Source organism: Bradyrhizobium niftali, assembly GCF_004571025.1.
In the GTDB taxonomy this organism is placed as follows: Bacteria; Pseudomonadota; Alphaproteobacteria; order Rhizobiales; family Xanthobacteraceae; genus Bradyrhizobium; species Bradyrhizobium niftali.
Window position 1 is genome coordinate 162,501 of record NZ_SPQT01000015.1, and the last position, 55,100, is coordinate 217,600.

Here is a 55,100-nt window from a genome sequence, read left to right on the forward strand (position 1 = left end):
AGATCTACTCCTACGACGTCGATTTCCAGCGCAAGGTGCAGCCGGGCGATTCCTTCGACGTGTTCTATGCCGGCGAAGACGAGGGCGTGACGTCGAGCGAAAAGAACGACGTGCTGTTCGCTTCGCTCACGGTCGGCGGCGAGACCAAGAAATACTACCGCTACCAGAGCCCTGACGACGGCGTGGTCGATTACTACGACGAGAGCGGCAAGAGCGCGAAGAAGTTCCTGGTCAGGAAACCCGTCAACAACGCCATCATGCGCTCCGGCTTCGGCGGCCGCCGCCACCCGATCCTCGGCTACGTGAAGATGCACACCGGCGTCGACTGGGCCACCGCCTACGGCACGCCGATCTTCGCCTCCGGCAACGGCGTGATCGAGAAGGCCGGCCCCGAAGGCGGCTATGGCAAGTATATCCGCATCAAGCACAACAACGGCTACGAGACCGCCTACGGCCACATGTCGGCCTTCGCCAAGGGCATGGAGATCGGCAAGAAGGTGCGGCAGGGCCAGGTGATCGGCTTCGTCGGTTCGACCGGCGCGTCGACCGGACCGCACGTCCATTACGAAATCCTGGTCAACGGCCGCTTCGTCGATCCGCTGCGTGTGAAACTGCCGCGCGGCCGCTCGCTGGAAGGCCCGATGCTGGCCGGCTTCGAGAAGGAGCGCGACCGGCTCGACGGCATGATGAGCGGCCGGGGCGGCGCCATCGCCCGCATCTCGGATGCGACCGGCGGACCGTTGCAGGTCACCAACCGGTAAGCCGGCAACCGGCCGACATCGACCGGACATCTTCATCGACACGGTTGAATGGGACGCTTTCGGAGCGACGCCGCTTTACGACGTCACAACGTCAAGTTTCGTTTGCCAAAGCCGCATGACGGGCGAATACTTTCCAAAAATGGGAGGTCACGCATGAAGAACAGGCTTGCCTGCGCAGCGGTCGTTGCTGCGATCGTCTGCACCACGAGCGCATCGGCCCAGACAGTACCGGCGACTTGGGAGGTCAAGAAACTCGTCCCCGGTTCGGCGTTCCATGGCGTGCATGGGCTCGGGGTCGACAAGGCCGGCCATCTGTTTGCCGGCAGCGTCGCCGGCGCCATGCTCTACGAGGTGGACATCGCCGGCGGTACCGCCAAGGTTGCAATCCCTGCTCCGATCGGGATGGCCGACGACATCGCATTCGCGCCCGACGGCACCATGGCCTGGACCGGCTTCCTGACCGGCGATCTCTATTCGCGCAAGGGCGACGGCCCGATCAAGAAGCTCGCCTCCGGCCTTCCCGGCATCAATTCGCTGGCCTTCCGCAAGGACGGCAGGCTCTACGCCACGACCGTTTTCCTCGGCGACACGCTCTACGAGATCGACGTCGAGGGCGTCAAACCGCCGCGCCAGATCATGGAGAAGATGGGCGGCCTCAACGGCTTCGAGTTCGGCCCCGACGACAAGCTCTACGGTCCGCTGTGGTTCAAGGGACAGGTCGCAAAAGTCGACGTCGACAAGGCCGAGCTGACCGTGGTCGCCGAAGGTTTCAAGATCCCGGCCGCCGTGAACTTCGATTCCAAGGGCCATCTCTGGGTGGTCGACACCGCGCTCGGCCAGCTGGTGCGGGTCGATCCCAAATCCGGCGCCAAGACCGTGGTTGCGCAGCTGAAGACGTCGCTGGACAACCTCGCGATCGACGACAAGGACCGCATCTACGTCTCCAACATGGCCGACAACGGCATTCAGGAGGTCGATCCCGCGACCGGTAAGGCTAAACAGATCATCATGGGCAAGCTGGCGCTGCCCGGCGGCATCGGCGTCACCACCGACAACGGCAAGGACACGCTCCACCTCGCCGACGTGTTCGCCTATCGCACCATCGACGGCGCGACCGGCGAGGTCACCGAGAAGGCACGCATGCACGCCGACGGCGTCACCCTCGAATATCCGATGAGCGCGACGGCAAAGGGCAACGACGTGGTGCTGTCGAGCTGGTTCACCGGCACCGTGCAGGTGATCGACGCCAAGACCGGCGCGACGCGCGACATGCTGCATGGCTTCAAGGCGCCGCATGATGCCATCGTGCTCGAGGACGGCACCATCCTGGTGGCCGAGCTCGGCACCAAGTCGCTGGTCCGCGTCAGCGGCGAACACGGCAAGGATCGCACCACGCTGATCGGCGGCCTCGAGGGACCGGTCGGGCTGGTCGGTGGATCGGCTGGCGAGGTCTATGTCACCGAAGCCTTCGCCGGGCTCGTGTCCCGGGTCGACAAGAACGGCGAAAAGACCGTGATCGCCAAGGATCTGAAAATGCCCGAGGGCATCGCGCGGACGAGCGACGGCAAGCTGGTCGTGGCCGAGGTCGGCGCCCAACGGCTGATCGAGATCGCGCCCGACGGCAAGGTGACCGAGATCGCGGCCAATCTCCCGATCGGCCTGCCAGGCGCGCCTGGCGGCCTGCCGACCAACATTCCGACAGGGGTGGCCATCGGCGGCTCCGGCGTCATCTACTTCACCTCCGACATCGAGAACGCGATCTACAAGGTGGCGAAGAAGTAGCCTCCCACCGAAGCGGCACCCGGTCGATGGAACCGGCACGCGGCTTCCCCGGTTAATGGAGGGGAAGCCGACAGCAGGAGGATCACCCATGAGGCGCCTCTCCCGCGACGACATCGTCAAGACCGTGGATCGGGCCGACGACGTCACGATCGCCCAGATCATCGGAACCGGCGCGACCGTCGACGAACTGGCGGAAGCGCAGGCCTGGCTCGCCAATGACGAGCCGATGATCAACGATCTCCGGCCACTCGCCCACGGCCGCGTCCGCGAACTCGTGGACATCCTCAGCGAGATCGACGAGGACGGCGACGAGGACGGTCCGGCACCTAGCCCTGCGCCGACGGAAAACTAGCTCGCGCGAATCCGCGCGAACAATTCCGACGGCATCATGCCGAACATGTCGCGGAAGGCCGTGCTGAAATGCGCGGAGCTGGAAAAGCCGGCGCCATGCGCCGCCTCGGTCAGCGATTGCCCCTGTGCGACCGCCCGCGCGGCTGCGCCGATCCGGCTCCAGATGCGGTAGCGGCGGAGCGGCACACCCGTGGCTTCCTTGAACAGATGCAAAAAGCGCGAGGACGAAAGCCCGGCCTGGCGGCCGAGTTCGGCAAGCGTGTGCGAACCGCCGGGCTCCTCGCGCATCCGCCTTATGGCATCAGCAATTCTTGCGTCCGGCTGCGCACGTGATCCGATTCCAAGCCTATCGCGGACGGCCTGCCGCGCTTCGTCAGATTCGAGGCGTCGCTCGGCGATGTCGCCGAACAGCGTGACAACCGCTCGCTCGTCGATCATGTCGAACGCGGCCCTCGATCCGACCTCCTTCATGCGTGAACGAAGCGCCTCGATATCGCGTCCGAAGGGATCGACATAGAGGAAGGCCATCCGTCCGGCATCCACGCGCAGATGGTGCAGGCTGTTGGGCATGATCAGCACGCTGCGCGTCATGCGATAGGACGGTGAGCGTGCCCTCGGATGGTCGGCCACGCCGATCGCCCCGTCGAGCGCAACGGCCAGCACGCCGGTGGCATTGCGGTGGGGCGTCAACCCGAAGGCCGGACCGAGATAGAGCACCCGCGCGCCCCAATCGAGCATCCGCGCCTGCATTGGCCCGACCTTGGGCGGCGTGTCGATAGCCAGTTCCTGAAAGCCCGGTGGCGAGGTCATGCCTTACCATAGCGCACCGGCACAACGCTGCCGATGACCCGGGAGATCATGTCGATGGAGAAAGTTCTGGCGGATGACGCCGCACAAACCGCCGCGATCCGCGCCGCCGTCGCGCGCTATGCGGCCGCCTGGCAGGCCGGCGACCGCGCCGCGATCGCCGCCTGCTACCACGACGAATTCACGCTGCATTATGCCGGGCATAACCCGCTCGCCGGCACCCATCGCGGCAAGCCGGCCGCGCTTGCCGCTCTGGCCGAGGTCGCACGCCGCGCCAACCGGAAACTTCTTGGCATCGACGAATTGATGGCCGGGCCGCGGCGCGGCGCCATTCTCGCGCGGGAATCGTTCAGCCGGGACGGTCGCGCGGCCGAACTGGAACGGCTGCTGGTCTATGCCGTGCGCGACGGCCTGCTGAGCGAATGCTGGGTCTACGACCGCGATCAGGCGGCGGTGGACGCGTTCTTCGCGGATTGAAAAACGCCCTCCGCGATTTCAGCGCGGAGGGCGTGTATTTCGTCAGTTCAGCTTCCGCTTCGTCACCGGCGCCTCGAACTGGGCGATCTCCGCGGTCTGCGGTGCCTTGCCGTTGAAGGTCAGCACGTTGCCTTCGGACGAGATCGCGACGTTGTCGCCGTCCCTGACGTCGCCGGCCAGGATCATCTCGGCGAGCGGGTCCTGGAGGTAGCGCTGGATCACCCGCTTCAGCGGCCGTGCGCCATAGGCGGGATCCCAGCCCTTGGCGGCGAGCCAGTCGCGGGCTGCAGCATCGAGCGTCAGCACGATCTTGCGATCGGTCAGGAGCTTCTGGAGCCGCGCGAACTGGATCTCGACGATCCGGCCCATCTCGCTCCTCTGCAAGCGATGGAACAGGATGATCTCGTCGACGCGGTTGAGGAATTCGGGGCGGAAATGTCCCCGCACCATTCCCATCACCTGCTCGCGGACGGCCGAGGTGTCTTCGCCCTCGGGTTGATTCACCAGGAACTCGGAACCGAGATTCGAGGTCATGATGATCAGCGTGTTGCGGAAATCGACGGTACGGCCCTGGCCGTCGGTCAGGCGGCCGTCGTCGAGCACCTGCAACAGGACGTTGAAGACGTCAGGATGCGCCTTCTCGATCTCGTCGAACAGCACGACCTGGTAGGGCCGGCGCCGCACCGCTTCGGTGAGCGCGCCGCCCTCGTCATAGCCGACATAGCCCGGAGGCGCGCCGATCAGCCGCGAGACCGAATGCTTCTCCATGTACTCGGACATGTCGAGGCGGACCATCGCGGTCTCGTCGTTGAACAGGTACTCCGCCAAGGCTTTGGTCAGCTCGGTCTTGCCGACGCCGGTCGGCCCCAGGAACATGAACGAGCCGGTCGGCCGGTTCGGGTCCTGCAAGCCGGCGCGGGAGCGGCGCACGGCGGTTGCGACCGCACGCACGGCCTCGGCCTGGCCGACGACGCGCTTGCCGAGCTGCTCCTCCATCTTCAGGAGCTTTTCCTTCTCGCCTTCCAGCATCTTGTCGACGGGCACGCCGGTCCAGCGCGAGACCACCTGCGCGATGTGATTGGCGGTGACCGCCTCCTCCATCATCTCGCCGGAATTCTGCGTTGTATTGTCCTTGGCCTCGATGTCGGCAAGCCTCTTCTCGAGCTCCGGGATCCGGCCATAGGCCAGCTCGCCGGCCTTCTGGAATTCACCGCGCCGCTGGGCGTTGGCAAGCTCGACGCGCAAGCTGTCGAGCTCGGCCTTCAGCTTCTGGGCATTGGAGAGCTTGTTCTTCTCCGCGCTCCAGCGCGCCGTCAGCGCCGCAGACTTCTCCTCGAGCTCGGCAAGGTCCTTCTCCAGCGTCTGGAGCCGGGTCTTGGAGCCGACGTCGCTTTCCTTCTTCAGCGCCTCCTGCTCGATCTTGAGCCGGATGATCTCGCGGTCGAGCGAATCCAGCTCTTCCGGCTTGGAGTCGACCTGCATCTTCAGCCGCGCCGCGGCCTCGTCCATGAGGTCGATCGCCTTGTCCGGCAGGAAGCGGTCGGTGATGTAGCGGTTGGACAGCGTCGTGGCGGCCACAAGCGCGGAATCGGTGATCCGCACGCCATGGTGCTGCTCGTACTTGTCCTTCAGCCCGCGCAGGATCGAGATGGTGTCCTCGACCGAGGGCTCGCTGACGAAGATCGGCTGGAAGCGCCGCGCCAGCGCTGCGTCCTTCTCGACGTGCTTCTGGTACTCGTCGAGCGTGGTCGCGCCGATGCAGTGCAGTTCGCCGCGCGCGAGCGCCGGCTTCAGCAGGTTCGACGCGTCCATCGCGCCGTCGCCCTTGCCGGCGCCGATCAGCGTGTGCATCTCGTCGATGAACAGGATGAAGGTGCCCTCGCTCCCGGTCACTTCCTGGAGCACGGCCTTCAGCCGCTCCTCGAACTCGCCGCGGTATTTCGCGCCGGCAATCAGCGCACCGAGATCGAGCGAGAGCAGCTTCTTGTCCTTCAGGCTCTCCGGCACGTCGCCATTGACGATGCGCAGCGCAAGGCCTTCGGCGATGGCGGTCTTGCCGACGCCGGGCTCGCCGATCAGGACGGGGTTGTTCTTGGTCCGGCGCGAGAGCACCTGAATCGTACGGCGGATCTCCTCGTCGCGGCCGATGACCGGGTCGAGCTTGCCTTCGCGCGCGGCCTGGGTCAGGTCGCGGGCATATTTCTTCAGCGCGTCATAGGCGTTCTCGGCGGTCGCCGAGTCGGCCGTGCGGCCCTTGCGCAGCGCCTCGATGGCCGCGTTGAGGTTTTGCGGGGTGACGCCGCCCTTGCTGAGGATCGCGCCGGCCTCGCTGGTCTTCTCCAGCGTGAGGCCGAGCAGCAGCCGCTCGACGGTGACAAAACTGTCGCCGGCCTTCTCGCCGGCCTTTTCAGCGGCATCGAAGGTGCGGGCCAGTTCGGGCGCCAGATAGATCTGCCCGCCGCCGCCGGAGACCTTCGGCACCTTGTTCAGGGCGTCTTCGGTCGCCTTCAGAATTGCGCGGGATTTGCCGCCGGCACGGTCGATCAGACCGGCAGCGAGCCCCTCATTGTCGTCCAGGAGGACTTTCAGGACGTGCAGGGTCGAAAACTGCTGGTGCCCCTCGCGCATCGCAAGCGATTGCGCCGACTGGATGAAGCCCCTGGATCGTTCGGTATACTTCTCAATGTTCATCTTTTCTGTCCCTCGGCCTGCCCGTGGAGCCCTCTAAAGGCACTCCACACGGCATCTTCATTGGGTTTCCGATTTCCGCATTGACGTTTCTCAACCGGTAACGGTCGTCATTTACCGACGCTGCCGCCGGCCTGAGGCAAATGTGGGAAGCGGCTTGGGGGAGCGAAAGAGGCGAGTTCACAATTTCGTGCGCTGTTTGGCCGGCTTGGCGCCAGCAGGTCGAATCCCCTAAGTAGCGGCATGACAGCCAGCCAGACCGCCGAAATCACCGATCTCTATCGCTATCCGATCAAGGGCCTGACGCCGGAGCGCCTGCCCCGCGTCGCCTTGCGGCGAGGGGAAACCCTGCCCGCCGACCGCCGCTACGCCATCGAGAACGGCCCCAGCGGGTTCGATCCCGAGGCGCCGGCCTGGAAGCCGAAGATCCAGTTTCTGATGCTGGCGCGCAATGAGCGGCTGGCTTCCCTCGACAGCCGGTTCGAGGACGCGACCAACCGCCTGACCATCCGCAAGGACGGCCAAATCGTCGCCAGCGGCGATCTGGAGACCGCCGCTGGGCGCGCCGCCATCGAGCGCTACTTCAGCGAGAACTTTCAGCCCGAGCTGAAGGGCCCGCCCAAGGTTCTGTCAGGCAGCAACCACAGCTTTTCCGACGTCGCCCGCAAGGTCGTGTCCATCATCAATCTCGACAGCGTCCGCGCGATCGAGGCCATGCTCGGTGGCACCGCCGTCCACCCCCTGCGCTTCCGCGCCAATCTCTACGTCAAGGGCTGGCCGGCCTGGTCCGAGCTCGACCTCGTCGGCCAGACGCTCGCGATCGGCCAGGCTCGGCTGCAGGTGGTAAAGCGCATCGTCCGTTGCCCGGCCACCAATGTCGATCCGGAGACCGCAAAGCGCGACCTCGAAATCCCGCCGACGCTCTCGCGCCATCTCGGCCACATGGATTGCGGCATCTATGCCGAGGTGATCGCCGGCGGCGAGATCGGCGTGGGGGATGCAGTCGCGGTGGAAGAGCCGAAGCTGGTGTGAGCTTCGTAGGGTGGGTCAGCCGAAGGCGCAACCCACCACTTCTGTCACCGCAGAAACCAAAGAGGTGGGTTACGCCCGCGGACCGCGCTTCGCGCGACCGCGAGCTAACGCACCCTACGTCTCACCTCAGTTCGGCATCACATACGCATAGATGCGGCCGCGCGAGACCGGGGCCTCGCGGACGCGATTGCCGTTGTTGCCGGAGATCATGATCGGATTGCCCTGCGCGTCGACGCCGGTGATGATTCCGACGTGGCCGCCCCGGCCGCCGCGCGACATCACCGCGATGGCACCGACCTGCGGGCCGGAGACACGCGTGCCGTAACGCGCGAACGAATTCGCCATGTCCGAGCCGGTGCCGTGGTGACCGGTTTTCTCAAGCACCATGTTCATGAAGCGCGCGCACCACAGGCTGCCGCGCCCGGTCGGGTTGCCGCCGAGATAACGGCGCGCCTCGGACACGAGGCCCGATCCGCCGCCAAAACCGCCGCTCATACCCGCGTTGCCAATGTCGCCAGCGCTGCTCCTGTTGACAGCATGGCTCATGTTGGCAGCGCGGCTCACTTTGCCGGCGCGGCGCATGTTTCCGCCGATGCCCATGTCACCGCTGCCCATGTCACCGCCGCCCGCGTAGCGCATGTCACCCATGCCGCCGCTATTGGCGTTCGGATCGTAGTTGGCCTGCGTGTTCATGAATCCGCCGGCCTGCAGCTGCGCCGCGCTGCGCTCGAAGCGCGAGCCGCGGGCCTGGTGCCGATAGTGATGATGTCTACTGGCGTGGTGCACGTAAGCGTGCCGCTCTGCGCTATGACGATGAGGCCGCGCCGAGGCCGGAGAAACAAACGCGGCGACCGCCGCGAAGAAAAGCGCCAGCGCGACAACACAACGCGACAGGCGAGACGCAAACAACTCGAACATTAATCATCCTTCGTTGACACCCCCACTCCCAGCCGGCCCGTGCGCGGCCGACATCCGCCGGGCCGTAAAGCTTCCGGATGTGGCGAGAACAAGACGCCGCGCATCGGCGCGAATTAACGCTTCGGTGAATTGCTGCGATGATTTTGTGTCGATGCAGGTCTGTTGCCGCCGCATTGCGGACAACAGCATTAACTGCAATTCTCGAAACAACGGCTTGAAGAGAGGGAAACAGTTAATGCCCCACGCCACGACCAGGGACGACGTCCGCATCTATTTCGAAGAGGCGGGCCAGGGATCGCCGATCATTTTTCTGCATGAGTTCGCGGCCGACTACACGAATTGGGAGCCGCAGATGCGCTACTTCTCGCGCGGCCACCGCTGCATCACCTATTCCGCGCGCGGCTACACGCCGTCGGACGTGCCTGAGGGCGAGGTCTACACCTCACGCATTTCTACACCGACGCGCTCGCGGTGCTCGATCATCTCAGAATCGATCGTGCGCATCTCGTCGGGCTCTCGATGGGCGCTTATTCGTCGCTTCAGGTCGGACTGAACGCGCCACAGCGTGCGCTGTCGATGACGCTCGCCGGCGTCGGCTCCGGCTCGGAGATCGAGAATCTCGACGCCTGGCGCAAGCAATGCCGCGCCAATGCCGAGCAGTTCGAGACGCTCGGCTCCACGGAGGTGGCAAAAATCACGCGCGAGGCGCCGAGCCGGATTCCGTTCCTGGTCAAGGACCCGCGCGGCCACGCCGATTTCTACGCCGCGCTGGCGCGGCACGATGCCAGGGGATCGGCGAGCACGATGCGCGGCTTCCAGGGCGGCCGTCCCTCGATCTTTGCGATGACGGACGCGATCAGGGGCGTCGCAACGCCGGCGCTGATCATCTGCGGCGACGAGGACGATCCCTGCGTCGGGCCGAGCCTGTTCTTGAAAAGGCATCTGCCGGCCGCGGGTCTTGCGATGTTTCCGAAGTCGGGGCACGTGCTCAACCTCGAGGAGCCCGCGCTGTTCAACGAGACCGTGGAGCGGTTCGTCACGCTGGTGGAAGCCGGACGATGGCCGGCACGCGATCCGAGGTCGCTGCCGGTGGGTTGACTTGTCATTCCGGGATGCGCCGGCAGGCGCAGGCCCGGAATCCATCGCTCGACAAACGCTGTGGTACGATGGATTCCGGGCTCGCGCTTCGCGCGCCCCGGAATGACTGCGGCTACTACTTCCCCCCGCCGCGCGTCAGCAGAAACACGCCCTGCTCGCCGAACATGTTCCACACCCACCAGGGCAGGTTCAGCGGCACCGGGCGGCCATAGAGATCGAGCGCCACCGAGCGTTCCATCTTGACGTTGATCTCGTCGCAGAGCTCGACGAAATCCTTGATGGTGCAGAAGTGGATGTTGGCGGTATCGTACCAGGTCGCCGGCAGGTTCTCGGTGCGCGGCATGTGGCCGCCGATCAGGAGCTGGAGCCGCATCTTCCAGAAACCGAAGTTCGGGAACGACACGATGGCGCGGCGACCGATGCGCAGGAGATTCTCCAGCACCACACGCGGCTGCCGCGTCGCCTGAAGCGTCTGCGACAGGATCACGTAGTCGAAGGCATCATCGGGATAGTTCACGAGGTCGGTGTCGGCGTCGCCCTGCACCACCGCGAGGCCCTTGGCGACGCAGCGGTTGACGCCCTCGCGCGACAATTCGATGCCGCGGCCATCGATGCCGCGGGTCTCCAGAAGCTGGAGCAGATCGCCGTCGCCGCAGCCGACATCGAGCACCTTCGAGCCCGGCTTGACCATTTCGGCGACGAGCAGATGGTCGGCGCGAAAATGACCTGATCGTTCCGAGTCAAGGCCGCCCAACGGCAGCACTTCCTGCGCTGACATCCTAACTACCCTTGTTAGCTATTCTTGCCGTTGAGTCCGCGCGCCTTGCCTGCCGATTCCAGGAAGGCGCGGGCGATGTCGAAGAATTCGGGCACGTCGAGCAGGAAGGCGTCATGGCCGCGATCGGTCTCGATCTCGGCAAACGACACCCGCGCGCTCGACGCATTCAGCGCATGCACCAGCGCGCGCGATTCCGAGGTCGGGAACAGCCAGTCGCTGGTGAAGGAGACCACGCAGAAGCGTGTCTTGATGCCGGTGAACGCCTTCGCCAGCACGCCGCCATGGTCGCCGGCGATGTCGAAATAGTCCATCGCGCGCGTCAGATAGAGATAGGAGTTGGCATCGAAGCGCTCGACAAAGGACGAGCCCTGGTAGCGCAGATAGGACTCGACCTGGAAGTCGGCGTCGAACGAGAAGGTCGGCAGCTCGCGATCCTGCATGCGCCGGCCGAACTTGCGATGCAGCGCGGCGTCGGAGAGATAGGTGATGTGCGCAGCCATCCGTGCAACCGCAAGGCCACGATGCGGATGGATGCCATGATCGGCATAGCCGCCATTGTGCCAGTCGGGATCGGCCATCACAGCCTGGCGGCCGAGCTCGTGAAAGGCGATGTTCTGCGCCGAGTGCCGCGTCGAGCAGGCAATCGCCAGCGCGGAATAGACGCGCTCGGGATAGGCCGCGGTCCATTGCAGCACTTGCATGCCACCCATCGAGCCGCCGACCACCCCGAACAGCGTGTCGATGCCGAGCCGGTCGATCAGCATCGCCTGCGCGCGAACCATGTCGGGAATGGTGATGACCGGAAAATCCAGGCCCCACACTTTGCCGGTCGCGGGATTGATCGAGGCCGGCCCGGTCGAGCCCATGCAGCCACCAATCACATTGGCGCAGATGATGAAGTATTGGCTCGGATCGAGCGGACGGCCCGCACCAACCAATGTTTCCCACCAACCGGGCTTGCCGGTGACGGGGTGCACATTGGCGACATGCTGGTCGCCGGTCAGCGCATGGCAGATCAGGATCGCGTTGGAGCGGTCCGCGTTGAGCTCGCCATAGGTCTGGTAGGCGATCTGGAACGGCGAAAGATCGACCCCGCAGTCGAGCGGCAACGGCTGATCGGCACCGAAATGCGCGACGAGCGAACTCGGATGATCCACCTCGTGCGACCGTTCATCGGCACTGATCGCGGGACTGGGAATCGACGTGACGCCAACCATCTCTGACCATCGACCTCGTTTGCGATCGGACTTCAGATCGCTACTGACATCAGGCCATAAAAAACCCGGCCTGAACGATAGGTTCGGCCGGGATCGAAAGCGTCCCCGGCCTGTTTAGCGAGTTTTTTAACGTGGCTGCAAGCCGGCCGGCTCAAATGACCACGGAACAGGCAAAACCTAGCGGCTTGGACGGTTTTCGTCAAGATACGGTCCGGATTGACCAAATTCGCCCCCGTCACGTGAGCCGAAAAGGCCCAATTTCCCTTTGCATTTCTCTTTGCTTTCGCCGCTCCGACTGCCTAATCAAGACACCGACCGCAGCGGGTCCGACCTGATGGACCCGCATTGGAACGCCTCTCAACAGCACTTGCCAGATATGTCCCAACGTCCGCCCGCGCCACCATCGTTGCAGGAATTGCGCAAGGAGATCGACGCGATCGACGAGGGCATGCATCGCCTGCTGATGCAGCGCGGCGACATCATCGACCGCCTGATCCAGGTGAAGCAGACCCAGGAGGTCGGCTCGGCGTTCCGGCCGGCGCGCGAGGCCGACATGATGCGGCGGATCGTGGAGCGCCATCGCGGCATCCTGCCGCTCGACACGGTCGAGAGCATCTGGCGCGTCATCATCGCGACGTTCACCTACGTGCAGGCACCGTTCGCAGTGCATGCCGACATCTCGGTGAGCGAGCCCGCGATGCGCGATTCCGTGCGATTCCATTTCGGCTTCACGGTGCCTTACGTCGCGCATTTCAGCGCGCAGGCGGCGGTCGAGGCGGTGGCGAAATCCAAGGGCGACCTGGCGCTGGTCTCGGCGACTTCCAGCCGCACCCCGTGGTGGCTGGAGCTGGAAGCCGAAGGCGCACCGAAGATCATCGCGCGGCTGCCTTTCGTCGAACGCGCCGACCATCCGGCCGCGCTGCCCGTGTTCGCGATCTCGCGCGTCGCCGACAGCGCCCTGGTGACGGAGGTGGAGACCTTCAGCGTGCGCGTCTCTGGTTGGAATGCCGAGATCGCGCGGGCGCTGTCGCCGCTCGCCGACATCGTGGCGGTGCCCGATACCGCCTTCGACGGCGCGGCGCTGCTGGTCTCGGTCACGAGCGCGAGCAGCATCGACAAGATCAAGGCTGCCCTGATCGAGGCGGGGGCCTCGGTGCGCTCCACGGCCCTCGTCGGCAGCCACGCAACGCGCTATACGGTGCCCCCGACCGGGTCGAAATCGTAAATCACGAGCCGCCTGCCATTCCGGAGTTGAAGATGTCCCGCCCCGTGCCGAACCCCGGCATTCTCGATATTGCGCCTTACACGCCCGGCAAGAGCCCGGTGCCGGAGCCGGGCCGCAAGGTGTTCAAGCTCTCGGCCAACGAGACGCCGTTCGGTCCCTCGCCCAAGGCGATCGCGGCCTTCAAGAACGTGGCGGATCATCTGGAAGACTATCCGGAAGGCACCTCGCGGGTGCTGCGCGAAGCCATCGGGCGCAGCTTCGGCCTCGACCCCAACCGCATCATCTGCGGCGCCGGCTCGGACGAGATCCTCAACCTGCTCGCCCACACCTATCTCGGCCAGGGCGACGAGGCGATCTCGACCACGCACGGCTTCCTGGTCTACCCGATCGCGACCATGGCGGTCGGCGCCAGGAACGTCATCGCACAGGAGAAGAACCTCACCTGCGACGTCGACGCCATCCTCAAGGCTGTGACGCCGAAGACGAAGCTGGTGTGGCTCGCCAATCCGAACAACCCGACCGGCACCTATATTCCGTTCGACGAGGTCAAGCGCCTGCGCGCCGGCCTGCCCTCGCACGTGCTGCTGGTGCTGGACGCCGCCTACTGCGACTACGTCTCGCGCAACGATTACGAGATGGGCATCGAGCTGGTCGCCACCACCGAGAACACCGTGGTGACGCACACCTTCTCCAAGATCCACGGCCTCGCCGCGCTGCGCATCGGCTGGATGTTCGGCCCCGAGCACATCATCGACGCCGTCAACCGCATCCGCGGTCCGTTCAACGTGTCGACGCCGGCGATGTATGCCGCGGTCGCCGCGATCGAGGACACCGCGCATCAGACGATGTCGAAGCAGTTCACCGAGACCTGGCGCAACTGGCTCACCGGGGAGATCGGCAAGCTCGGGCTGAAGGTGACGCCGAGCGTCGCCAATTTCGTGCTGATCCACTTTCCGACCGAGAAGGGCAGGACCTCGGACGAGGCCGACGCCTTCCTGACCAAGCGGGGCCTCGTGCTGCGGGCGCTGAAGAACTACGGCCTGCCGCATTCACTGCGCATGACCATCGGCACCGAGGAGGCCAACCGCCTCGTCGTCGACGGTTTGCGCGACTTCATGGCCGGCAAATGAGCGTACAGCCGCACTTCCAGCGCGTCGCCCTGATCGGCTTCGGCCTGATCGGCGGCTCGATCGCGCGCGCCGCGAAGCTCCAGGGCCTGGCCGGCGAGATCGTCACCACCGCGCGCTCGGAGAAGACGCGCGCCCGCGTGCTCGAGCTCGGCATCGTCGACCAGGTCGTGGCGACCAATGCGGAAGCGGTGAAGGATGCCGACCTCGTCATCCTCTGCATTCCCGTCGGCGCCTGCGGACCTGTGGCGCAGGAGATCGCCGCGCATCTGAAACCCGGCGCGATCGTCTCCGACGTCGGCTCGGTCAAGGGCGCGATCGTCAGGGACATGGTGCCGCATCTGCCGAAGACCGTTCATTTCGTGCCGGCGCACCCCGTGGCGGGCACCGAGCACTCGGGCCCCGACTCCGGTTTCGCCGAGCTCTTCATCAACCGCTGGTGCATCCTGACCCCGCCGGAAGGCGTCGACGCGTCGGCTACCGATCGCCTGCGCGCCTTCTGGGCGGCGATGGGTGCCAAGGTCGAGATCATGACGCCGGATCACCATGATCTCGTGCTCGCGATCACCAGCCATCTGCCGCATCTGATCGCCTACACCATCGTCGGCACCGCCGACGAGCTGGCGCAGGTGACGGAGTCAGAGGTCATCAAGTTCTCCGCCGGCGGCTTCCGCGATTTCACCCGCATCGCCGCGTCCGATCCGACGATGTGGCGCGACGTCTTCCTCGCCAACAAGGAAGCCGTGCTGGAGATGCTCGGCACCTTCACCGAGGACCTGGCAAAACTCACCCGCGCGATCCGGCGCGGCGACGGCGAAGCGCTGTTCGACCACTTCACCCGCACCCGCGCCATCCGCCGCGGCATCGTCGAGATCGGCCAGGATTCGGCGGCGCCCGATTTCGGCCGGCCGCATGCGGCGCTGAAGAAGCCGTAGCTGTGCTGCCAATCCTCATCCTGAGGAGCGCGGAACGCGCGTCTCGAAGGATGAAGGCCCGGCTGGTGGCCTCGCCCTTCGAGACGCCGCGCGAAGAGCGCGGCTCCTCAGGGTGAGGGTTAGACATTTTCCCACGCGGCTCCACCAATCGGTTGAGCCGACGCGTCGCCAAATCAATACAGCGGCGGGATCTGGCCGACCTTGACCGGGCCGAGCAGCACGGCGCCGTCCACGAACTTCAGCGGGAAGCTGCGGGCCTTCTTGCCTTCCAGCGTGCTCTCGGTGCCGATCGAATTGATGCCGGCGGCAACGCCGGCATTGGCGTTCTGCTTGATGACCTTGCCGAGGCCGGGGACGGCGCGATCGAGCGCGCCGAACAGATTGTTGAGATCCTGCGACTTCACGCCGGGCGCGACACGGTCGAGGGTTGCCTGCGGCACGCCCTCCTCCAGCATCTTCTCGATGCCGAGCGCCGGGATCACCCGCTCGAGGCCGGTCACCGTCATCTGCAATTCGCCGTCGAGTCGGCCATTGACCGAGAGTCCGAGCGTGCCGGCTGCGACCGCGATCATCTCGCCCTGCTGGATCCGCGACTGCACGATCTCGATATGGCCGCCGGCGGCCTGGATCTCGCGGAAGCGCTGCGGCCATGGCTTTGGCGTGAGGTCGGAGAGGCCGGTGACCTTGGCGCGCGTATCCGCCTCGAACGGCTCGGCGAGCAAGGGATGAACACCCTGGATGCTGCCCTGCGCGACATGGAGCACGGTCTCGATCACGGGATGATCGGACGGCGATCCGTCCGCGAGGCGCCCGTGCAGCTCGACCTGCTTGGCGCGCGCGAGCGGCACCTGCACGCTGCCGTCGAGCCGGTTGATGACGGGATCGTCGAACACGATGGAGGCGCGGTCCGGCACCGCCGGCAGGCCGACCACGCTGCTGCGGCCCTTGCTCCAGTTCACCACGAAGGTGTTTTGCGTAACGCCGTCGGTGAGGGTCGCCGGCGCGGAGAATTCGGCGATGACGCGCTTGGGATCGTAGACCTGGGCGACGACCAGGATGTTGTCGAGCTTGGCCGTGAACGGCGTCTTGCTCGCGTTCTGCGAGACCAGGGCGACGCTGGCGCCGGAGCACTGGACCTCGAAGCGGAACGGGAAGCCCGCGATCGAGCGCTTGGCGCAATCATAGATGCGGCCGGACTTGGCCTCCTGCGCGCGCCAGGCGTCCGCGGCGATCTCGGCCTGCGAAGCGGCATAGAACCAGAAGCAGCTCCACGCGACGGCGAGGATCAGGAGGAGAACGGGTGCGATGAAAAGGCCCCAACGGGGGCGGCGGCCTGCGGCAACGGTCAGATTGGACATGCGGCGACCCTTTGACCCCAGATTTTGTCAAATGTAAGCGAGGTTCGGCTGCGACGAAAGGCGGAGAATTCGCTTCGCTTGGGGGCGCGGTTCTGGTAGCCGTGCCCGCCATGTCGGAAATCACCCTCCCCTCCGTCACGACAGCCAAGGGCGACCTCTGGGTGTTCGGCTATGGCTCGCTGATGTGGCGGCCGGGCTTCGAATTTATGGAGCGCCTCCCGGCGCGGCTGGTCGGCGAGCATCGTGCGCTCTGTGTCTATTCCTTCGTGCATCGCGGCACGCCGGAGAAGCCGGGCCTGGTGCTCGGGCTCGATCGCGGCGGCGCCTGTCGCGGTATCGCCTTCCGTGTCGCCGAAAAGAACCGCGCCGACGTCGTCGCCTATTTGCGCGCGCGCGAGCAGGTGACGTCGGTCTATCGCGAGGTGATGCGTTCGGTGTGGCTGGAGAACGATGCGCGGCAGCGCGTCTCCGCACTCGCTTACGTCGTCGACCGCGGCCATGTGCAATATGCCGGCCGGTTGTCGCTCGCCGATCAACATCGCCACGTGCTCCAGGGGCACGGCCAGTCCGGGGCCAATCGCGACTACGTGACCGCGACGGTGAAGGCGATCGAGGCCGAAGGCTTTCGCGACACGCAGCTGCATCAGCTCGCGACGATGCTGCATGGGGAGGCGCATTCCCTGCACGCGCCGGCTCCGAGCGAAGACCGCGAAAGTCGCTAGCTTTCGGTCGGCGCGTAGCTCGGGGCCGAACCGATCAACTGCTCCTGCTCCTTGCGGCCCGCCTCGACGAGGCGGCCGGTTGCCTCTTCGATGGCCGTTTGCACACGGGAGAGATACTCGTCCTTCGGCAGGCCCGCCGGCAGCGGATCGAGAAACTCCACCACCAGCGTGCCGGGATAGCGCATGAAGGTGCGGCGCGGCCAGAACAGGCCGGAATTGAGCGCGATCGGCAGACACGGCACGCCGCAGGACGAATAGATCTGCGCAAAGCCGGTCTTGTAGTCGGGGGGGGCGCCCGGCGCGCGGCGCGTGCCCTCCGGAAAGATCACGAGCTGGCGGCCGCTGCGCACCGCCACGCGTGCCCGCCGCGTCATGTCCAGCAGCGCCTTCACGCCGGCCTTGCGGTCGATCGCGATCATCCCGGTCTTGACCAGGAACTGACCGAACACCGGAATCTGCATGAGCTGACGCTTGAGGATGAAGATCGGGCGGTGGAAGAACCCCGGCAACACGAAGGTTTCCCAGAACGACTGATGCTTTGCCACGATCACCAGCGGCCCCTGCGGAATCTTCTCCTGCCCGCGGAATTCCACCTTGATGTTGCAGATCACCCGCATCAGGACCAGCGTCGCCTTCGCCCACCATTCCGCGACCGTCAGCATGGCGCGCGGCGGCATCGCAAAGGTCGGCAGCGCCACGATCGCGAGACACACCAGCACGGCATAGAACAGCACGTTGAACAGGAGCGAGCGCAGGAAAATCAAGAACATCGACGATCCGATCAATTGCCGATCAATTGGCCTGTGCAGTGGCGGGCCGCTTCGGCTGCATCCCGGGAGGCTGCTCCGATACTTCGGGCGAAAGGTCAATCCCGAAATCCTCCAGCCGCACCCTGAGTTCGGCCGCGATGTACTTGACATATTCCGACAGCAGCAGCCGCAAGGTGGACGCCGAGGCCCACCACGGCTCCTCGCGCCATTTGTCGCCGACCACGGCGAACGGGATCAGAATCGTCTCCGGCATCGCGTGCGAGAATTCCACCAGCGCGCGCGGCATGTGATAGTTCGAGGTCACCACGATCAGCGATTTGAACCGGCGCGCCTGCGCCCAGCGGCGCGCCTCCGCCGCATTGCCGCGGGTCGAGAGCGCGGTGCGGTCGAGGTCGACGCAGCAGGTCATGAAGGACTGGTTCTCCGGCAGGGTGCGGGAGATATCGCTCGCGGTCGAGGTCGGATGCACGCCGGAAATCAGGAGCCGCCTGCCGTAACCGGCGGCCAGCAGCTCCATCGCATCCGACACCCGCGAGGAGCCGCCGGTCAAGACCACGATGCCGTCTGCCTTGCGGTCCGGCACGATCTCGGCGCCGCGCAACTGCGACAGGAACGCGATGAAGCCCGCCGCCGCGCCGACGAAGGCGAACGCGATCGTCGACACCACGGCTGCGCGCAGCCAGCCGCGCGGCAATTTCGGCGATCGATCGTCGGTCGGCGAGGTCATGCGATGTCGGTAATCCCTTCCCCGGATGATTTTAAAACGTTTTGAGGCGAAGTGGAGTCCGGTTTGCCGGACTAATCGACGTCGTTCAAGGTTGCGAACAACGTCTGGCGCGAGGCGACGGCGGTGATGGCGCCGATCAGCACCGCCTGCACCGCGAGTACGACATAGCCGGAGGGCCGCAGCGAGAAGGTGCCGAGCAGGGCGGCGAACTGGTCGCCGACGGGCGTCCCTGAAAACCAGCCGGCGATCGACTCGGAAAAGCCGAACACCAGCATGGCGGCGCCGCCGCCGATCACGCCGCCCTCCAGGCCCAGCCTGAGGAAATGGCGCAGGAAGCGGTTGGCGATGTAGCGGTCGCCGGCGCCGACGAAATGCAGGACCTCGACGATCGGACGATTCGCCGCCATGGCGCCGCGGGTCGCGAACGACACCGAGATGATGGTCGCGATGATGACGAGCGCGAGGATGCCGAGACCGGCGAGCACCGTGGCGTTGGTCATCGAGCGCATGCGCTCGATCCAGGCGCGGTGATCGTCGACGCTGGCGCTTGGCGCCACTTGCGTCACGCGGGCGCGCAAGGCGGTCAGATCGAGCGCCGTGCCGGGCTGCACGCGCGCGATGATCATGCGCGGCACCGGCAGATCGTCCATCGACAGTCCGGTGCCGAGCCAGGGCTCGAGCAGCTTGCCGCTCTCGTCCTTGGTGAACGGCTTGACCTCGACGATGCCGGCTTGGGCGCGCATCGCCTCGGTCACCGCGGCGGTGTCGCGCTCGAGGTCGCGCCCGGACTGCGGGCGAATCTGGATGGTGATCTCGCTTGCGACATCCGACTGCCATTCGGCGGCGGAGGCGCTGACCAGCAGCACCGTGCCGGTGGTCATCGAAGCGAGGAAGGTCATGATGGCGACGACGGCAACCAGCGCGCGGCCGTGGATCGAGGCGCGCGGCACGATCGGCGACATGTTGCGCGCCTTGGCCGGAAGCTGCGGACGCTCCTGTCCGAGATCGACCAGTACGCCGCGCTCGTCGGTCCTACTCATAGACGTGCAGCCGTCCCTGATGCAGCACCAGCCGCCGCGCCTCGTACTGGTCCATCAGGCCGATATCGTGGGTCGCGATGATGACGGCGGTGCCGGATTTGTTGAGCTCGATGAAAAGGCGCAGCAGGCGGCGGCCGAGCGTCGGGTCGACGCTGCCGGTCGGCTCGTCCGCGAGCAGAAGCTGCGGCCGCGAGATCACCGCGCGCGCGATCGCCGCACGCTGTTTCTCGCCGCCGGACAGGATCGGCGGCAGCGCGTCCATGCGCTCGCCGAGTCCGACCCAGCGCAGCAGGTCGATGACCTCCTTGCGATAGCTCGACTCGCTGCGGCCCATGACGCGGAACGGCAGCGCGACGTTCTCGTAGGTCGTCATGTGATCGAGCAGACGGAAGTCCTGGAGCACGATGCCGATGCGCTTGCGCAGGTCGGCGATCTCGTCCTTGCCGAGCTGCGAAATGTCGTGGCCGAACAGGTTGACGAGGCCGCGCGTCGGCCGGTGCGAGAGGAACAGCAGACGCAAGAGCGAGGTCTTGCCGGCGCCGGACGGGCCGGTGAGGAACTGGAAGGAGTGCGCCGGAATCTGGAAATTGAGGTCGCGCAGGATCTCCGGCCCCAGACCGTAACGCAATCCGACATTTTCGAACCGAACCAAGCTCAGCTCCGTTCGAGAGGGGGCGATGGCCGCGACGCGATGCTCCGCCACGCGCGATCAACGGTTTTTGCGACCGTTATGGTTTCCGGTTCGTTAACGGTCGCCCTGTAGCATCCAGGACGCCCGGGTCTCCGCGACCCTGGCATCGTCAAGACTCGTTCATGCATCAAGGCTCGTCCATGCATATCGTCTGCCCCCATTGTACGACATCCTACGCCATCAAGCTTGCGAGCCTTGGGGCGAACGGGCGGACAGTCCGCTGCTCCCGGTGCAAGCAGACCTGGGTCGCCTATGCCGAGGATGCCATCGAGGAGGCGTCCGTCCCGGCCATGGCTGCGGCCAGCCAGGCCGACGACCAGTCCGATCTCGCCGAGCAGTGGAACTCCTACGCCAAGGACGACGGCGCCACCGACACGCCTGTCGTCGACAGCCCCTCCATCGCCAGCGACTGGCCGGAGGAGGACGCCAGGGAGACCGAGGACGAATGGTCGGCGGCGGCCCGGGACGCCGAGGATGAGGTCGCCGGCGCGCAGCACCAGTCCTGGTTCCGCGGCCTGTTCAGCCGGCGCGGGGCGCGGGTGAGGCGTCAGGTCCCCACCGTGGCGCCGCGAAAGTCCCATTTCGGCCTGCCGACCGCCTGCGCCGCCATGGGCGCGCTGGTGCTGGCCCTGATCGTCTGGCGCGGCGACATGGTGCGGCTGCTGCCGCAGACCGCGGCCTTCTACAAGATGGTCGGCCTCGACGTTAACCTGCGCGGGCTGGCCTTCAAGGACGTCAAGCTCTCCAGCGAGACCGTTGACGGTAAACAGGTGTTGGTGATCGAGGGCGTCATCGTCGGCGAGGGCAAGAAGCCGCTCGACATCCCGCGGCTGCGCTTTGCGGTGCGCGACGCGCAGGGCGCGGAAATCTATGCCTGGAATGCGGTGCTGGAGCAGACCGTGCTGCGGCCCGGCGAGCGCGCCTTCTTCCGCTCGCGCCTGGCCTCTCCGCCGCCGGAGGGCCGCAATATCGACGTTCGCTTCTTCAACCGGCGCGACATTGCCGGCGGCAGCGTGTAATCAGGCTCGCAAGGTCCGCACGGGAGGTTGGTCCCAAGGTTGGTCCCATGCCAAAAATCTTGATCGCCGACGACGAGGATTCGATGCGCCAGTTGGTGGCGCGCGCCATCGCCATGGACGGGCACCAGACCGTGACCGCGCAGGACGGCGCCGAGGCGCTGGAGATCCTGACCCGCGAGGACGGCGCATTCGATTTGCTGCTCACCGACATCCAGATGCCGGTGATGGACGGCATCGCGCTGGCGCTCTCCGCCGCGCGCGATTTCCCCGACCTGACCATCCTGCTGATGACCGGGTTTGCCGACCAGCGCGAGCGCGCCTCGAACCTCAACGCGCTGGTGCATGACGTCGTGACCAAACCGTTCTCGGTCGCCGACATCCGCACCGCAGTGGCGGACGCGCTGGCGGCGAAGAAGCGGTAGCACGCGGCCGCCCTGGTCACGCGGGTTATGCCGCTGTGTCGTGACGTCGCCCCCCCACATTCGATGTCGTCCTGGCGAAAGCCAGGACCCATACCGCGTGATTTATCTGTCAGAAAAGGACGGCGTACCGGGCGACGAGTCTTCGCCAAACCGCTCCCTGGGGTAATGGGTCCTGGCGCCCGTGCGCAATTGCGCACTAGGCCAGGACGACGTTGGAGAGGCGGCTCAAAAATCCTTCAGCAACCGCTCGATATAATCGAGCTCGATTTGCGGACGCGAGGTGTCCCCTAAGCGGCGGCGGAGTTCTTCGAGGATGCGGCGGACGCGCTGGGCGTCGATCTCGCCGGGGATCTTGACCGTGTAGTCGTCGCTGAACTCGCGGCCGTGAAGCGGGCGACCGAGCGGATCGGTCTGATTGCCACCGCTCTGCTGGCGGCCGGCCCGGTTGCCCGGACCATCGCCCTGCCCGTCACCATCGCCCTGCTGCATCGCCTCGGCCATCTTCTGCGCACCCTTGCGCATCGCTTCGAGAGCCTTGCCCTGCGAGTCCACGGCACCATCCGCGTTGCCCTCGCCGAGCTTTGAGCCGGCATCGCCCATGGCACCGTCGGCGGTGTCCAGGCTGCCGTCATCATCGCCCTGGTCACCGTCCTGATCGCCATCCTGGCCGGGCTGTCCCTGATCGCCCTGCTGACCTTTCTGCCCCTGTTGCCCTTTCTGGCCCTTTGGTCCCTTCTGCGTGAGGCCGCGCTTGGCGAGCTCGTCCTGCAACTTCTTCAGCCGGTCGCGCAGCGCCTGCTGGTCCTGCTGGAGGTCCGACATCGACTGGTCACCCTGCGGCTTGCCGCGCGAGCGGTCACGCCGGGAATCCTGGCCCTGCTTGTAGGTCTTGTCGCGCAATTGCTGCTGCTTGCGGATCATGTCGCTGAGCTCGTTGAGCGCCTGCTCCATGTCGCTGTCGCCGGATTGCCCGGGCTGCGCCATCTGGAGATTTTCCATGATCTGCGCCAACTGCTCGAGCATGCGCTGCGCCGCCTCGCGATTGCCTTCGCGCGCCGCTTTCTCGATCTGCTTCAGCAGGTCGTCCAGATCCCGCTGCGTGATGACGGAGCGATCGCGATTGGAGGACTGGTTTCTTTCCGTCGCGCGCTTGTACTCCTCGAGCTTCTGAATGGCATCGGATTGGTTGCTCAGGCTGCGCCCGGACTCCTTCTGGCGGAGGTTATCGCCGGCATCCTGCATCGCCTTTTCCGCGCCATCGAGCAGCGCATCGGGATCCTGATCCTGCTGGGCAGCGACGGACGGCAGGCCTCCCAACAGGAAGGCGAGGCAGGCGATCGACATCGCCTTCAAGACTGGCACGCGTGCTAGCTTCCGCATTTCCGGTCCCGCGTAAACTGGTTGGCCCCGTCGTCCCCCGCCTTGGCCCGGTTGCTCGCCGACTTCCGATAGGCCTGAAGCTGCTGGCGCAATGCGTCCTGCTGCTGCGCCAGCTCCTCGAGCTGCTCGGGCGTCGCGTGCTGGGTCTTTTGTCGCAGCTCGACGGCCTTGTCGAGGATGAGCTGGACCTCCGCCGGGAACGGCTGCCGGGGACCCAGCGGATTTTGCTCGGCGCGCCGGGCAAGGTCGCGCACCTTGCCGGCCATGGCCTCGCGGAGCTTTTGCGTCAGCACCCGGATCTCGTCCTCGCTGGCACCGCGCTCCAGCGCCCGCTTGAGCGCGTCCTGCGCCGAGCGCAGCGCGGCGTTGACGCTGCCGGCGACACCGTCGTCCTCGATAGTGACCGCGAACGCCCACATGCTCGCCACCACGTCACGCATCGCGTCGTCGGTGCGGGCCGCCTCGAGCTGGAGCGCCAGGCTGCGCAGACCGAGATAGCAGCCGGCATCCGGGGTAAACAATTCGGGCGCGATCATCAGCGCGTCGAGCGCGGCGTAGACGTCGGAATTCTTGTTGGCGTCGAGCGCGAGGATGCGGCGCTGCTCGATCAGCGCGCGCGAGAGCGGGTTCGTGAACAGCCGCTCGGGCAGGCGCATGTTGAAGGGTTCGCTTCTGGCCTCGTTGCCGGCCTCGTCCTTGGCGGTGAGCCTCAGCGTGACGTCGGCGCCGGCATAGGGGTCCTCGCTGAGGTCCTTCACCGTCTGGCCGACGCCGTTGCGGGTGCGCGCATTCGGCAGCACCAGCGGGAATTGCGGCGGCTGGAACAGCGGCCGTGCGGCAGCCTTGGTATCGCCGTCCTTGCCGCCATCCTTCGCGCCATCCTTGGCATCGGCGGGGCGCAGGCCAAATTGCGCTTCGGCGCCGGTGACGCCGTAATCGTCCTCGATCTTGTAGGAGAGTTGAAGCGCACCGCGCGCCTGGCGCTCCGGATCCTTGGCCAACGCAATCGTCGGCGCGCGGTCCGGCGTTGCCGCAAACGCCCATTGCGGCTGGCCGGCGGGGGCGCGGACATGCGCGGTGCCGTCACCGGTGATGGCGAAATGCTTCTCGTTGGTGCCCTTGGGCGTGGCTTCGGTGGGGGCGACCTCCTTGAGGCCGCCGGAGACGACGACATCCAGGCTGCCGCCGGAGGAGCGCACGATCAGGGTCGAGCCGGCGGGAACGGCGAGCGGGCCGCCGGCGGGCAGCGCCGCGGCCTCCTTGTTGGCGGCCGACAGGATCACCGGCGGCTTGCCGGTGTAGAGCGGCGGCGTGACCCAGGCATCGACGCGAACATTGGTCGGCGCCAGCACGCCGTTCCAGTCGAAGGCCGCGCCGAGCCGCATCGCGCGCTCGTTGCCGGCGGCGAAGAAGGTCGCAACCAGCATCACCATGACCAGCGCTCGCAGCGCCCAGGGATCGTGAAGCGCGAGCCGCGGGCGCGGCAGACCGGCGCGGATGCGCTTGAGCGAGGCCAGCGTACGCTCACGCTGCGCCTGCCACAGCGCCTTCGCGACAGGGTCCTGCGAGGTCAGCGTGTCCGTGAGCGTGGTGGCCGGGCGGTGACGGATGCCGGAGCCGCGGTCGAGCCGGCTCAAACCTTCCTCGCGGCTCGGCCAGCGGAAGCGAACCAGCGGGAACAGGGCGGCAATCGCGACGCCGGCGAAAACAACGAGACCAATGGCGCGGGCAAGGAACGGCAGCGCCAGCCAGAGACCGGCCCAGGACAGCGCCAGGAACAGGCCGACGACGGTCAGAAGCCGCGCCAGATTCGGCCAGGCACGCTCCCACGCGATGGCATATCTGGCCCGATCGAGGGCCTGCGCCAGCTTCAGCCGCGGCAGAGCGTCGCCATCGCGGATCGGGTCTGACGGGTCGGGGGTGACGCCGTTCAATCAGCTCTCCAAGTTGCCCGGGAGAGAAGAGCGTATCACAACGGCAGCACTGAGGCATCCGTTCCTGTACGGGAGACACCCCTTTTCCCGCATAACACGAGGACGTGACTGGCCCGCCGCAACCCCGTAATTTCCGCGCCGCCATCCAGGGACAAGCAAAGGGAAAACGAAGGAAACGCCATGGACAAGAAGATGCACGACAAGGGCCTGGAAGTCCGCAAAGCGGTGCTGGGGGAAGCCTATGTCAACAACGCCCTGAAGAACGTCGACGATTTCAACCGTCCGTTCCAGGAGATGCTCAACGAATATTGCTGGGGAACGGTGTGGGGCCGCGAGGAGCTGCCGCGCAAGACCCGCAGCATGCTCAACATCGCGATGATCGCGATTCTCAACCGCCAGCACGAATTCCGCGCGCATCTGAAGGGCGCTCTCACCAACGGCGTCACCCGCGACGAGATCCGCGAGATCCTGATGCAGGTCGCGATCTATGGCGGCATGCCAGCCGCAGTCGACAGTTTCCGCATCGCGCGCGAGGTGTTCGCGGAGATCGACGGGAAGGCGTGAGGGAGCGCGAGGGTGAGGGACGCAACATGTGTCCCCACCGTCGTCCCGGCCGGGGACCCATAACCACCGCCGGACATGTTTACGGGAACTCGGAGTTACCGGCGCCGCACAATGACTCCTCCCTGGGGGTATGGGTCCCGGCCTTCGCCGGGACGACAGCGGAGGGTGGCGCGCAGCTTCGCTCTCAACAACGAATAATCAAAACAAGGAAACACCATGGACATCGGATTCATCGGCCTCGGAAACATGGGTTTCCCGATGGCGCGGCGGCTGGTCGAGGCGGGCCACAAGCTCGTCGTGTTCGACACGCGCAAGGAGGTCGTCGACAAGCTCATCGCGCGCGGCGCGACGCCAGCGACATCACCGAAGGACGTGGCAGATCAGGTCGAGACCGTGATGGCGAGCCTGCCCTCGCTGCAAGCTTCGTTTGAAGTTGCAACGGGGACGAACGGCGTGATCGAGGGCAAGCGCGTCAAGCGCTTCATCGATCTGTCCACCGTCGGCTCGACGATGGCTTCGAAGATTCACGCCCTGCTCGCCAAGCGCGACATCGTGCAGATCGACTGCCCCGTCTCCGGCGGCGTCGGCGGCGCCGAGAAGGGCACGCTGGCGGTGATGGTGTCGGGGCCGAAGGCGGAGTTCGAGCTGCTGAAGCCCGCGCTCGATGTGATCGGAAAGGTGTTCTTCATCGGCGAGAAGCCGGGGTCTGCCCAGACCATGAAGCTCGCCAACAATTTCCTCTCGGCCACCGCGATCGTGGCGACGTCGGAAGCTGTCGTCATGGGAGTGAAGGCCGGGCTCGATCCCGCCGTGATGATCGACGTCATCAATGCCGGCTCGGGCATGAACACCGCGAGCCGCGACAAGTTTCCGCGCGCAGTGCTGCCGCGCACGTTCGATTTCGGCTTCGCCACGGGGCTGATGGTGAAGGACGTCCGCCTCGCGCTGGAGGAAATGAAGCAGCTCGGCCTGTCGATGGAGGTCGCGGATGCCGTCGGGCGCCTGTGGGAGACCGTGATCAGCGCGGAAGGCGCCGATTCCGATTTCACCGCGGCGATCAAGCCGATCGAGAAGAAGGCGGGGGTAGTGGTTGGTAGGAAGACCGGCGGATTGGCGGGGAAGTAGCCGTCCCAATTTCAGCTCGTCGTCCCGGGGCGCGCGAAGCGCGAGCCCGGGACCCATAACCACAGGGAGACGTTTGGCGAAGACTCGTAGTTACCAGTTCGCACCACAACCACTTCCTGTGGTTATGGGTCCCCGCCTTCGCGGGGACGACAGCAAGCGTGAGGCGCGACCTTACCGCACCTCACGCGCCTCACAGCCACGGCGCCGGCGTATCCATCGCGATCAGCTGCTCGACCTCGATGCGCGGGCGCACCACGGCGTACTGGTCGCCCTTCACCAGCACCTCGGGCACCAGCGGCCGCGTATTATAGGTGCCGGCCTGCACGGCGCCATAGGCTCCGGCGGTCATAATGGCGAGGAGATCGCCCGCCTTCGGCGTCGGCAGCGTGCGGTCGAGCGCGAGATAGTCGCCGGTCTCGCAGACCGGGCCGACGACGTCGGCCACCATCGTCGCCGCATCCCTGGCCGGCTGCGTCACCGGCAGGACGTCGTGATGGGCCTCATACAGCGTCGGGCGGATCAGGTCGTTCATCGCGGCGTCGATGATGACGAAATTCTTGCCGTCGCCGTGCTTCACATAGATCACCTTGGCGACCAGGATGCCGGCATTGCCGACGATCATGCGGCCCGGCTCGAACATCAGCGTGCAGCCGAGATTATGGCTGACGCGCTTGACCATGGCGGCATAGGCATCGGGCGCCGGCGGCGCCTCGCGGTCCATGTAATAGGGAATGCCGAGGCCACCGCCGAAATCGACATGCGAGATGTCGTGGCCGTCGGAGCGCAGTGTCTGCACGAATTCGGAGAGGATGCGGAACGCCGTCTCCATCTTGGACAGGTCGGTGATCTGGCTGCCGATATGCACATCGGTGCCGGTCACCTGGATCCCGGGCAGCTTCGCCGCGCGCGCATAGACCTCGCGGGCATGCGCGATCGGGATGCCGAACTTGTTCTCGGACTTGCCGGTGGAGATCTTGGCATGCGTGCCGGCGTCGACATCGGGATTGACGCGCACGGAAATCCGCGCGGTCTTGCCCATCTCGGTCGCAAGGCGCGACAACAGCTCGAGCTCCGGCTCGGATTCGACGTTGAGACAGAGGATGTCGGCGGCGAGCGCAGCGCGCAGCTCTTCTTCCGTCTTGCCGACGCCGGAGAACAGGATCTTGCGGGCGGGAATGCCCGCGGCCAGCGCGCGCTTCAATTCACCGCCGGAGACCACGTCGGCGCCGGCGCCAAGCTTGGCGAGCGTACGCAGCACCGACTGGTTGGAGTTCGCCTTCATGGCGTAGCAGACCAGCACCTTCTCGCCGGCGAAAGCATCGGCGAAGACGCGGTAATGCCGCTCCAGCGTTGCGGTCGAATAGCAATAGAACGGCGTGCCGACGGTTGCAGCCAGCTCGGACAGGTTCACCGCCTCGGCGTGCAGCACGCCGTTGCGGTAGTCAAAATGGTTCATGGCGTTGGCTCAGTTGCCCCAGCCTATCTGCTGGGTTTGTCGTCCAGAAGCGGGTCGAGAATAAACGGTTTCTTTCTGCCGCGGGACGCCGCAGGGGCGGCGTCGGCCCCGTAGGTGGGATTGAACACGCTCGGCGTCTTCTGGGCTTCGGTCTCGGTGTCGGTCGGCGCAGCACCGTTGGGCGCGGGCACATTGGAGGCGGTCGGCGGCAAATCCAGCGGGCCCTTGCGGCCACAGCCGGCAAGCGCGAGCGCCGTCAGGCTCAAGACAATGATGGCCCACCCCGAGCCGGCCGGGCGAAACTTTGACGTCACGACGAAATCCCCACTACGCGGGCCGCACCATACAGAGATTGGCGCACTCTGGCGAGAGCCGGATGACCATGAAACATAAGCGAAATTTTGCCCTCAGCCCAATTTTCGCTCTTTTTCCAGCCGCTTCAGCCAGGCCTTGGCCTGGGAGGCCACGTTCTTCGGCGCGGTGCCGCCAAAGCTGGTCCGGCTCTTCACCGACGATTCGACCGAGAGCACGCCGAGCACGTCCTTGGTGATCTTGGGCTCGATCGCCTGCATCTCCTTCAGCGGCAGCTCGTGCAGCGCCACGCCGCCCTCGGCGGCCTTGGCCACGATGCGGCCGGTGACGTGGTGGGCCTCGCGGAACGGCATCTTCAACGTCCGCACCAGCCAGTCGGCAAGATCGGTCGCGGTGGCATAGCCCTCGCCGGCAGCAAGCCTCATCTTCGCTTCATCGGGCACGAGGTCGCGGACCATGCCGGTCATGGCGCGGATCGCGAGCGACAGCGCGGCGAAGCCCTCCATCGCGCCCTGCTTGTCCTCCTGCATGTCCTTTTGATAGGCGAGCGGCAGGCCCTTCATCACGATCAGGAGACCGTTGAGCGCGCCGATGACGCGGCCGGTCTTGGCGCGGACGAGCTCGGCGGCATCCGGGTTGCGCTTCTGCGGCATGATCGAGGAGCCGGTGGTGAACTTGTCGCTGAGGCGGATGAGGCCGACCAGCGGCGAGGTCCAGATCACGATCTCCTCGGCAAAGCGCGACATGTGCACGGCGCAGATCGAGGCCGCCGACAACGTCTCCAGCACGAAGTCGCGGTCGGAGACAGCGTCGAGCGAGTTTGCCATCGGCCGGTCGAAGGCAAGCGCCTTTGCGGTCGCGTGACGATCGATCGGGAACGAGGTGCCGGCGAGCGCGGCGGCGCCGAGCGGCGATTCGTTGAGCCGCTTGCGCGCGTCCTGGAAACGGCCGCGGTCGCGCGCGGCCATCTCGACATAGGCGAGCAGGTGATGGCCGAAGGTCACGGGCTGTGCGGTCTGGAGATGCGTGAAGCCGGGCATCACGGTGCCGGCATGCTCCAATGCACGCTCGACCAGCGCCTGCTGAAACGCGGCGAGCGCCGCATCGGTCTCGTCGATGACGTCGCGGACGAACAGACGGAAGTCGGTGGCGACCTGGTCGTTGCGTGAGCGCGCGGTGTGCAGCCGGCCGGCGGCGGGGCCGATCAGCTCGGACAGGCGGCTCTCGACATTCATGTGAATGTCCTCAAGCGCGCGCTTGAACGTGAAGCCGCCCTTGCCGATCTCTGACAAAATCGTGTCTAGACCCTTGCCGATATTTTTCGCATCAGAGGCCGTGATGATGCCCTGCGTGGCCAGCATCGCGGCGTGGGCCTTGGACGCGGCAATGTCCTGGGCAAAGAGGTGACGATCGACGTCGATGGAGACGTTGATCTCTTCCATGATCTCATCGGGACGTTCCGAGAACCGGCCGCCCCACATCTTGTTGCTCATGATCCCCTGCTCACGCCTTGCTTGTCGCTGGCCACGTTTGCTGGCCGCCGCCAGCCGTATTAAGAGGCCCCTGATAGCCATATCTGCGACCGGATGACAAACGATATGCTCGACACGAAGCCCTCCGCCACGCGCCGGATCCCCCTCGTCATCGCCACCGTGGCGGTCGGCGGGCTGGCCGGCTTCGCTGCGCTGTACGGGCTGGGCCTGAGCCGGGCGCCTACCGGCGATCCGGCCTGCCGGGCGGCAGTGGCTACGGCGCAGAAAATCGCCCCGCTCGCCCATGGCGAGGTGGCGGCGCTGACCATGGCGAGCGCACCCTTGAAGCTGCCCGACCTCGCTTTCGAGGACGCCGACGGCAAGCCGAAAAAGCTGTCCGATTTCCGCGGCAAGACCCTGCTGGTGAACCTCTGGGCCACCTGGTGCGTGCCGTGTCGGAAGGAAATGCCTGCACTGGACGAGCTCCAGGGCAAGCTTTCGGGCCCGAATTTCGAGGTGGTGGCGATCAATATCGATACCCGCGACCCCGAGAAGCCCAAGACCTTCCTGAAAGAGGCCAATCTGACCCGGCTCGGCTATTTCAACGATCAGAAAGCCAAGGTTTTCCAGGATCTTAAGGCCATAGGCCGGGCCCTGGGCATGCCGACCTCGGTGCTGGTCGACCCGCAGGGTTGCGAGATCGCGACGATCGCGGGGCCGGCGGAATGGGCGAGCGAGGACGCGCTCAAGCTGATCCGGGCTGCGACGGGCAAGGCCGCCGCGTCGCTTTAAGCGGTGACGTTCAGATTATTGCCGACACCCGCGCCGACATTGGCGAGCGAGGGCTGGCCGGCGCCCATCAGCGTCAGGACGGTGGATTTCTCCATATCCATGTTCTGCTTGGTCAGCGTCGCCGCGATATTCGACTGCAACGCGCCTTGCTGAGCGGCCAGCATGGTGCTGACCATTGCCATCATGTCCATTACGCGAACCCTCGTACCGGGCGCAGCCTAGGCGCGAGCGGTTAACGCGACATGAATTGTCACGGAGCGCCGTCGTGCGGGCGCTGCCCGTGTCCCGGACGTGCGCGGCATGCAATGACGCGACGCAGAGCCGGGATCCATCCTTCAGCGTGCACGCGGCTTGTGGGCCCCGGCTCGGCAGCGCTCCGCGCTGCGTCCGGGGCACGAGACCGGCTTACCTTGTCGGAACCGGCTTGGCGCCGCGGTAGTCGTAGAAGCCGCGCTGGGTCTTGCGGCCGAGCCAGCCGGCCTCGACGTATTTCACCAAGAGCGGGCACGGACGGTACTTGGAGTCGGCGAGGCCCTCGTGCAGCACCTGCATGATCGACAGGCAGGTATCGAGGCCGATGAAATCGGCAAGCTCGAGCGGCCCCATCGGATGGTGCGCGCCGAGCTTCATCGCCGCGTCGATCGCCTCGACGTTGCCGACGCCTTCGTACAGCGTGTAGATCGCCTCGTTGATCATCGGCAGCAGGATGCGGTTGACGATGAAGGCCGGGAAATCCTCGGAGACCGCGACCTGCTTGCCGAGCTTGGCGACGAATTCCTTGGACGCCTCGAAGGTCGCATCGTCGGTGGCGATGCCGCGGATCAGCTCCACCAGCTCCATCAGCGGCACCGGATTCATGAAGTGAATGCCGATGAAGCGCTCGGGCCGGTCGGTGGCGGCGGCAAGGCGCGTGATCGAGATCGAGGACGTATCCGAGGCGACGATCGCCTCGGGCTTCAACACGGCGCAGAGCTCGTGGAAGATCTTGCGCTTGACCTCCTCCTTCTCGACCGCGGTCTCGATCACGAGATCGCAGTCGGCGAGGTCGTCGAGCTTCTCGGCGGCCACGATGCGCGACAGCGCCTTGGTCTTGGCCTCCTCGGTGACGACCTTCTTGGAGACCTGGCGGGCCAGATTGCCGTTGATGGTGGCCATGCCCGACTTGAGGCGATCGGCCGAAACGTCGTTGAGCACCACGTCGAAGCCAGCCAGCGCGGCAACATGCGCGATGCCATTGCCCATCTGACCCGCGCCGATCACGCCGACCTTCTTGATCACTGCCGCCATAATGTCATCCACCGGAACGGCGCGCATATCGCGCCTGTCTATCCCCCAAGCCGGGAGGTCTGATTTGATCAGAACCGTGATTTAATCAGAACCTGGGCTCGAAACCTAGATTGGATCGCTCCCCCGGCGTGCCCCACGCCAAAGAAAACGCCTCATAAATGCAACACCGGCCGGAGTTTATACCTCCGGCCGGTGTTTTGAACGTCTTTTACTTGCCGAGTTTGCCGAGTTCGGCGGTCAGCTCCGGAACCGCCTGGTAGAGGTCGGCGACCAGGCCGTAATCGGCGACCTGGAAGATCGGCGCGTCCTCGTCCTTGTTGATCGCGACGATCACCTTGGAGTCCTTCATGCCGGCCAGATGCTGGATCGCGCCGGAAATGCCCACCGCGACATAGAGCTCGGGGGCGACGACCTTACCGGTCTGGCCGACCTGCCAGTCGTTCGGCGCATAGCCGGCGTCCACCGCCGCGCGCGAGGCACCGACGCCGGCGCCGAGCTTGTCGGCGAGGGGCTCGATGTATTTGGCGAAATTCTCGCGGCTCTGCATGGCGCGGCCACCGGAGACGATGATCTTCGCCGAGGTCAGCTCGGGACGGTCGCTCTTGGCGACCTCCTCGCCGACGAAGGACGACAGGCCCGGATCGGCCGCAGCCTGAACGCTCTCGACCGGCGCGCTGCCGCCTTCGCCCGCCGCGGCGAAGGTGGAGGTCCGGACCGTGATGACCTTCTTGGCGTCCTTCGACTTCACCGTCTGGATGGCGTTGCCGGCATAGATCGGACGCTCGTAGGTGTCGGGGGCGACAACCTTGATGATCTCGGAGACCTGCATGACGTCGAGCAGGGCTGCGACGCGCGGCATCACGTTCTTGAAGCGCGAGGTCGCGGGCGCGACGATCGCATCATAGGACGGGGCCAGCGAGACGATCAGCGCGGCCAGCGGCTCGGCAAGATCGTGCGCGTAAAGCGCGCCATCGGCGAGCAGCACCTTCTTCACGCCTGCGAGCTTGGCGGCGGCGTCCGCCGCGGCCTTCGCACCCTCGCCGGCCACCAGCACCTCGACGTCCGCACCGAGCGCGGCGGCCGCGGTCAGGGCCTTGTTGGTCGCATCCTTCAACGACGCGTTGTCGTGTTCGGCAATCAGAAGCGTCGTCATCAGAGCACCCCGGCTTCGTTCTTGAGTTTCGACACCAGCTCGGCGACGTCCTTGACCTTGACGCCCGCCTTGCGGCCCGCCGGCTCGGTCGTCTTGAGAACCTCGAGGCGCGCGGTGACGTCGACGCCGTAATCGGCGACGGTCTTCTCCGCGATCGGCTTCTTCTTGGCCTTCATGATGTTGGGCAGCGAGGCGTAGCGCGGCTCGTTGAGACGCAGGTCGGTGGTGACGATCGCCGGTCCCTTGAGCTTCACGGTCTGGAGACCGCCGTCGACTTCGCGGGTGACCTTGAAGTCGCTTCCTTCGACCTCGAGCTTCGAGGCGAAGGTCGCCTGCGACCAGCCGAGCAGCGCGGCCAGCATCTGGCCGGTCTGATTGCTGTCGTCGTCGATCGCCTGCTTGCCGAGGATGATCAGGCCCGGCTGCTCTTCCTCGGCGATCTTCTTCAGGATCTTGGCGACGGCGAGCGGCTCGACGGCGCCCTCGGCCTTCACCAGGATGCCGCGATCGGCGCCCATCGCAAGACCGGTGCGGATCGTCTCCGACGCCTGCGCAGGTCCAATGGAAACCACCACGACCTCGGTGGCCTTGCCACCTTCCTTCAGGCGCAGCGCTTCCTCGACCGCGATTTCATCGAACGGGTTCATCGACATCTTGACGTTGGCGAGTTCAACGCCCGATCCATCGCCCTTGACGCGGACCTTGACGTTGTAATCGACCACCCGCTTTACCGGCACTAAGACCTTCATCGATCCTCTTTCACTCAATTTGGGAAGGGGGTTATCAACTGGCGCGGAACCTAAAGGCCTGACCCGGCCCGGTCAACGCGCGAAGAGGCCAAATTTTAGACCTTGGAAATGGGCCATTCTAATGGGTCAGCGATTCTGGCCCGGAACCCAGAGCACGTCGCCGGCGCCGTTTTGGTTGGCTGCGCGGCTGGCCACGAACAGGAAGTCCGAAAGGCGATTCATATATTGGATGCCAGCGGCGCCGACCGGCTCGCCCGGCTGGGCCGCCAGTTCCACCATCACGCGTTCCGCCCTGCGGCATATCGTGCGTGCGACATGGAGGTAGGCGGCGGTGGGCGTGCCGCCGGGCAGCACGAAGGAGGTGAGCGGCGCGAGCTTGTCGTTGAGCGCGTCGATGTCGTGCTCGAGCCGCTCGACCTGGCTTGCCACCACCCGCAGCCGTTCCGCCTTTTTAGTTTCCTTGCCTTCCCGCTCCGGCACCGCGAGGTCGGCGCCGAGATCAAACAGATCGTTCTGGATACGGCCGAGCATCGCATCGAGCTCGGGCGTATCATGGGTATGGAGACGCACGACGCCGATCGCGGCATTGGTCTCGTCCACGGTGCCATAGGCTTCGATGCGCAGATCGTATTTCGGACGGCGTTCGCCCGAGCCGAGCGCTGTCGTGCCGTCGTCACCAGTCTTCGTATAGATGCGATTTAGCACAACCATGTTCAGCGCCCCATCGCCCATACCGCGATCATGGCAATGACGATCGCCACGAACTGAAGCAGCACGCGCCAGCGCATCAGCTTCTGCGAGGTGTTGGGCGAGCCGCCCCGCATCATGTTGACGAGACCGAGCAGCAGCACCAACGCCACTGCGCCGGCCGCCACCGGCAGGATGAAAGTACTCAGGATAGATGCCATCGGGGGTAGATAACACCGTGCGCGCCGGTCCGCCATCTCCCCACCCGTCATTCCGGGGCGCGCCAACGGGTCCGCAACGCGGCCCGATGGCGCGAGCCCGGAATCCATCAAGCAGCGTCACGCGCGGTGAAATGGATTCCGGGCTCGATGCACCGGGTCGCGCTTTGCGCGGTCCCGTCACATCGCCCCGGAATGACGACCGGGTTGGTTGGCGATCTGGCTTTTAGGCCAATAATATCAGAAGCTGGCTGCATGATTTCCGATTTGCGTCCATCGCAAGCCTTCTCCGTCTCTCCCCGCAAGGGGGAAAAGGGAGCAGTACAGGGCCAGCCGTGAAAGCCATCCGCTACATCTACGTCGTCGTGATGGATGCGTTCTACACGTTCCTGGCCGACGACGGCTGGGCGATCGCGAGCCACATCGCGCTGTCGACGCTGATGGCGCTGTTCCCGTTCCTGATCGTGCTGACCTCGCTCGCCGGCTTCTTCGGTTCCAAGGAGCTCGCCGACCAGGCCGCCAGCCTGATGCTCGAGGTCTGGCCCAAGCAGGTCGCCGACAGCCTTTCCGGCGAGATCCACGACGTGCTGACCACGACCCGCACCGGCGTGCTGACCATCGGCGCGGCGCTGTCAGTCTATTTCGCCTCGAACGGCGTCGAGGCGCTCCGCGTCGCGCTCAACCGCGCCTATGCGGTGGTGGAGATGCGGCGCTGGTACTGGCTGCGGCTGGAATCGATCGGCTATACGCTGGTTGCGGCCTTCACCGCGCTTGCCATGGCGTTCCTGATCGTACTCGGCCCGCTCATCATCGAGGCGACGCGGCGCCACATCCCGCTGTTCGTCGAGTCCAACGAGAGCATCCTCACCTGGCTGCGCTACGGCATCACCATCGGCGCGCTGGTGGTGGCGCTGATCATCCTGCATGCGTGGGTGCCGGCGGGGCGGCGCAGCTTCCTGCAGATCCTGCCCGGCATCGTCTTCACCATGGTGGCGTCGCTGATCTCGGGCATCGTGTTCGGGCAATATCTGGCGCGCTTCGCCAACAATTACGTGACGATGTATGCGGGACTGGCCTCGGTGATCATCGCGCTGGTGTTTCTGTATTTCATCGCCGCGATCTTCGTCTACGGCGGCGAGCTCAACGCCGCGATCATCAAGTCGCGACTTCCTCACGGCGTGTCGCTACAAGCAGCGCAGTCGCTAAAGCACGCGGAGACACGGGCTTGACCAGGAAGGCGTCGGCGCCCGCCTCGCGCGAGGCCGCCTCGTCCTCGCCGCGCCCGGAGACGCCGATGATGGGGATTCGAGCGAGCGGCGCCGGCATGGTGCGGATCCGCCGGATGGCCTCGACGCCATCGATGCCCGGCAGCACCATGTCCATCAGCACCGCGTCGAAGGCCCCCTGCGCGAGCCGGTTCACCGCATCCTCGCCGCGTCCGATGAACTCGGCATGATGGCCGAGCTCGGTCAAAATGGTGTTGAGCACGACGCGGCCGAACGGATTGTCCTCGACACTGAGCACGCGCAGCGCGGCCGCCGCGTCGGCCTCGGCCTCGCCCTTCGCCTTGCGGGACCTGGCCGGTCCCGCCGCGTCCAGCGACACCGTCAATGTGAAGGTGGCGCCGCCGCCGCGGCGCGGTGCGACCGAGATGTCGCCGCCCATCGCGCGCGCCAGCTGCTTCACCGAAGATAGTCCCAAACCCGCGCCGCCGAAGCGCGAGGCGATGGTGACATTGGCCTGGGTGAAGGGGCGGAACAGCCGCTTGATCTCGGCCATGGTCAGGCCGATGCCGCTGTCGGACACCGCGAAGGCGACGCCAACCCTGCCCTTCGTCTTGCCGTTTTTCTTGCCCTTGGCCGGACGCCAGGGCGCGACCACGAGCGCCACGCCACCCTGGTCGGTGAACTTCACGGCATTGTCGATGAGGTTCTCGAGTGCGGCGCGCAGGCGGACGGGATCGCCGACCACCAGCCCCGGCAGCTTTTCGGAGAGCTCGACCTGGGCCTGGAGGCCCTTGGCCGCGGCGCGCCCGGCCAGCGAATCGCCGGCGCTGCGGGCCAGCGCCCGCAGGTCGAACAGGTCCTGCCGCAGCGTGCTGCCGCCCTTTCCAGCCCCCTTGCCGGTCCGGGCAGCGTCCACGAACAGGGTGGCGAGGCTCGCCAGATGCTCGGCGCCGGCCTTGATGGTGTCAGCCCAGCGCCGCTCCCGCTCCCCGAGATCCGAGGTCGCGAGCAGGTCGCTGATCGCGAGAATGCCGGTCAGGGGGGTGCGGACTTCATGGGCAAAGGCGGCAAGCGCCGCCTGGACCACGTCCGGCGTGACCGCCTTGGTGCTGCGCTTGCGCACCTTTCCGGCCGCCCCGGACCGCTTCCGAGGCAGTCGCCTGGACGTCCGCGTGGTGCGCGCTGCCCGCGTTTTCGCCGCCATAATTCCCCTTCGAAGTATCCCCTTCGAACCCCGGGCTGTCCGATAAGCATGGCACGGCGGAACACCAGGAGTCACGGCGGTGTTTGGCTAAACCCCAGAGAAACTTAACCTAATCCCACCAGACGGCGGATGCTGGCGGGCGATGCACCGGCGTCGCGCAACTCCCGCAGGCCGGTCGAGCGGCTCGATTTCGACAGCTTCCGCCCGGCCTCGTCCCGAATCAGGGCGTGGTGGCGGTAGGCGGGTTCCGGCAGGCCAAGCAGGGTTTGCAGCAGGCGGTGGACGGACGTGGCGTGAAACAGGTCCTGGCCGCGCACCACCTCGCTGATCCCCTGGAGGGCGTCGTCGACGACCACGGACAAATGGTAGCTGGTCGGCGTCTCCTTGCGGGCCAGGATCACGTCTCCCCAGGCCTCGGGCCGCGCGGGTACGGCGCCGCGCTCGCCATCGGGCCCCTCGCCCAACTCGTTCCAGGCCAGGCTGGCTACGTGCCGGCAGGCAGCCGCCATGTCGAGCCGGAGCGCATAGGGCGCGCCGGATGCGATCAGCCGCGCCCGCTCGCCGGCGGACAGCGACTTGGCGTCTCCGGGGTAAAGCGGCGCGCCGTCGGGATCGCGCGGCCACGGCCCGTGAGCCTCGCGCGCGGCGACCAGCTTTGCGATCTCGGCGCGGCTTTCGAAGGCGGGATAGACGAAGCCGAGTGCAGAGAGCTTGTCCAGCGCGGCGCGGTAATCGGAAAGATGCTCCGACTGCCGCCGCACCGGTGTTTCGCAGGCAACGCCGAGCCAGGCGAGATCCTCGTAGATCGCTGCCTCATACTCAGGCCGGCAGCGCGTCGCGTCGATGTCCTCGATCCGCAGCAACAGCCGCCCGCCGGCCTCGCGCGCACGGTCGAAATTGAGCAGCGCCGAATAGGCGTGGCCGAGATGCAGGAGGCCGTTCGGGCTCGGAGCAAATCGGAAAACGGGTGGCGACATATGGCAGGATCTCGTCATGGCCGGGCTTGACCCGGCCATCCATCTTCCATGACTCTGTTACGATCGGAAATGGATGCGCGGGTCCCGCCTGCGCCGAAGGTCTTCGAGGCTTCTCGGTATTGGGCCGGCGTAGCTCTAGCAGAGACGGCAAGCCCGTGCATGACGAGTTAGGCACAATGACCATCCACCTCGAAACCCAGTCCGATCTCGAAGAGGCCGTCCAGGCGCTGGTGAAGCGCGACCCGCGGCTCAAGCCCGTGCTTGCGACTGCGGGCATGCCGGCCTTGCGGCGGCGCGAGCCGGGTTTTACGGGGCTTGCGCATATCGTCTGCGGGCAGCAGCTCTCGACCGCGAGCGCCGCCGCGATCTGGGGACGGCTGTCGGACGCCTTCGATCCGTTCGATCATGAGGCGGTGGGCCGCGCGCGCACCGACCGGCTGGGACGGCTTGGCCTCTCCGCCGCCAAGATCAAGACGCTGAAACATCTTGCGCGCGAGATCACGGCAGAGCGGCTGAACCTCGACGTGCTCGCCGAAGAAGACGCGGACGCCGCGCATCACACGCTGATCTCGCTGCCCGGCATCGGGCCGTGGACGGCGGACGTCTATCTCCTGTTTTGCCTCGGCCATGGCGATGCCTGGCCGGCCGGCGACGCGGTGAAGAAGCGTGAGGGCGTCATCGCCGGCGAGGCGAACGCCGTTTTAAACAATGTTGCTGTTGCAAAGCGCCTAGGCGTGAAAGAGAAGATGCCGGCACGGAAAAAGCCGGGACCTTCACCATGACATCGACCGACTTCGTCGTTGCGCGCAACGATCTCGAGCAGTGCAAGCTGATCGAGACCGCCATTCCGGATGCAGCCGCACTGCCGGCGGATGCGCTGCTGGTGAAGGTCGAGCGCTTCGCGTTCACCGCCAACAACATCACCTATGCCGTGATGGGCGACGAGTTGAAATACTGGCAGATCTTTCCGGCACCGCAGGGCTTCGGCAACATCCCGGTGTGGGGTTTTGGCGAGGTGATCGCCTCGAAACATCCGAACATCCCGGCAGGCGAGCGCCTGTTCGGCTACTTCCCTATGGCGACGCATCTGGTCATCGAGGCCACCGACGTCAGCAAGCGCGGCCTGCGCGACGGTGCTTCGCATCGGCAGGGCGTGGCGCCGGTCTACAATGCCTATGCGCGCGTCACCGGCGATCCCGCCTACGCCGGCCGGCAGGGCGACTATCAGGCGCTGCTGCGGCCGCTGTTCATGCTGTCGTTCCTGGTCGACGATTTCCTGGCCGGGAACGATGATTTTGGCGCGCGGACCGTGCTGCTGTCGAGCGCCTCGAGCAAGACCGCGTTCGGCCTTGCGCATCTGTTGCACACGCGCGGCCGCAAGGTGATCGGCCTGACCTCAGGCGGGAATACCAGCTTCGTGACGTCGCTCGGATGTTACGACGAGGTCGTCACCTACGACCGCGTGACGTCCTTGCCATCGAACGCGCCGGTCGCCTTCGTCGACATGGCCGGCAACAGCGCCCTGCGCGCCGAACTGCACCGGCATTTTGGCGACCAGATGAAATGCTCGGTGCGCGTCGGATTGACGCATCGCGCCACCGACGCCGACGAAGGAGCCCTGCCCGGCGCAAAGCCGCGCTGGTTCTTCGCGCCGGACCATATTCGCAAGCGGGCGAAGGATTGGGGTCCAGGCGGCATCGAGCAGCGCTTTGGCGCGGCATGGTCGGGCTTTGCGCCGCTGCTTGAGCGGAGCCTCACCGTCGTCGAGGGCCGCGGGCCGGAGGCCGTGCGGCGAGTTTATCTCGACACGCTGACAGGGCGCATTCCGCCTGAGCAGGGCCACATGCTCTCGCTGCTCGGGTAAAGCGCTTTTGACATGGGCTGATCCAGTATAGCGTTCGACTTCTACTATTGGAGCATGATCTCTTCGGAAAACCGCTACACGCTTTGCGCTACGCGGCCCTCCGGGTCCGGATCATGCTCCAGAGGAAACGCCGCGAAGACGGCCACGAGGTCGCGAATGCTGGACAGGACGAAGGATATTTCCGTCGCTGCGCAGGCCTGGCTCGATGAATTCGCGGGCGCGCTCGGCAAGCCAGAATCCGCCGCCGCGCTGGACCGCCTCTTCCTCGCCGAGAGCTTTTGGCGCGATGTGCTGGCGCTGAGCTGGAACTTGCAAACGCTGGCCGGCCGCAGCGCGATCGCGCAGGCCTTGGCCACGCTCGCGTCCAGAACTGCGCCCGCCCATTTCGAGATCGCACCGAACCGTGCCCCACCGCGCTGGGTGACGCGCGCCGGCACCAGCAACATCGAAGCCATCTTCAATTTCGAAACCGCGCTCGGCCGCTGCAGCGGCATCCTGCGGCTCGTGCCTGATAGCACCGACGGCGACCGGTTGAAGGCGTGGACGCTGCTGACCGCGCTCGACGAGCTCAAAGGCTTCGAGGAACAGCTCGGCACGTCACGGCCACGCGGCCAGGCCTATTCGCGCGATTTCCGCGGGCCGAACTGGCTCGACCAGCGCAACGCCGCGCGCGACTACGCCGATCGCGACCCGGCCGTGCTGGTGGTCGGCGGCGGCCAGGCCGGGCTCGCCATCGCGGCACGGCTGAAGCAGCTGAAGGTCGATACCTTGATCGTCGATCGCGAGACGCGGATCGGCGACAATTGGCGCAAGCGCTATCACGCGCTCACCCTGCACAACCAGGTGCAGGTCAATCACCTGCCCTACATGCCGTTCCCGCCGAACTGGCCGGTCTATATCCCCAAGGACAAGCTCGCCAACTGGTTCGAGGCTTACGTCGATGCCATGGAGCTGAACTTCTGGACCGGCACCGAATTCGAAGGTGGCTCTTACGACGAGGCGAACGGCCGCTGGACCGTCACGCTGCGCTGCGCCGACGGCAGCGAGCGCACCATGCATCCGCGCCATGTGGTGATGGCGACCGGCGTCAGCGGCATCGCCAATGTCCCTGACATTCCGACCCTCGCCAATTTCAAGGGCACGCTGGTGCATTCCAGCCGCTACGAGGACGGCGAGAACTGGACAGGCAAGCGCGCCGTTGTCATCGGCACCGGCAACAGCGGCCACGACATCGCGCAGGACCTCCATTCCAGCGGCGCCGAGGTGACGCTGGTGCAGCGCTCGCCGACGCTGGTCACCAATATCGAGCCGTCGGCACAGCTCGCCTACGCGACCTACAATGAGGGCACGCTCGAGGACAACGATCTGATCGCGACGTCGATGCCGACGCCGCTCGCGAAGAAGACCCATGTGATGCTGACGGAGCAGTCGAAGGAGCTCGACAAGGAGCTGCTCGACGGCCTCTCCCGCGTCGGCTTCAAGCTCGACTTCGGCGAGGCCGGCACCGGCTGGCAGTTCAAATACCTCACCCGCGGCGGCGGTTATTACTTCAATGTCGGCTGCGCCAACCTCATCGTCGAGGGCGCGATCAAGCTGAAGCAGTTTTCGGACATCGAGGGTTTTGCCGCCGAAGGCGCGCGGATGAAGGACGGCACGACCATTCCGGCCGACCTGATCGTGCTCTCGACCGGCTACAAGCCGCAGGAATATCTGGTGCGAAAGCTGTTCGGCGATGGCGTCGCCGACCGCGTCGGCCCGGTCTGGGGATTTGGTGAAGGCTTCGAGCTGCGCAACATGTATGCGCGCACGAAGCAGCCCGGCCTGTGGTTCATCGCCGGCAGCCTCGCGCAGTGCCGCATCAACTCGAAATATCTCGCGCTCCAGATCAAGGCCCTCGAGGAAGGGATTTTGGGGCGTGAGGTGGGCCCGGCTTGAGCCCCTCGTCATTGCGGGCGCAGCGAAGCAATCCAGAGTCTTTCCGCAGAGACAGTCTGGATTGCTTCGCTACGCTCGCAATGACAGTGTGCGGATGATCGTGTGCGGCCAAGAAGAACAAGAGGAGTACCCAATGCCAGCCATTCTCGGCACCGGCGAGCACCGCTACCGCGTCGTCGAAAATTTCGCCAAGCTACCGGACGGCTGGCAGCTCACCGACGTCGCCTCCGTTGCGGTCGACAGCCGTGACCGCGTCTACGTCTTCAACCGCGGCGCCCATCCGATGGTGGTGCTGGATCGCGAGGGCAATTTCCTGCGCAGTTTTGGCGAGGGCCTGTTCTCGCGCGCGCATGGCCTGCATATCGATGCCGACGACAATCTCTACTGCACTGATGACGGCGACCATACCGTGCGCAAATGCACCACCGACGGCAAGGTGCTGCTGACGATCGGGATCCCGCAAAAGCCGGCGCCGTTCATGAGCGGCGAGCCGTTCCACCGCTGCACCCATACGGCGCTGTCGCCGAGGGGGGAAATCTACGTCTCCGACGGCTATGGCAATGCACGCGTGCACAAGTTCACGCCCGACGGCAAGCTGATCAAGAGCTGGGGCGAGCCCGGCACCGATCCCGGCCAGTTCAACATCGTGCACAACATCGCCACCGATTCCGATGGCTGGGTCTACGTCGCCGACCGCGAGAACCATCGCGTGCAGGTGTTTAACGGCGAGGGCAAGTACGAGACGCAGTGGAACAACCTGCACCGGCCCTGCGCGCTGTGCTGCTGCGGCGGGGCTAAGAGCCCGACCTTCGTGATCGGCGAGCTGGGCCCCGGCCTCGATATCAACCGCAATGTTCCCAATCTGGGCCCGCGACTGTCGATCGTGGACGCCAAGGGAAATCGCATCGCGCGGCTCGGCGGCGAAGCGGGTCCCGGCGTGGCCAGCGGCAAATTCCTGGCCCCCCACGGCATCGCGCTGGATTCGAAGGGCGACATCTATGTCGGCGAAGTGGGCGTCACCAACTGGACGACGAGCTTCCCGGACGAGGAGATGCCGGCCGTCGTGCGCGCGACGCGGTGCTTGCAGAAGCTGGAACGGGTACGGGAGTGATCCAACGGCGCCGCCGCGAAGAGATGACGCGCTTTTGAAGTGCCGCTCCCTCCCCGCCGTCGTCCTGGCTTTCGCCAGGACGACGGCGGCGAACGAGGCCGCGTCGTACGATATGCGTCGGCCGGAGACTCCCTCGCGCCACCGGTCCGGCGCCTTGACCGTGAAGGCGGTTCCGCGGTTGCCCCGCATGGACCCTCCCCGAATCGCGGCGTTTTGCGCGTTTTGCCACCCCGCCGCCGCATTGCCCGCGCCTGAATAAGTCGCTCAACGGGCTTCACAATCCCGTCACGCTGCATGTAGTATGTCAATACATGCTGCTTCGCAGCGTACATGGAGGCCGGGAGCGTTACTTGAACGCACATGTCTCGCAAGGCAGTTGGCCGGTGTTGGTGCTGAATGCGGACTTCCGGCCGCTGAGTTACTACCCACTGTCTCTGTGGTCGTGGCAGGACGCGATCAAGGCGGTGTTCCTCGACCGCGTCAACATCGTCGCGCATTACGACCAGGCGGTTCGAAGTCCCACGCTGGAAATGCAATTGCCGAGCGTGGTCTCGCTCAAATCCTTCGTCAAGCCGACCACCCATCCTGCCTTCACCCGATTCAACGTCTTCCTGCGCGATCGCTTCAACTGCCAGTATTGCGGCTCGCCCGAAGACCTCACCTTCGATCACATCATCCCGCGCAGCAAAGGCGGCCAGACCACCTGGGAGAACGTGGTCGCGGCGTGCTCGCCCTGTAATCTGCGCAAGGGCAACCTTACGCCTGCGCAAGCCAAGATGTTTCCGCGCCAGCACGCCTTCGCCCCGACCGTGCACCAGCTCCACCGCAACGGCCGCCTGTTCCCGCCGAACTATCTGCACGACAGCTGGCTGGACTATCTCTACTGGGATACCGAGCTGGATCCGTAGGACAGGCGCATCCACTGTGATGCACCTCATAAGAGCGTCAAAACACACATAAGTGCGTCACGTTTTGCGGCATGATCGGGCTTAAACGGCCCTGTCGGACCGACCGAGATCGTCGAGCTGGTTGTTGATGATTTCGTTCGGTTCGTACTGGTTAATTTATCGTCTATATCGATGGGGTGCCGACGTCGACGCGGCTCAGATTGCAAGATGGCTTAGAGGGCAAAATACGGGCGCCGGCGACCGGTGAATGCGGCGGCTAAGCTATCTGAATTCGGCGACCAGCCAGCGTCGAACGGCATCGACATCGCCGTGACCGTGAGATCTCAGGATATCGACGATATCGATCGCGGATACGACGACGATCGGATGCTGGTCTTCTTTGATTTCCCGATACGCTTGGCTATCGACGAAACTGGTCGTCACCAGAATTCCGAATTGCGTCCCACGGCGTCGGCGACCGTCGAGGGATGGGGGACGTGACGCGCTCGGTAAGATAAAGATCGGGCGGGGACACAGTGCCGTGCTGGTCGACTTCGCTCTCGAAGCCAAGTGCTACGGGATCGGGAATTCGGTGGGCGTCCGCGAGATGTCTAGACTGATCTCCAGGCTTCGTCACAGGTGATGCAGTTTGCCGACGCGCCGTAGCTCGCCACAGTGTCTGCCGCGCGGTCGTCAAGCAGCATCCGTTCGCCTTGGCCTGTTCCGCGATTTCCCTTGAGCGGGCGCTCGCTGCAGCACTAAGCTGGCCGCGGCAGGAAAATTCAGATGTCCGAGCTGCACCCGATCCGGAAGCGGTGTCCGCACTGCGGGAAGGCGATGAAGCTTGTCCCCGACGAGGCGGGCCGAGGCGGCGAGCGATACGTCTGCCCCGCATGCGAGGAGGATCCGCTGTACGACCCCGCCGCCCAAAAATGGGCGGACAGCCCGCTGCGCCCGCCGGCTAAGTAGCTTCCGAAGAATCGCCGAGGCCGGTTGTCCATCCGTTTATCGAGAGGGCTGACTCGGCTTCGACGGGGACCCGACTTTTCGGGAAAAAGTAGAAACTTCATCTTCCGAGACGAGTTGGCATCCAGCGAGATCTCTTCTCGTCGGAGCCGAACATGGTCGACGACGTCCCGTTGCGCACGGCGGTACATACGGTCTGGTCCCTCTACCCGGCGAGGCATCGCGACGTCGATGCTGCCGACACCCGCCGCTGCCTGCTGGAGCGTCATCTGCAAGGGAGATGGGAAGCGCGTGTGAGCGATGCCGAAGAACTCACGGGATTCGGCCTGGCTTACCTTGAGCGCCCTCCCGAAGACGAATGTTGAGGCTGATGGAGGGGCTCGTCAGGCGAGCTGCGGTCGACAGCGCCAGGCCGGATTGGACGTTGCTGGCCGTCTCAGAACTCGCCTCCGCGGCTGTTGTGCTGCTCTTCCGCTCGATGTTTTCGGTCTAGAGGGTCGGCATCGATGCGCATCGCTCAACTTGCTCCCCTGGCCGAAAGCGTCCCTCCCAAGCTCTACGGCGGCACGGAGCGGGTCGTGGCGTGGCTGGTGGATGAGCTGGTCGAGCTCGGGCACGACGTCACGCTGTTCGCGAGCGGCGACTCCCGGACGAAAGGCGAGCTTCATCCCGTGTGGCCGCGCGCACTGCGTCTCGGACGGAAGGGCGCCGATCCAAATGCCGCCTGCGCCGTGCTGCTGGAGGCGATCGCCAAGCGAGCGAAAGACTTCGACGTGATCCACGCGCACATCGACTGGCTGCCGCTTCCGCTGCTCAGTCGGCTCGGCGTGCCCTTCGTGACCACCATGCATGGCCGGCTCGACCTGCCGGGCCTTTCCGATGTGCTGCGGCAGTTTCCCGGCGCCGGCTTCGTGTCGATATCGGACCATCAGCGTCTGCCGTTGCCGGAGGCGAATTGGATCGCCACGATCCCGCACGGACTGCCATCGAGCAACTTTCGCCCGTCTTTCGATCAGGGATCCTATCTGGCGTTCCTCGGCCGCCTCACCGCGGAAAAGGGCCCCCAGGACGCCATCCGCATTGCGCGCGCCGCCGGAATGCCCTTGCGCATCGCCGCCAAGATTCCGCGTGGCGAGACCGTCTTCTTCAAGAAGCAACTTGAGCCCCACATCGACGGTCTGGCGGTCCAGCTCGTCGGCGAGGTGGACGAGGCGAAGAAGCAGCCGTTCCTCGCCGAGGCCGCGGCCCTGCTGTTTCCGATCGATTGGCCGGAGCCTTTCGGCCTCGTCATGATCGAGGCCATGGCCTGTGGGACGCCAGTGATCGCCTACCGCTCCGGCTCCGTGCCCGAGGTCGTCGAGGACGGCGTGACGGGCTTCATCGTCGAGAACGAGGAGCAGGCTGTCAGGGCCGTGGGCGATCTGGGCCGGCTCGACAGACGAAAAGTACGTGCCTGCTTCGAGGAACGCTTCTCCGCGGACCGAATGGCGCGAGAGTATGAAAGCGCGTACCGCCGATTGATCTCTGCCGCCGCCGGGTACTCGGCTGGGGCGTGCGCGGCGCCACACGCTGAACGTCGGCTCGAAACGAAGCTGGCCGACGTGCTGTCGGCGTCCAGCTAAATGATTTCTCCGCTATCCCTTGAAACGGGACCTCAGACAGCCATCTGACATCCATACACCATCCTCCTGGATGGTACAAAACGGATGCTTCGATGGCCGACAATGTGCGCGAGCTGCGACCCCGGCTCCCCGATACCGAGAAGATCACGATCAACCTTGGCTATGTCGATCTGGGGCAGGTCGACCTGATGGTACAGGAAGGGTTCTATTCGAACCGCACGGATTTCATCCGGACGGCCATCCGCAACCAGCTCGAACGCCACGCGGACGTCGTGAAGCAGTCGACGGTCCGAAAGAGCCTGGACTTGGGGCTGCGGAACTACAGCCGCGAGGATCTCGAAGCGGCGCGGCGCGCCGGCGAGATGCTGCACATCAACGTGCTGGGTCTCGCGACCATCGCCCAGGACGTCACGCCCGAACTGGCCCGCGCCACCATTGCTTCCGTCTCGGTGCTCGGTGCCCTTCACGCCACTTCCGCGGTCAAGGCCGCTCTCTCCGACAGAACAAGGTGAATGCGATGCTGAATCAGAACATGATTTCCGAGGCGACGCGCCTCACGCGTGCGGGCCAACTGGTCGAGGCCACCACCCTCCTGCAGCGCATGCTCCGCGGCGAGAGCGCCTCCGAGCCGTCGGGCAGCACTGCCCGTGTCGCGCCAGATCGGCTCGAGCCGCCGACCATCGACGTGAAGGCCAACGTCGTCGAGGAGAAGGAGAGCCGACGAACCACCCGGGTTTCTCCCGCTCCTTTGCAACGCAAAAGCATCGCCCGGTTCGATCGCTTGAAAGACTTCCCTGGACTCAATCTGCGTGGTCCGATGACCCGCGCTCCGCCTGCCACGACGGATATCGCACCCGAAGGCACGAGGTTCATCGCCGGCACCTTCCGCAGCGCGAATGGAAGCCGGAACTACAAGCTATTCGTCCCAAGCCACTGGCAGGAAAAACCGCTTCCCCTGGTGGTCATGCTTCACGGCTGCGCCCAGTCGCCGGACGATTTCGCGGCCGGCACCCGGATGAATTTTCTGGCGGAAGAGCGAGATTGCTTCGTGGTCTATCCGGAGCAGCCGAGCGAAGCCAACCAGGCGAAATGCTGGAATTGGTTTCGCACGGGCGACCAGCAGCGGGACGGCGGGGAGCCTTCGCTGATCGCAGGCATCACTCGCCAAATCATGAGGGACTATCCGATCGATCCGAAGCGGGTCTACGTCGCAGGTCTGTCGGCCGGCGGGGCGGCCGCCGCCATCATGGCAGCGACCCACGCCGATCTGTACGCGGCCGTCGGGATCCATTCCGGCCTCGCCTGCGGGGCGGCAAGCGATCTTCCCTCGGCGTTCGTCGCGATGCGGCAGGGCGGCGGGTCTAAAATTGCCGATGGTGGACCGCCAGTGCCGACCATCGTTTTCCATGGCGACCGCGACACCACGGTGCATCCGAACAACGGCGACCGGATTGTCGAGCAGTCCGCCAAGGCGGCAGGCTTGAAAGCGAAGGTGAGCGACGGACGGGTGCCTCATGGGCACGCCTACACCCGCACGAACGTTGCCGACGCGGACGGGCGCGCCGTCTCCGAGCATTGGAATGTTCACGGCGCCGGCCACGCCTGGTCGGGCGGCAGTCCCGCCGGCTCCTACACCGATCCCCGCGGGCCGGACGCGACGAGGGAGATGCTGCGCTTCTTCCTTGAGCATTCGCTCCGGGGTTAGTCGGGTTTCACAAGGCGCTCAGGTCGTCCGACACGTCGCCGAATTCCGGATCAGCTTGGCGTCGCCGAACTCACCGGTCGCCGGATCCCCGCTGCGGCTGAACGCGATGGCGCCGGCGTGGCCGGGCTTGCGGGCGAGGGCCTCGGCTCGCATCACCGCGACGTTGGCGCTCAGGCACTCCGCCGCCTCGCCGGCGGCTATGCCGTCGTCGGAGAAAACGAACGGCAGAGCGACATAGTAGGTCACTTCAGACATCTGCCTCATCCTTGCGTTCGCGCGCCCTTGGGAGCCGCCCGCGGGCGTAGCCGGTCGACACCTTCCTCCTCAGCTCCTCGAGTTGGATCTCGAGAAAGTCGTTGGCGACGATCAGCGCCTTCACGGTTTTCCGGGCGTCGCCGCCGCAGGCCGCGATGGCCTGGTCGGCGGCGGCGTCGAGGTCGGCAGGGGCCGGCCTCGGAGACGTTCATCGAGTTATGTTCTCTTTTTGTTCTAAAGAGTCAAGAGACCCTCTCCCAAATTGCCATGACGCAGCAGGGCCATCTGGATGAATCTCGCGGGTGGCGATCGGCGTGTCGGAACCGGTGGTCCTCGTTCGTCTTGAATCCAGGCCGCCCCGAAGGGAGTTCTGCGTACATGGCGCCCCGAGCCAACTGGAAAGGGTTTCTGAGACTCTCTCTCGTCACGTGCCCAGTGGCGCTCTATCCGGCCACCTCGGAGAGCGAGAAGATCTCCTTCAACCAGCTCAACCGGCAGACCGGCCACCGTGTCAAGTATCTCAAGGTGGACGCCGACACCGGCGACGAGGTGCCGAACGAGGACATCGTCAAGGGCTACCAGCTCGAGAAGGACCAGTTCATCGAGGTCACCAAGGAGGAGCTTGAGGAGATCGCGCTGGAATCCACGCGCACCATCGAGATCGACGAGTTCGTCGACAAGGCCGACATCGACCCACGCTACCTGATCCGGCCCTACTACATCAGGCCGGACGGCAAGGTCGGGCACGATGCCTTCGCGGTGATCCGCGAGACCATCCGCGAGATGAACAAGGTCGCGATCGGTCGCGTGGTGCTGACCAACCGTGAGCACATCATCGCGCTCGAGCCGATGGACAAGGGTCTGGTCGGCACGCTGCTGCGCTACCCTTACGAAGTGCGGAGCGAGCAGGAATATTTCGAGGAGATTCAGGACGTCAAAGTCACAAAGGACATGCTGGACCTCGCGAAGCACATCGTGAACCAGAAGGCCGGCCGGTTCGACCCCGAGAAATTTGAAGACCACTATGAGACCGCGCTGATCGACCTCATCAACCAGAAGCGGGCCGGCAAGCCGATCACGCCGAAGTCCAAGCCGACCACAGGCAACGTCGTCGATCTGATGGAGGCGCTTCGGCGGAGCGTGGGTCAGGAGGCCGCGCCGGCGAAAGCCGAGAAGCCCGCCAAGAAGGGGCGCAAGGCATCCGCCGGGCAGAAGGAAATGCTGATGCCGATCGAGGGCAAGAAGCCCAAGCAAGCCGCCGGCAAGAAGGCCACAGCCAGGCCGCAGCGGAAGTCTGCCTAGCGCCTCCACTGCGCCGTCTGGGACGATTGCCATCACGAACGAACAGGAGGAATCGCATGGATATGAGGGAAGCCTCTGCAATGACGGAAGCCTCCGGTCTTCCGAGCGATCAGGACGCCGTCGAGAATGCATCGCAAGCGATGCCCAGTGTCTCCGACGCAATGAGAGGCGGTGCGAAAGCGCGCGATGCGCAAACTCCTGCGGTAGCTTTTTCGGATGAGTTGCGCAGCTTGGCGCGAGAGGCGCCGCTGCTGGCGCTGTCCATGGCATTCTTGCTGGGAGTTCTGGTGGCCCGGCGACGATAGCAGAAGTGGGCGGTCGCGCCGCCGCGCGGGACTAAGCCTGGCGCTTGGCTTCGGCTCTACGATCGGGGACAGTTCGTTGTGCGCATCGCGGACATTCGCCGTCTGCCGCTGCGGCGAGCTGGCGCCCCATTTCATGCCTGAGGGCTACGCTATCCCACATGGTCAGGTCGGTCTTCACGATCCTTTTGGCGCGTTCGAATGCGTGACTCTCGGCAGCGTCATCTCCGACCCGGATGATCACGTCGTCATGGAAAGGGCACGCCATCGTTGCGCGGGTGGTATCGAGCGCGTAGCGCACCACGTCGCTCAGGTCGTCGGGATCGACGTTGGCGGACATGTCGGCTCTCCTGCCGAAGCTGCCTCGCGAAGGCGGGCGGTCGATGTCAGCGGAGGCGGGCGGACCCGAAGCTCCCGGAGCTCCGGGTCCGCCGTAGCCTCAGCAGCCCGACACCAAGTTGTTCGGCTACACCTCAAACCTAAGACGTTGCGGAAGCAGCACATTGAGGTGGCGCAACGGACAACCGCGCTGCCCTTTGTCTCAGTTGCGTTCCTGAGAAAGCCGCCACCTTGCAGACCCTCCGCGAGCATCGCGAGTTGATCGCGAAGACCATCGACCAGATCGATCGAGGCCTCGCGTCGGGTGCGGACCTAGTGCGGCGAAACGATCGCTGCGAGGCCGAACGCGAGTATGCAGGCCGCGGCCAACGAGCAGAGGGCTATGGCGATTTCCCGAGGCATTGCTGCTCGATCCGTTTTTGGTTGCTAGGGCTCTTCCTCGCTGGCGAAGGGTTCGTGGGTCTTGCGGCCGGGGAAGGTGGGCGACATCTGCTCCGCCATCGCCTTCTCGATCTCTCCGGCCAAGGCCCTGAAATGTTCGGCAAGCTTGCTGAACAGCTCTCTCTTCTTTGGATCGGTGGCGAGGTCTCGGATCATCTCGCATTCGGCGAGCTGAATCTGCAGCTTCTCCAGATGCGCCTGCATGTCCTTCATTGGACCACTCCTTTCCTTTCGGCGGGAGAGCAAGCTGTCTGTCGATTGCTGATGCTACAGCTTTATGTCCGACGCGGGAACTACTATGCGCTTTTCGGCCGCTCGAAGCTACGGTTTGGCGGGCTCCCGAGACGAGTCCTGCGCGGGCGCACTCATTACGATCCCGCCGGACCGGTTGCTGCCATCTACTCTCCGGCATGGACAGTGATTTCGATCCTCAGCGGCAAGCGCTATTCGCAATTCGATTTCAGGATCTCGACCTGCTGCTTTGCGCCGGCAAGCGAGGCCTGCAACTGCGTGACCTTGTACTGAAACGGCGCCAGGTCGATTTGAAACAGCACGTCGTTGGCCTTTACCGGCACGTTCGGCTTGACCGGGATCGCCACAATTTGTCCTGTCACATTCGACAGTTAAAAAGAGCGAGAAATGTCGCGAGGATAGGACCGCCTGTTAACAGCGAGATAGACCCAGACAACCAGCCCCCATCGCACCAGTTTGAATTTCGAGAACACAAGCGAGAGCGGAACGACCATATAGGCACAGAATAATGGTCATGGCTGGCCCTCACTATTAGGTTGTGCTATCGTGATGCGTGGAGGTAGCCGAAGCCGCACTTCGAAGTGCCCTTCAACGATAAGCTTTATCGCCCAGCAATCCTGTTTCGATTATGCAGACGCCATGCGGCGTTCAATGCAGTCGACGTCGCACCTTCATTGATGCACGCTCCCTCGCGCACCCAAGCGAGAGCGCTTCAAGTCGTTCCGTCGTTTTTTGTACAAGGAATGATGTATGCGTATCACAACACTGAACCAGATTTCGGAACGCTCGGCGTGACCGCGACGTTGTGCGGGACCGAAACGGCCCTTGCCCAGCACACGGCAGCCCTGCCATCCATGAAAACAATCGGCACGCCCGCGGCACCCGCCGAGCGCGCGACGCCGAATTCCGAATGAACCGAAGATGGAGACCGTATTACATCACTGAAGAGGAGGACCCGGGCGCCGGTCAGGATCGACGGCAAGGAGTATTCGGCCGGCCCGGTGATCAGCGGCGGGCGCGTCTTCTTTGACAAGGAGGCGGGCACCCAGATCGTGCTGAGCGAGATCGCGCAGATGCAGATGGCACTGGCCTATCGGCTGCGCGACGACACGCCGTACCAGAAGCTGAGCACCGCCAGGAAGCACACGCTCCGCATCGATTGGGGTACCTTCACTCCAGTAGAGCGCAAGACCGCGCTCACGCGCGCGTTGTTCGTGCGCAAGCTCGACAAGGTCCAGCCGGCGAACCTGCGGGCAAAGAAAAAGATCATCCGCCGGATCATCGAGGACGTTTGCGGGCGATGGAAGATCCCGCTGGAGAATGCGCCGTCCGCGCGCCAGGTGCGAACCTGGTACCGGATCTTCGTGACCGCGGGGCGCGACGTGCGCGCGTTGGTGCCGTGCAATTGGGCCAAGGGCCGCCGCGAGCAGCGATATCCTGAATGGGCGATCGACGAGATCAACCGCCTGATCAACGAAAAGATCGCGGTTCCAACACCGTCGAGCTTCCGCAAGGTTCGGCTTCTCGCCAACGAGCGGCTGAAGAAGGCGGCCGCGGAGCGCGGCGAGGTGCCGGTGCTGCTTGGCAGGGGCAATCGGATCGGAAGTAATCTGCTTTCGCGCATGCTGCGTGAGCGCAACAAGTTCGAGGTCTTGGTGGCGACCACGAACGTGCGGGAGGCCAATCGCCAGGCCCAGTCGGTGCAACTAGGGCCCCAAGGCAACCTCGTTAACCGCCAATGGGAGGTCGATCACACCCTGCTGGACATCCTGGTGATCGACGAGTGCACGATGCAAATCGCCGGTCGGCCGTGGATGACCGCGATTCTCGATCGCTACTCGCGCTGCATCGTCGGTTTTTCCCTGAGCTTCGCGCCGCCGTCGTGGGCCAGTGTAATGGACGCCTTACGCGTGGCTGTGATGAAGAAGGACTGGATCATCGCAGGTTTGGGCGGGATCGTGCGAACATGGGATTGCTTTGGCGTCCCTGGACGGCTGATTACGGACCACGGTCGAGACTTCAAGTCGAATTCCATGGAGCAGGCCAAGGTCGCACTGGATTTCGAGCTGAAGCACGCGCCCCCTCGCAAGCCGTGGTTCAAGGGCAAGATCGAACGCTGGTTCAGAACGCTTGAAGAGCAAATCATCCACACCATTCCTGGCACGGTGTTGTCGAAGTGGGAGGACCGCAAGTTCTACAACTCCGAGCAGTTCGCGGTGCTCACGATCCACGAGTTGAATTGGATCGTCGCCAAATGGGTGATCGACGTCTACCACCACACCCAGCATAGCAAGCTCGGGCGCACACCGGCGCGGGCCTGGCAGGAAGGCTTGCAGGAAATCCCGCTAATCCGGGAGCCGCCCGCTGATCTGCTGATTCCAATGACCGGACTGGTAGTGCCGCGTTCCCTGCAGAAGAGCGGGATCCGCTACATGGGGCTACGCTGGGATTCTCCAGAGTTCGCGAAGGCCCGCGCCTTCCTACCGGACTCGGCGAACGTGCAGGTCAGGATAGATCCGACTGATATCTCGACGGCCTACGTCTACGATGAGCACAGGGAGAAACGGGTCGAGGGCGAGCTTGTCGAGCCGACAGACGCCCGCGGTTTGTCGCTCAACCAATGGTGCACCGTCGCGAAGCTCCGACGGCGTATCGCGGAGGACGACGAGCTGAGCGAAGAGGCAGCGCTTGCCCGCGCCATGGAGGAAATCGGGCAGTACGTGAAGGAACGTGTGCTCGAGCGTCACAAAGGCAAGGCGCCGAAGCGTTTCAAGCGCTTCGTGAGCGCGGGATCCGCCTGGAGCGCGATTCGGCCGGAACGGCTTGATCCCAGCATGAAGCCTCCCGGCTCCCATACGGTCGGCATCACTCAGGTGAAGTCGCCACCGTTGCAGCCCCATGCCCCATTCACGGACCCGAAGCGCCGACGGAAGACCGTGAAAGAGAAGGTGCCCGCCGGTGGTGACAAAAAAGCCGTGACCAACAACGGGAGTGACGTCGAAGATGCCTCCGTCGACGGTCCGGAGCAAGCCGACCAGGCGTCGTCTACCACCACGGCTCGGCACGAAGCAGTCGAGCCGGCGGCGACACCGAAGCCCGCCCCGAAGGCAAAACTCAAGATGAGGCCGGTGAACTACGGCGGCACAATAGAAGAGGACTGAGCTAAATGGACAAGTCGAAGAAATTCGCCGATTGGAAGCCAAGAGATCGCGTTGCGCACCTGAAGCGTCGCATGTTCGAGACGGCGGACTCGCAGCGGATTGATCAGAGGCTGTTTCGGCTGTTCGATACCGCAGGGACCGGCCCCGAAGGTGACGGGGCCTTTGTCGTGGGCGAGACCGGCGTGGGGAAAACCACGGGAGTGCGCCTGCTCACGGACCGGATTTACGAGGAACTTCGTGCCGAGGATCCTTCCGGGAAGTGGTCGCGACCCGAGATTGCCGGCACCGATCTGCGGCCGATCCTCCATGAGACTGCCAACGGATTCAAGCGGCCGATCGCGGTCGTCTTGGTAGGCAAGAACACCACCTTCAACTCGTTTCTCGGGGATACGGCGGACGCCATCCAGGTAAATTTGCCGGTGGGCTACAAGTTCGGCGAGGCGCAGCTTCGGGTCAACAAGGCCGTGAAGAAGCAGG

Annotated in this window: 57 protein-coding genes, 2 pseudogenes and 1 riboswitch (2 of these 60 cut by a window edge); of the genes and pseudogenes, 30 read left to right on the plus strand and 29 right to left on the minus strand. The window is 65.1% G+C overall.

Features of this window, described 5'->3' with window-relative positions; translation table 11 throughout:
- The 3 genes from E4K65_RS24835 to E4K65_RS24845 all read left to right on the plus strand — a co-directional run.
- Window positions 1–761, plus strand: partial view of a M23 family metallopeptidase gene (locus tag E4K65_RS24835; protein ID WP_025575852.1) — the 3' end only. Its footprint begins 1,294 nt before the window's first position; the window shows 761 of its 2,055 coding nt (coding positions 1,295–2,055); its start codon lies beyond the left edge, outside the window; the stop codon is at window positions 759–761.
- A gap of 153 nt (window positions 762–914) precedes the next feature.
- The gene (locus E4K65_RS24840; RefSeq protein WP_135176373.1) at window positions 915–2,543 is read left to right on the plus strand and encodes an SMP-30/gluconolactonase/LRE family protein; all 1,629 of its coding nucleotides are present in this window, start codon (window positions 915–917) and stop codon (window positions 2,541–2,543) included.
- An 88-nt stretch (window positions 2,544–2,631) separates the two neighbouring features.
- The gene (locus tag E4K65_RS24845; protein WP_135176374.1) at window positions 2,632–2,895 is read left to right on the plus strand and encodes a hypothetical protein; all 264 of its coding nucleotides are present in this window, start codon (window positions 2,632–2,634) and stop codon (window positions 2,893–2,895) included.
- On the opposite strand, the gene E4K65_RS24850 is transcribed toward E4K65_RS24845, so the two are convergent.
- The gene (locus E4K65_RS24850) at window positions 2,892–3,704 is read right to left on the minus strand and encodes a helix-turn-helix domain-containing protein (RefSeq protein ID WP_135176375.1); all 813 of its coding nucleotides are present in this window, start codon (window positions 3,702–3,704) and stop codon (window positions 2,892–2,894) included. The two genes, E4K65_RS24845 and E4K65_RS24850, sit on opposite strands and share 4 nt — an antisense overlap.
- 33 nt (window positions 3,705–3,737) lie before the next feature.
- Between E4K65_RS24850 and E4K65_RS24855 the strand changes: the two genes are divergently transcribed.
- The gene (locus E4K65_RS24855) at window positions 3,738–4,178 is read left to right on the plus strand and encodes a nuclear transport factor 2 family protein (protein WP_235885712.1); all 441 of its coding nucleotides are present in this window, start codon (window positions 3,738–3,740) and stop codon (window positions 4,176–4,178) included.
- A 42-nt stretch (window positions 4,179–4,220) separates the two neighbouring features.
- Here the strand turns inward: E4K65_RS24855 and clpB are convergent, their stop codons facing one another.
- Entirely contained in the window at window positions 4,221–6,869 is a 2,649-nt protein-coding gene (gene clpB, locus E4K65_RS24860) for an ATP-dependent chaperone ClpB (protein ID WP_135176376.1), read from the minus strand.
- A gap of 240 nt (window positions 6,870–7,109) precedes the next feature.
- Between clpB and E4K65_RS24865 the strand changes: the two genes are divergently transcribed.
- Window positions 7,110–7,898, plus strand: a complete 789-nt coding sequence (locus tag E4K65_RS24865) for an MOSC domain-containing protein (protein ID WP_135176377.1) — start codon at window positions 7,110–7,112, stop codon at window positions 7,896–7,898.
- Between the two features lie 126 nt (window positions 7,899–8,024).
- On the opposite strand, the gene E4K65_RS24870 is transcribed toward E4K65_RS24865, so the two are convergent.
- Window positions 8,025–8,816 carry a TIGR02594 family protein gene (locus E4K65_RS24870; protein ID WP_135176378.1) on the minus strand — a complete coding sequence of 264 codons (792 nt, stop codon included), beginning with the start codon at window positions 8,814–8,816 and terminating at the stop codon, window positions 8,025–8,027.
- 235 nt (window positions 8,817–9,051) lie between these two features.
- On the opposite strand from E4K65_RS24870, the pseudogene E4K65_RS24875 reads away from it, so the two are divergent.
- Window positions 9,052–9,914: pseudogene (locus E4K65_RS24875) on the plus strand (alpha/beta fold hydrolase).
- Between the two features lie 115 nt (window positions 9,915–10,029).
- On the opposite strand, the gene metW reads toward E4K65_RS24875, so the two are convergent.
- Entirely contained in the window at window positions 10,030–10,692 is a 663-nt protein-coding gene (gene metW / locus E4K65_RS24880; protein WP_025575849.1) for a methionine biosynthesis protein MetW, read from the minus strand.
- A 14-nt stretch (window positions 10,693–10,706) separates the two neighbouring features.
- Window positions 10,707–11,909, minus strand: a complete 1,203-nt coding sequence (metX, locus tag E4K65_RS24885) for a homoserine O-acetyltransferase MetX (protein WP_135176379.1) — start codon at window positions 11,907–11,909, stop codon at window positions 10,707–10,709.
- 93 nt (window positions 11,910–12,002) lie between these two features.
- Window positions 12,003–12,082: riboswitch (SAM riboswitch) on the minus strand.
- A gap of 203 nt (window positions 12,083–12,285) precedes the next feature.
- Between metX and E4K65_RS24890 the strand changes: the two genes are divergently transcribed.
- Genes E4K65_RS24890 through E4K65_RS24900 form a run of 3 tightly spaced genes read left to right on the plus strand, consistent with a single transcriptional unit; the run spans window position 12,286 to window position 15,196 of the window.
- Complete coding sequence (locus E4K65_RS24890) at window positions 12,286–13,134, plus strand: chorismate mutase (protein ID WP_011084215.1); 849 nt, start codon at window positions 12,286–12,288, stop codon at window positions 13,132–13,134.
- 32 nt (window positions 13,135–13,166) lie between these two features.
- Window positions 13,167–14,264, plus strand: a complete 1,098-nt coding sequence (locus tag E4K65_RS24895; RefSeq protein WP_135176380.1) for a pyridoxal phosphate-dependent aminotransferase — start codon at window positions 13,167–13,169, stop codon at window positions 14,262–14,264.
- Window positions 14,261–15,196, plus strand: coding sequence for a prephenate/arogenate dehydrogenase family protein (locus tag E4K65_RS24900; RefSeq protein ID WP_135176381.1), 936 nt, complete (start codon window positions 14,261–14,263; stop codon window positions 15,194–15,196). The genes E4K65_RS24895 and E4K65_RS24900 overlap by 4 nt, the downstream gene beginning before the upstream one ends.
- Before the next feature lie 173 nt (window positions 15,197–15,369).
- On the opposite strand, the gene E4K65_RS24905 is transcribed toward E4K65_RS24900, so the two are convergent.
- A complete protein-coding gene (locus E4K65_RS24905) occupies window positions 15,370–16,554 on the minus strand; it encodes a DUF2125 domain-containing protein (RefSeq protein WP_135176382.1) in 1,185 nt (394 codons plus the stop codon).
- A gap of 110 nt (window positions 16,555–16,664) precedes the next feature.
- Between E4K65_RS24905 and E4K65_RS24910 the strand changes: the two genes are divergently transcribed.
- Window positions 16,665–17,276 (plus strand): gamma-glutamylcyclotransferase, encoded by a 612-nt coding sequence (locus E4K65_RS24910; protein ID WP_167771109.1) that lies wholly within the window; start codon window positions 16,665–16,667, stop codon window positions 17,274–17,276.
- On the opposite strand, the gene E4K65_RS24915 is transcribed toward E4K65_RS24910, so the two are convergent.
- The 4 genes from E4K65_RS24915 to ftsE all read right to left on the minus strand — a co-directional run bounded on the left by E4K65_RS24915 (window position 17,273) and on the right by ftsE (window position 20,465).
- Window positions 17,273–18,046 carry a lysophospholipid acyltransferase family protein gene (locus E4K65_RS24915; protein WP_135176384.1) on the minus strand — a complete coding sequence of 258 codons (774 nt, stop codon included), beginning with the start codon at window positions 18,044–18,046 and terminating at the stop codon, window positions 17,273–17,275. The two genes, E4K65_RS24910 and E4K65_RS24915, sit on opposite strands and share 4 nt — an antisense overlap.
- 22 nt (window positions 18,047–18,068) lie before the next feature.
- Window positions 18,069–18,773, minus strand: a complete 705-nt coding sequence (locus tag E4K65_RS24920; RefSeq protein ID WP_027544303.1) for a YdcF family protein — start codon at window positions 18,771–18,773, stop codon at window positions 18,069–18,071.
- A 71-nt stretch (window positions 18,774–18,844) separates the two neighbouring features.
- Window positions 18,845–19,813: a cell division protein FtsX gene (locus E4K65_RS24925; protein WP_135176385.1), complete on the minus strand. Its 969-nt coding sequence runs from the start codon at window positions 19,811–19,813 to the stop codon at window positions 18,845–18,847.
- The gene (ftsE, locus tag E4K65_RS24930; RefSeq protein WP_027544305.1) at window positions 19,806–20,465 is read right to left on the minus strand and encodes a cell division ATP-binding protein FtsE; all 660 of its coding nucleotides are present in this window, start codon (window positions 20,463–20,465) and stop codon (window positions 19,806–19,808) included. Before ftsE ends, E4K65_RS24925 begins: the two co-directional genes overlap by 8 nt.
- A 179-nt stretch (window positions 20,466–20,644) precedes the next feature.
- Between ftsE and E4K65_RS24935 the strand changes: the two genes are divergently transcribed.
- On the plus strand, window positions 20,645–21,523 hold the full coding sequence (locus tag E4K65_RS24935) for an MJ0042-type zinc finger domain-containing protein (protein WP_167771110.1): 879 nt from the start codon (window positions 20,645–20,647) through the stop codon (window positions 21,521–21,523).
- A 47-nt stretch (window positions 21,524–21,570) separates the two neighbouring features.
- Window positions 21,571–21,945 carry a response regulator gene (locus E4K65_RS24940; protein ID WP_135176387.1) on the plus strand — a complete coding sequence of 125 codons (375 nt, stop codon included), beginning with the start codon at window positions 21,571–21,573 and terminating at the stop codon, window positions 21,943–21,945.
- Between the two features lie 225 nt (window positions 21,946–22,170).
- Here E4K65_RS24940 and E4K65_RS24950 read toward each other — a convergent pair whose 3' ends face one another.
- Entirely contained in the window at window positions 22,171–23,325 is a 1,155-nt protein-coding gene (locus E4K65_RS24950; protein WP_135176388.1) for a DUF4175 family protein, read from the minus strand.
- On the minus strand, window positions 23,313–25,259 hold the full coding sequence (locus tag E4K65_RS24955; RefSeq protein WP_135176389.1) for a TIGR02302 family protein: 1,947 nt from the start codon (window positions 25,257–25,259) through the stop codon (window positions 23,313–23,315). The genes E4K65_RS24950 and E4K65_RS24955 overlap by 13 nt, the downstream gene beginning before the upstream one ends.
- Before the next feature lie 180 nt (window positions 25,260–25,439).
- On the opposite strand from E4K65_RS24955, the gene E4K65_RS24960 reads away from it, so the two are divergent.
- Together E4K65_RS24960 and E4K65_RS24965 are read left to right on the plus strand one after the other, a co-directional pair.
- Window positions 25,440–25,823, plus strand: a complete 384-nt coding sequence (locus tag E4K65_RS24960) for a carboxymuconolactone decarboxylase family protein (RefSeq protein ID WP_008567285.1) — start codon at window positions 25,440–25,442, stop codon at window positions 25,821–25,823.
- 216 nt (window positions 25,824–26,039) lie between these two features.
- A complete protein-coding gene (locus E4K65_RS24965; protein ID WP_135176390.1) occupies window positions 26,040–26,948 on the plus strand; it encodes an NAD(P)-dependent oxidoreductase in 909 nt (302 codons plus the stop codon).
- Between the two features lie 190 nt (window positions 26,949–27,138).
- Here E4K65_RS24965 and lysA read toward each other — a convergent pair whose 3' ends face one another.
- The 3 genes from lysA to argH all read right to left on the minus strand — a co-directional run bounded on the left by lysA (window position 27,139) and on the right by argH (window position 30,209).
- A complete protein-coding gene (gene lysA / locus E4K65_RS24970) occupies window positions 27,139–28,404 on the minus strand; it encodes a diaminopimelate decarboxylase (protein WP_135176391.1) in 1,266 nt (421 codons plus the stop codon).
- Between the two features lie 23 nt (window positions 28,405–28,427).
- Window positions 28,428–28,718, minus strand: a complete 291-nt coding sequence (gene lptM, locus E4K65_RS24975; RefSeq protein ID WP_027544312.1) for an LPS translocon maturation chaperone LptM — start codon at window positions 28,716–28,718, stop codon at window positions 28,428–28,430.
- A 93-nt stretch (window positions 28,719–28,811) separates the two neighbouring features.
- On the minus strand, window positions 28,812–30,209 hold the full coding sequence (gene argH, locus E4K65_RS24980; RefSeq protein ID WP_135176392.1) for an argininosuccinate lyase: 1,398 nt from the start codon (window positions 30,207–30,209) through the stop codon (window positions 28,812–28,814).
- Between the two features lie 105 nt (window positions 30,210–30,314).
- On the opposite strand from argH, the gene tlpA reads away from it, so the two are divergent.
- On the plus strand, window positions 30,315–30,980 hold the full coding sequence (tlpA, locus tag E4K65_RS24985) for a thiol:disulfide interchange protein TlpA (RefSeq protein ID WP_027544314.1): 666 nt from the start codon (window positions 30,315–30,317) through the stop codon (window positions 30,978–30,980).
- Here tlpA and E4K65_RS24990 read toward each other — a convergent pair.
- The 6 genes from E4K65_RS24990 to E4K65_RS25015 form a co-directional block, all read right to left on the minus strand.
- Complete coding sequence (locus E4K65_RS24990; protein ID WP_027544315.1) at window positions 30,977–31,171, minus strand: hypothetical protein; 195 nt, start codon at window positions 31,169–31,171, stop codon at window positions 30,977–30,979. The genes tlpA and E4K65_RS24990 overlap by 4 nt on opposite strands.
- A gap of 214 nt (window positions 31,172–31,385) precedes the next feature.
- Window positions 31,386–32,267 (minus strand): 3-hydroxybutyryl-CoA dehydrogenase, encoded by an 882-nt coding sequence (locus E4K65_RS24995; RefSeq protein ID WP_011084197.1) that lies wholly within the window; start codon window positions 32,265–32,267, stop codon window positions 31,386–31,388.
- A gap of 208 nt (window positions 32,268–32,475) precedes the next feature.
- Window positions 32,476–33,420 (minus strand): electron transfer flavoprotein subunit alpha/FixB family protein, encoded by a 945-nt coding sequence (locus tag E4K65_RS25000; protein WP_011084196.1) that lies wholly within the window; start codon window positions 33,418–33,420, stop codon window positions 32,476–32,478.
- Entirely contained in the window at window positions 33,420–34,169 is a 750-nt protein-coding gene (locus tag E4K65_RS25005; protein ID WP_027544317.1) for an electron transfer flavoprotein subunit beta/FixA family protein, read from the minus strand. Before E4K65_RS25005 ends, E4K65_RS25000 begins: the two co-directional genes overlap by 1 nt.
- Window positions 34,170–34,295: 126 nt before the next feature.
- The gene (locus tag E4K65_RS25010) at window positions 34,296–34,880 is read right to left on the minus strand and encodes a cob(I)yrinic acid a,c-diamide adenosyltransferase (protein ID WP_135176455.1); all 585 of its coding nucleotides are present in this window, start codon (window positions 34,878–34,880) and stop codon (window positions 34,296–34,298) included.
- A 2-nt stretch (window positions 34,881–34,882) separates the two neighbouring features.
- Window positions 34,883–35,077 carry a twin transmembrane helix small protein gene (locus E4K65_RS25015; RefSeq protein ID WP_008135291.1) on the minus strand — a complete coding sequence of 65 codons (195 nt, stop codon included), beginning with the start codon at window positions 35,075–35,077 and terminating at the stop codon, window positions 34,883–34,885.
- A 332-nt stretch (window positions 35,078–35,409) separates the two neighbouring features.
- On the opposite strand from E4K65_RS25015, the gene E4K65_RS25020 reads away from it, so the two are divergent.
- Window positions 35,410–36,303: a YihY/virulence factor BrkB family protein gene (locus tag E4K65_RS25020; RefSeq protein WP_011084192.1), complete on the plus strand. Its 894-nt coding sequence runs from the start codon at window positions 35,410–35,412 to the stop codon at window positions 36,301–36,303.
- On the opposite strand, the gene E4K65_RS25025 is transcribed toward E4K65_RS25020, so the two are convergent.
- On the minus strand, window positions 36,230–37,504 hold the full coding sequence (locus E4K65_RS25025; protein WP_135176393.1) for an ATP-binding protein: 1,275 nt from the start codon (window positions 37,502–37,504) through the stop codon (window positions 36,230–36,232). The two genes, E4K65_RS25020 and E4K65_RS25025, sit on opposite strands and share 74 nt — an antisense overlap.
- 104 nt (window positions 37,505–37,608) lie before the next feature.
- Window positions 37,609–38,481, minus strand: coding sequence for a tRNA glutamyl-Q(34) synthetase GluQRS (gene gluQRS / locus E4K65_RS25030; RefSeq protein WP_135176394.1), 873 nt, complete (start codon window positions 38,479–38,481; stop codon window positions 37,609–37,611).
- A 176-nt stretch (window positions 38,482–38,657) separates the two neighbouring features.
- Between gluQRS and E4K65_RS25035 the strand changes: the two genes are divergently transcribed.
- The 5 genes from E4K65_RS25035 to E4K65_RS25055 all read left to right on the plus strand — a co-directional run bounded on the left by E4K65_RS25035 (window position 38,658) and on the right by E4K65_RS25055 (window position 44,299).
- Window positions 38,658–39,263, plus strand: a complete 606-nt coding sequence (locus E4K65_RS25035; RefSeq protein WP_135176395.1) for a DNA-3-methyladenine glycosylase family protein — start codon at window positions 38,658–38,660, stop codon at window positions 39,261–39,263.
- Window positions 39,260–40,345, plus strand: a complete 1,086-nt coding sequence (locus tag E4K65_RS25040) for a DUF2855 family protein (protein WP_135176396.1) — start codon at window positions 39,260–39,262, stop codon at window positions 40,343–40,345. Before E4K65_RS25035 ends, E4K65_RS25040 begins: the two co-directional genes overlap by 4 nt.
- A 156-nt stretch (window positions 40,346–40,501) precedes the next feature.
- Window positions 40,502–42,280, plus strand: a complete 1,779-nt coding sequence (locus E4K65_RS25045; RefSeq protein WP_135176397.1) for a flavin-containing monooxygenase — start codon at window positions 40,502–40,504, stop codon at window positions 42,278–42,280.
- Between the two features lie 133 nt (window positions 42,281–42,413).
- A complete protein-coding gene (locus E4K65_RS25050; protein WP_135176398.1) occupies window positions 42,414–43,391 on the plus strand; it encodes a peptidyl-alpha-hydroxyglycine alpha-amidating lyase family protein in 978 nt (325 codons plus the stop codon).
- A 350-nt stretch (window positions 43,392–43,741) separates the two neighbouring features.
- Window positions 43,742–44,299, plus strand: a complete 558-nt coding sequence (locus tag E4K65_RS25055) for an HNH endonuclease (RefSeq protein WP_025576763.1) — start codon at window positions 43,742–43,744, stop codon at window positions 44,297–44,299.
- 261 nt (window positions 44,300–44,560) lie between these two features.
- Here the strand turns inward: E4K65_RS25055 and E4K65_RS47435 are convergent, their stop codons facing one another.
- Window positions 44,561–44,722 (minus strand): PDDEXK family nuclease, encoded by a 162-nt coding sequence (locus E4K65_RS47435; protein WP_167771111.1) that lies wholly within the window; start codon window positions 44,720–44,722, stop codon window positions 44,561–44,563.
- 677 nt (window positions 44,723–45,399) lie between these two features.
- On the opposite strand from E4K65_RS47435, the gene E4K65_RS25070 reads away from it, so the two are divergent.
- The 4 genes from E4K65_RS25070 (at window position 45,400) to E4K65_RS25085 (ending at window position 48,571) form a co-directional block, all read left to right on the plus strand.
- Entirely contained in the window at window positions 45,400–45,609 is a 210-nt protein-coding gene (locus E4K65_RS25070) for a hypothetical protein (RefSeq protein ID WP_135176400.1), read from the plus strand.
- A 141-nt stretch (window positions 45,610–45,750) separates the two neighbouring features.
- Window positions 45,751–46,866, plus strand: coding sequence for a glycosyltransferase family 4 protein (locus E4K65_RS25075; RefSeq protein WP_135176401.1), 1,116 nt, complete (start codon window positions 45,751–45,753; stop codon window positions 46,864–46,866).
- Window positions 46,867–46,958: 92 nt separating this feature from the next.
- A complete protein-coding gene (locus E4K65_RS25080; protein WP_135176402.1) occupies window positions 46,959–47,378 on the plus strand; it encodes a CopG family transcriptional regulator in 420 nt (139 codons plus the stop codon).
- A 5-nt stretch (window positions 47,379–47,383) separates the two neighbouring features.
- On the plus strand, window positions 47,384–48,571 hold the full coding sequence (locus tag E4K65_RS25085; RefSeq protein WP_135176403.1) for an extracellular catalytic domain type 1 short-chain-length polyhydroxyalkanoate depolymerase: 1,188 nt from the start codon (window positions 47,384–47,386) through the stop codon (window positions 48,569–48,571).
- Between the two features lie 7 nt (window positions 48,572–48,578).
- On the opposite strand, the pseudogene E4K65_RS25090 reads toward E4K65_RS25085, so the two are convergent.
- A pseudogene (locus E4K65_RS25090) lies at window positions 48,579–48,826 on the minus strand (hypothetical protein).
- Window positions 48,819–48,950, minus strand: a complete 132-nt coding sequence (locus E4K65_RS49530; protein WP_283813879.1) for a hypothetical protein — start codon at window positions 48,948–48,950, stop codon at window positions 48,819–48,821. Before E4K65_RS49530 ends, E4K65_RS25090 begins: the two are co-directional and overlap by 8 nt.
- A gap of 254 nt (window positions 48,951–49,204) precedes the next feature.
- On the opposite strand from E4K65_RS49530, the gene ku reads away from it, so the two are divergent.
- Window positions 49,205–50,128, plus strand: a complete 924-nt coding sequence (ku, locus tag E4K65_RS25095; RefSeq protein ID WP_135176404.1) for a non-homologous end joining protein Ku — start codon at window positions 49,205–49,207, stop codon at window positions 50,126–50,128.
- 56 nt (window positions 50,129–50,184) lie between these two features.
- A complete protein-coding gene (locus E4K65_RS25100; protein ID WP_135176405.1) occupies window positions 50,185–50,433 on the plus strand; it encodes a hypothetical protein in 249 nt (82 codons plus the stop codon).
- Window positions 50,434–50,464: 31 nt separating this feature from the next.
- Here E4K65_RS25100 and E4K65_RS25105 read toward each other — a convergent pair whose 3' ends face one another.
- The 3 genes from E4K65_RS25105 to E4K65_RS25115 all read right to left on the minus strand — a co-directional run bounded on the left by E4K65_RS25105 (window position 50,465) and on the right by E4K65_RS25115 (window position 51,809).
- A complete protein-coding gene (locus tag E4K65_RS25105) occupies window positions 50,465–50,770 on the minus strand; it encodes a hypothetical protein (RefSeq protein WP_135176406.1) in 306 nt (101 codons plus the stop codon).
- A 425-nt stretch (window positions 50,771–51,195) separates the two neighbouring features.
- Window positions 51,196–51,423: a hypothetical protein gene (locus E4K65_RS25110; RefSeq protein ID WP_135176407.1), complete on the minus strand. Its 228-nt coding sequence runs from the start codon at window positions 51,421–51,423 to the stop codon at window positions 51,196–51,198.
- Between the two features lie 230 nt (window positions 51,424–51,653).
- Window positions 51,654–51,809 (minus strand): hypothetical protein, encoded by a 156-nt coding sequence (locus tag E4K65_RS25115; protein ID WP_167771112.1) that lies wholly within the window; start codon window positions 51,807–51,809, stop codon window positions 51,654–51,656.
- Window positions 51,810–52,043: 234 nt separating this feature from the next.
- Here E4K65_RS25115 and E4K65_RS25120 point away from each other — a divergent pair, with 234 nt between their 5' ends.
- The 3 genes from E4K65_RS25120 to E4K65_RS25130 form a co-directional block, all read left to right on the plus strand.
- Window positions 52,044–52,376, plus strand: coding sequence for a hypothetical protein (locus E4K65_RS25120; protein WP_135176409.1), 333 nt, complete (start codon window positions 52,044–52,046; stop codon window positions 52,374–52,376).
- An 87-nt stretch (window positions 52,377–52,463) separates the two neighbouring features.
- The gene (locus tag E4K65_RS25125) at window positions 52,464–54,623 is read left to right on the plus strand and encodes a Mu transposase C-terminal domain-containing protein (protein ID WP_135176410.1); all 2,160 of its coding nucleotides are present in this window, start codon (window positions 52,464–52,466) and stop codon (window positions 54,621–54,623) included.
- Window positions 54,624–54,628: 5 nt separating this feature from the next.
- Window positions 54,629–55,100: the beginning of a TniB family NTP-binding protein gene (locus tag E4K65_RS25130; protein WP_135176411.1), read on the plus strand. It continues 692 nt past the right edge of the window; only the first 472 of its 1,164 coding nucleotides appear in the window; the start codon lies at window positions 54,629–54,631; its stop codon lies beyond the right edge, outside the window.

Bases quoted from the DNA above. Each gene is read 5' to 3' on its own strand.
- E4K65_RS24920 (WP_027544303.1), bottom strand. From the start codon at position 18,773: ATGACCTCGCCGACCGACGATCGATCGCCGAAATTGCCGCGCGGCTGG.
- clpB (WP_135176376.1), bottom strand. From the start codon at position 6,869: ATGAACATTGAGAAGTATACCGAACGATCCAGGGGCTTCATCCAGTCG.
- E4K65_RS24890 (WP_011084215.1), top strand. From the start codon at position 12,286: ATGTCCCAACGTCCGCCCGCGCCACCATCGTTGCAGGAATTGCGCAAG.
- metX (WP_135176379.1), bottom strand. From the start codon at position 11,909: ATGGTTGGCGTCACGTCGATTCCCAGTCCCGCGATCAGTGCCGATGAA.
- E4K65_RS24845 (WP_135176374.1), top strand. From the start codon at position 2,632: ATGAGGCGCCTCTCCCGCGACGACATCGTCAAGACCGTGGATCGGGCC.
- E4K65_RS24905 (WP_135176382.1), bottom strand. From the start codon at position 16,554: ATGTCCAATCTGACCGTTGCCGCAGGCCGCCGCCCCCGTTGGGGCCTT.
- E4K65_RS24990 (WP_027544315.1), bottom strand. From the start codon at position 31,171: ATGGACATGATGGCAATGGTCAGCACCATGCTGGCCGCTCAGCAAGGC.
- ku (WP_135176404.1), top strand. From the start codon at position 49,205: ATGGCGCCCCGAGCCAACTGGAAAGGGTTTCTGAGACTCTCTCTCGTC.
- E4K65_RS24950 (WP_135176388.1), bottom strand. From the start codon at position 23,325: ATGCGGAAGCTAGCACGCGTGCCAGTCTTGAAGGCGATGTCGATCGCC.
- lysA (WP_135176391.1), bottom strand. From the start codon at position 28,404: ATGAACCATTTTGACTACCGCAACGGCGTGCTGCACGCCGAGGCGGTG.
- E4K65_RS24850 (WP_135176375.1), bottom strand. From the start codon at position 3,704: ATGACCTCGCCACCGGGCTTTCAGGAACTGGCTATCGACACGCCGCCC.
- E4K65_RS25045 (WP_135176397.1), top strand. From the start codon at position 40,502: ATGCTGGACAGGACGAAGGATATTTCCGTCGCTGCGCAGGCCTGGCTC.
- E4K65_RS25100 (WP_135176405.1), top strand. From the start codon at position 50,185: ATGGATATGAGGGAAGCCTCTGCAATGACGGAAGCCTCCGGTCTTCCG.
- E4K65_RS24965 (WP_135176390.1), top strand. From the start codon at position 26,040: ATGGACATCGGATTCATCGGCCTCGGAAACATGGGTTTCCCGATGGCG.
- E4K65_RS24995 (WP_011084197.1), bottom strand. From the start codon at position 32,267: ATGGCGGCAGTGATCAAGAAGGTCGGCGTGATCGGCGCGGGTCAGATG.
- E4K65_RS25010 (WP_135176455.1), bottom strand. From the start codon at position 34,880: ATGGTTGTGCTAAATCGCATCTATACGAAGACTGGTGACGACGGCACG.
- E4K65_RS24870 (WP_135176378.1), bottom strand. From the start codon at position 8,816: ATGTTCGAGTTGTTTGCGTCTCGCCTGTCGCGTTGTGTTGTCGCGCTG.
- E4K65_RS25110 (WP_135176407.1), bottom strand. From the start codon at position 51,423: ATGAAGGACATGCAGGCGCATCTGGAGAAGCTGCAGATTCAGCTCGCC.
- E4K65_RS24940 (WP_135176387.1), top strand. From the start codon at position 21,571: ATGCCAAAAATCTTGATCGCCGACGACGAGGATTCGATGCGCCAGTTG.
- metW (WP_025575849.1), bottom strand. From the start codon at position 10,692: ATGTCAGCGCAGGAAGTGCTGCCGTTGGGCGGCCTTGACTCGGAACGA.
- E4K65_RS25075 (WP_135176401.1), top strand. From the start codon at position 45,751: ATGCGCATCGCTCAACTTGCTCCCCTGGCCGAAAGCGTCCCTCCCAAG.
- E4K65_RS25080 (WP_135176402.1), top strand. From the start codon at position 46,959: ATGGCCGACAATGTGCGCGAGCTGCGACCCCGGCTCCCCGATACCGAG.
- E4K65_RS25035 (WP_135176395.1), top strand. From the start codon at position 38,658: ATGACCATCCACCTCGAAACCCAGTCCGATCTCGAAGAGGCCGTCCAG.
- E4K65_RS25005 (WP_027544317.1), bottom strand. From the start codon at position 34,169: ATGAAGGTCTTAGTGCCGGTAAAGCGGGTGGTCGATTACAACGTCAAG.
- E4K65_RS24865 (WP_135176377.1), top strand. From the start codon at position 7,110: ATGACAGCCAGCCAGACCGCCGAAATCACCGATCTCTATCGCTATCCG.
- E4K65_RS25070 (WP_135176400.1), top strand. From the start codon at position 45,400: ATGGTCGACGACGTCCCGTTGCGCACGGCGGTACATACGGTCTGGTCC.
- E4K65_RS24960 (WP_008567285.1), top strand. From the start codon at position 25,440: ATGGACAAGAAGATGCACGACAAGGGCCTGGAAGTCCGCAAAGCGGTG.
- argH (WP_135176392.1), bottom strand. From the start codon at position 30,209: ATGAGCAACAAGATGTGGGGCGGCCGGTTCTCGGAACGTCCCGATGAG.
- E4K65_RS24840 (WP_135176373.1), top strand. From the start codon at position 915: ATGAAGAACAGGCTTGCCTGCGCAGCGGTCGTTGCTGCGATCGTCTGC.
- E4K65_RS24855 (WP_235885712.1), top strand. From the start codon at position 3,738: ATGACCCGGGAGATCATGTCGATGGAGAAAGTTCTGGCGGATGACGCC.
- tlpA (WP_027544314.1), top strand. From the start codon at position 30,315: ATGCTCGACACGAAGCCCTCCGCCACGCGCCGGATCCCCCTCGTCATC.
- E4K65_RS25085 (WP_135176403.1), top strand. From the start codon at position 47,384: ATGCTGAATCAGAACATGATTTCCGAGGCGACGCGCCTCACGCGTGCG.
- E4K65_RS25040 (WP_135176396.1), top strand. From the start codon at position 39,260: ATGACATCGACCGACTTCGTCGTTGCGCGCAACGATCTCGAGCAGTGC.
- E4K65_RS25015 (WP_008135291.1), bottom strand. From the start codon at position 35,077: ATGGCATCTATCCTGAGTACTTTCATCCTGCCGGTGGCGGCCGGCGCA.
- E4K65_RS25000 (WP_011084196.1), bottom strand. From the start codon at position 33,420: ATGACGACGCTTCTGATTGCCGAACACGACAACGCGTCGTTGAAGGAT.
- gluQRS (WP_135176394.1), bottom strand. From the start codon at position 38,481: ATGTCGCCACCCGTTTTCCGATTTGCTCCGAGCCCGAACGGCCTCCTG.
- E4K65_RS24935 (WP_167771110.1), top strand. From the start codon at position 20,645: ATGCATATCGTCTGCCCCCATTGTACGACATCCTACGCCATCAAGCTT.
- E4K65_RS24910 (WP_167771109.1), top strand. From the start codon at position 16,665: ATGTCGGAAATCACCCTCCCCTCCGTCACGACAGCCAAGGGCGACCTC.
- E4K65_RS24900 (WP_135176381.1), top strand. From the start codon at position 14,261: ATGAGCGTACAGCCGCACTTCCAGCGCGTCGCCCTGATCGGCTTCGGC.
- E4K65_RS24925 (WP_135176385.1), bottom strand. From the start codon at position 19,813: ATGAGTAGGACCGACGAGCGCGGCGTACTGGTCGATCTCGGACAGGAG.
- E4K65_RS25050 (WP_135176398.1), top strand. From the start codon at position 42,414: ATGCCAGCCATTCTCGGCACCGGCGAGCACCGCTACCGCGTCGTCGAA.
- E4K65_RS25025 (WP_135176393.1), bottom strand. From the start codon at position 37,504: ATGGCGGCGAAAACGCGGGCAGCGCGCACCACGCGGACGTCCAGGCGA.
- E4K65_RS24895 (WP_135176380.1), top strand. From the start codon at position 13,167: ATGTCCCGCCCCGTGCCGAACCCCGGCATTCTCGATATTGCGCCTTAC.
- E4K65_RS24915 (WP_135176384.1), bottom strand. From the start codon at position 18,046: ATGTTCTTGATTTTCCTGCGCTCGCTCCTGTTCAACGTGCTGTTCTAT.
- E4K65_RS25105 (WP_135176406.1), bottom strand. From the start codon at position 50,770: ATGTCCGCCAACGTCGATCCCGACGACCTGAGCGACGTGGTGCGCTAC.